Here is a 57,671-nt window from a genome sequence, read left to right on the forward strand (position 1 = left end):
GTCCGCGGCAGCAGGCGGGGCCGTGGACCCGGACGGCGCAGCCGAGGTTGCCGGGGCCGAGGCGGAGGGGGTGGCCGCCCCGCCTGCTGCCGCGGACTCGTCGGCGCCGGGGTTGAGCACCAGCTGCGGGGACACGGGAGAGCCCTTGGCCACGGAGCCGGCCATCACGGCGGCGGCCAGCGGGGACATCAGCACCTTGCCCTGGCCGATCATCGAGGCGGCGTGCTCGGTGCCGGTGGCATCGCCGGGCACTGAGCCCAGGAACGCGCTGGCCCCCAGCGCGGGGGCCTCCACGGCCACACCCAGGGACGTGGCGGCGGCCTCCAGCTGGCCCTGGCTGACGGTGTCGCGGGCGTTGATGAATGCCGTGTTGCAGGAGTGCGCGAACGCGTCCCGCAGCGTCACGGAGCCCAGCGACGAGGCCGGGTAGCCCTCGGCGTTCTTGAAGGTCCGCCCGTCGACGGTCAGGGTGGCGGGGCACTCCACCGTGGAATCCGGGGACATGCCGTTGCGGATCATGGCCAGGGAATCCACGATCTTGAAAATGGACCCGGGAGCGTACTGCCCCAGCAGCGCGGTGTCGTAGCCGTTGCTGCCCGGCCCCGAGGCGGCGGCCAGGACGGCGCCGCTGGACGGGCGGAGCGCCACAATGGCCGACGCCGGGCCCACCTTCGCCAGGACGTCCTCGGCCAGCTGCTGGATCTTCGGGTCCAGGGTGGTCCTGAGCGGCGTGCCCACCTTCATCGTGGCCTCGAACAGGAGCCGGCGGCCGCCGTTGAGCAGGGACTGGCGTTCCTCGGCCGTGAGACCGCCCTTTTCGGCGAAGACCTGGATTCCGTGGCTGCCGCGCAGCTGCGCGTCGTATTGCTGCTGCAGCCCGCCGCTGCCCGTGGTGTCCCCCGCTTGCAGCTCCCCGCCGGATTTCTCGATCTGTTCGGCGTTCGCTTCGGCGGCGGTGCCCAGCAGGGCGCGGGCAAAGGTGCGGGTGGGGGCCAAGGGAAGATAGTCGCGGATCGCGCGGGCGCCGGGAATCTCGCCGATCTGGTTGTCGGAAATGGTCCGGCCGTCCTCACGCAGCGTGATGGCGGTGACAAAGGCCTCGGGGCCTGCGGCCTGGACCTGCTGGACGTAGGCCGCCGGGTCAACGCCCACCAGTTCGGCGAGCTGCGTGGCGGACGCCGCCGGATCGGTCGATGCCAGCAGGGGTTTGTCGATGCCGACGTTCACGACGGACCGGTAGGTCACCAGCGGAACGTCGCCCGCACCCAGGATGTCGGCCCGCGCCGGGGACTGGGATGAGGTGCCGAGCACTTCGCCTTCCGCCAGGTGCGCCAGCAGCCCCGGCGTCCACACGGTCAGCCACTTGTCACCGGACTTCTTCAGCTGGGCGGTCACCATGTACTTCCACTCGCCGGAGCCGATCTTCCAGCTGTAGTTCAACGGGACCGTGGCGGTGTCCTTGTCCAGTTTGAGTTCGCCGCTCTGGACCGCCGGCTTGGCCGGGTCCAGCTCCTTGAAGACCTCGTGGAGCTGCTCGTTGGCCGCGGCGGAGTCCTTGCCTTCAAAGGGCACGGCGCCGACGTCGAGCGCGGCAAGTGCGGACGCCAGCTGTTTCGCCGCGTCCTGCGCACCGGTGCGGCCATCGTCGCAGGACACCAGCGAGGCGCCAAGAATGAGCCCAATCAGGGCAGCTGAAAGTTTTGATGATTTCCCCATTCGCGCCATTATGCCCCCTGCCGCGGACAAAGCGGCTGTCATGAAGGCCCGGAACCGGGAACCGGGTTCAGAAGCGGCGGATGATCCGGCGCTGCGTGGCCACGGAAATGGCGGCGGTGCGGTTGTCCACCCCGAGCTTGCCGTAGATGTGCACCAGGTGCGTTTTGACTGTTGCCTCCGAGATAAACAGCTGCCTGGCGATGGCCCGGTTGCCCAGGCCGGTGGCGACCAGTTCCAGCAGCTGGATCTCGCGGGCGGACAGGGCCGGTTCCGGATTGCGGATCCGGCCCAGCAGGCGGGCGGCCACCTCCGGGGCCAGCGCGGTCTGGCCTGCCGCGGCGGCCACCACCGCCTGCCGGATCTGTTCCGGCGGCGCGTCTTTGAGCATGTAGCCGCTGGCGCCCGCTTCCACCGCGGCGAGAATGTCGGCGTCGGAGTCGTAGGTGGTGAGGATGAGCACCGGCGGGGCAGGCTGCCCGGCGTCGCCCGCCTTGATCCTGCCGGTCGCCGTGACGCCGTCCATGCCCGCGCCCATCTGCAGGTCCATCAGCACGACGTCGGCCGGCTCGCCGAGGGTGTGGAGCCGGGACAGCTCGGCCAGGGCCGCGCCGCCGTCCGCCGCTTCCGCGGCCACGGTGATGCCCTCGAAGTCGCTCAGCATTGCCCGCAGCCCGGCCCGGACCACGGGGTGGTCATCGACCAGAAGCACGCGGATGTCGTTCACGGTTCGTTCCTGTCAGCGGCGTTCCGGGCAGCAGAGTCGGCAACAGGGGAGGTCCCAACGGAGGTGTTGGCAAGCGGCAGCCGGATGGCCACCACCGTTCCCTCGCCGGGGGCCGATTCGATGTCCAGGCTGCCGGCCAGCGCCGCCACGCGTTCCCGGAGCGATTTCAGCCCGTATCCGGAGCCGTCGGGCCGCCCGGCGGGATCGACGGCCGCCGCGGGGTCAAAGCCGGCACCGTCGTCGTAGATGTCCATCGCCACTTCGCTGCCCAGGAAGGACAGGGTCACGACGGCGGTCTCCGCTTTGGCGTGCACCCACACGTTCGCAAGGCTTGCCTGCGCGGCCCGCAGCAGGGTGGTGCGGTACGGGTTGGGCAGCTCCACCGGGGTTCCTTCCAGGTCGAAGCGGCACCGCAGGCGGGTGCCGCGGGCGGCTGCCTCGGTTTCGGTCTTCTCGCAGAGCCGGCGCAGGCTGTTGACCAGGGGGTCCTCCGCTGCTGCCGCCTCGGGGTTCCCGGCGTTTTCCGAAAGGTCCGGCGGCTGGAGGCCGCGGACGAAGTTCCGGGCCTCAGCCAGGTTGGCCGACGCGGTTTCCTGGACGGTGCGGAGACGGTCGCGGGCCGCGTCAGTGTCCCCGCCGTCGAGGGCCTTTTCCGCCGAGCGGCCCATCAGCACGATGCTGGAAAAGCCCTGGGCCAGGGTGTCGTGGATTTCGCGGGCCAGCCGTGCCCGTTCCGCCAGTGTGCCGGCGTCGTGCTGGCTGCGGGCAAGTTCGGCGCGGGTGCGGCGGAGCTCCTCGGCGGCGAGGCGCTGGTTTTCCGCCTCCAGATAGAGCGCCCGGTACGCCAGCCCGGTCACCACGGCAAAGGCCGCCCCGAACATCGGTCCCAGGACCATGGGCAACTGAAGCGCACCCCCTGCGGCCCCGGCGTTATGGAACCACAGCGCCACCACCACCAGCACCGTGCTCAAGGCGATCGCCGGCAAAGCCAGCCTCCGCGGCAGGATGTGCAGCTGCAGGAAGAAGAGCGGGAACGCCAGCCACACGAAGTCGGCGCTGGCCCAGATCAGCAGCAGCCACAGCAGGCAGACAGCCCCCAGCCACAGCCGGGAATAGGGCCGGGGATCGAACTGCGACGGGTCCGTGGAGTGCCGTTTTTCGAGCACGGTGCCCAGGACGTAGACGGTGGCGAGGACCAGCGCCAGGCACGCGGCGATCCAGTCCGTGCCCTCGAGGCCTGCTCCCACCAGCCGCACCACGGCGACCACCAGGAGGACGGCGAACCCGCTGTGCAGGCACACGCGGAGGATGCGCAGGATCACGGCGGCATCAGTGGTGCCGGCCGAAGAGGCCCCTCCCGGTGCTGTGCGAGCCCTTCCGTCCATCCCTTCAGCGTAGTGCCGGACCGGGCGCGATCCACCCGAAATCCCGGCCGCCCGGCCACGATCAACCTTTTGGTTGATGCCCGGGTCAACCGCCCGGACCGGCACAGCCAACCCCGCGGGCGATGTCCGGACAGCAGGGCCGCGGAAAGCTGGTAAACACAGCAACCATCCCCTCGAAAAGGACCCCCATGTACCTCGCTCTCCGCGATCTCCGCTTCGCCAAAGGACGCTTTCTCCTGATGGGCGGAGTCGTCGCGCTCATCACCCTGCTCCTGGTGCTGCTCTCGGGCCTCACCGCGGGCCTGGGAAACCAGTCGACATCGGCCCTCGCCGCCCTGCCGGCGGACCGGATTGTCTTCGGCGCCCCCGCCGGGGAGACCGCCAAGGCGTCCTTCACCGAGTCGGAAGTCAGCCGCGGCCAACTGACGGAGTGGGCCGCACGTGAAGGGGTGGCCCGTGCCGGCCTCCTGGGCATCAGCCAGGGCCGGTTCCAGGCGATGGGCGCCGGCGGAGCCCCGTCCGGAACGGCCAGTGTTGCCGTCTTCGGGAGCGAAGGCGGCGGTGCCGGCATGCTGTCTCCCGTCCCGGTGGCCGAGGGCACGGTGGTGGTCGGAAGCACCCTGGCCCGGGAACTCGACCTGCAGCCCGGCAGCAGCGCCGCCGTGGGCGGCACCGATCTGACCGTGTCCGCCGTCGTTCCGGACCAGTGGTACGCCCACACCGGCGTTGTCTGGACCACCCTCGGCGACTGGCGGAAGCTGGCGCACCTTCCCGGCGGTGACGCCGCAGCGACCGTCATCGCCGTCACCGCCGAGGAGGGGGCCGGGCCCGACGCCGCTGCCGCCGATTCCGCGGCCGGAACCACCAGCACCACCCGGGACGGCTCGTTCCAGGCCCTGGGTTCCTACAAAAGCGAAAACGGTTCCCTCCTCCTGATGCAGGCCTTCCTGTACGGGATCTCCGCCCTGGTGATCGTGGCCTTCCTGACGGTGTGGACCGTGCAGCGCACCCGGGACGTCGCCGTCCTCAGGGCCCTCGGCGGTTCCCCCGCTTACATCCTGAGGGACGCCATGGTCCAGGCCGGCGTTGTGCTCCTCGCGGGCGCTGCGGCCGGCGGCCGGGCCGCCGCGGCCGGAGGCGCCCTGGCCGCCGGGGCCGTCCCGTTCCTGCTGACAGCCCAAACCACCCTGGTGCCCGTGGCCGGCGTGGTTGTCCTGGGCCTTGCCGGGGCGGCGCTGGCCGTCCGGGGCATTGCCAGGGTGGATCCGCTCCTGGCCCTCGGCGGCAACTAGCCCGCTTCCCGACCGAATATTCCTAGAAAGGCACATATCGTGAACACCGCACTGGACCTCGTCAATGTCACGCTCGAATACCCGGACGGCGACAGCACCCTCAAAGCGCTCGACGCCGTCAACCTCAGCATCGGAGCGGGGGAATTCCTGTCCCTCGTCGGCCCCTCCGGATCGGGGAAGTCGTCCCTGCTGGCCGTTGCCGCCACGCTGGTCAGCCCCACGGCGGGCCGCGTGCTGGTCGGAGGGGTGGATGCGGGGGAGCTGTCCGAGGCGGACCGCACCGCCCTGCGCCGGGACAGGATCGGCATCGTGTTCCAGCAGCCCAACCTCCTGCCGTCGCTGACGGCGTTGGAGCAACTGGTGATCGGGGACCACCTGCGCGGCAAACCGGCCGGCCCGGCCGCCCGGCGCGCCGCCGGGCTGCTGGACCTCGTCGGCCTCGCCCCCGCAGCGGGCAAACGGCCCCACCAGCTCTCCGGCGGCCAGCGTCAGCGGGTCAACATTGCCCGGGCCCTGATGGGGGACCCCGCCGTCCTCCTGGTGGACGAGCCCACGGCCGCCCTGGACCAGGAACGGAGCGCGGCCATCGTGGGGCTGTTGCGGCAGGTCACCGACGAGTTCGGGGTGGCGACGGTCATGGTCACCCACGACACGGGGTTTGTGCCGCTGACGGATTCAGTGGCCACCATGCGCGACGGCAGGCTCTCGGCCAGGGAAACCGTCGGGGCCGCGGCGGCCTGAGCCCCGGCGGCTAGCCGTCGATCCCGAGCTCTGGCACGGCCAGGCCGAATATGTCCTTCAAGGCATATTTTGCTGCGTGGAACCCGGGCATCCCGGTCACTCCGGGGCCCGGCGGGGTCGAGGAGGAGCACAGGTATACACCGGGCAGGGGAGTCCGCCAGGGGACCGGACCCGCCACGGGCCGGCGGAGCATCCCGCGCAGGTCCATGAGGCCCGCACTGAAGTCCCCGCCGACGTAGTTCTCGTTGTAGTCCGCCAGGCCGGCGGCGGTGGTCACCTGGTGGCTGACCACCAGGTCGCGGAACCCCGGGGCGAAGCGCTCCAGCTGGGCGATCACCGCCCCGGCCATGTCCACGCTGGAGCCGGACGGCACGTGGCAGTAGGTCCACAGGACGTGCCGGCCCCCGGGGGCGCGGCCCGAGTCGAAGCGGGACGGCTGGGAGACCAGGACGTAGGGGCGTTCCGGATGGCGCCCTGCGGCGACCACGTTTTCCGCCTCGGCCATCTCCGCGCGGGTTCCGCCCACGTGGACCGTGCCGGCGTCGGCCAGCCCGGGCGCCGCCCACGGGACCGGGCCGGAAAGAATGAAGTCGACTTTGCAGGCCGCGTCTCCGAAGCGGAACGCCCCAAGCGCGCTGCGGTACCGGTCGGGGAGCTTTCCCTCCGCCAGGGCCAGCAGTCCGGGCGGGGCCACATCCAGCAGCGTGGCCTTAACCGGGGGCAGCTCGGCCAGGGAGCCGATCCGTGCGCCGGTCTCCACCGCCCCGCCGTGCGCTTCGATGTCCGCCACCATGGCCTCCGCGATCGCCGCGGAGCCGCCCGCCGGGACGGGCCAGCCCACCGTGTGGGCCAGCATTCCCAGCATGAGGCCGGCGCCGGCCGCGGCCGGTGCCGGGAGCCGGGCGACGGCATGCGCGGCGACGCCGGTCAGCAGCGCCGGCGCCAGGTCCTCGCGGAACCGCAGCCCCCACAGCGGCGACCCCTGCTCCAGAACCCGGGCGCCGAACAGGGCGGCCGCCACGGGGTCGCGCGGTATCCGCAGGAGCTGGTTCAGCGTCAGGTCCGCCACGCCGTCCGCGCGCTGGACCAGGGGTGCCATCAGGCGCCCGAACGCGGCTCCGTCGCGCCCCAGCCCGGCAACCGTCCGCTCCAGTGAGTGGTAGGCCAGGGCCGCCCGGCCGCCGTCGAGCGGGGTGCCGTAGGAGACCTCGGGAACCTCCAGCCGGACCCGCCGGGACAGCTCGAACTCCCGGAAGAACGGGGAGGCCAGGGCCATCGGATGCACCGCCGAGCAGATATCGTGCCAGTGCCCGGGCTCCATGAGTTCGGCCGTGCGCAGCCCGCCGCCGGCCGTGGGCGCCGCCTCGTAGACGTGCACCTTCAGTCCGGCCCGGGCGAGGGTTACCGCCGCGGCGAGCCCGTTCGGTCCTGAGCCGACCACTGCGACGTCAGGCATCCGCCGGCACCTTGCGCCAGGGCAGCACGGAGGCCGACGGGCGGAGCAGGTCCACCCGGAACTTATCCGGTGCGCCGTCGAACGGGCCGCCCTGCGGATCGTCCGTGCCGTGCCGGCGCACCACGTCGTCACGGGGCTCCCAGATGTCCCACGCCACCCGCACCATCAGGTAACCGGTGGCCATCATGTGGAACACCACGGCGAGCACGTAGTAGGGCATATCAATATTGTGCTGCGCCACCCCGCCGCTGGTCACCTGCCCGAGGTACATCCAGACCGCCGCCCAGTGCAGCGCCTCGAACGTCTGCCAGACCAGGAAGTCCCGCCACCGCGGCCGGGCCAGTGCCAGCAGCGGGATGAGCCAGATGACGAACTGGGGGGAGTAGACCTTGTTGGTCAGGATGAACGCGGCAACAATCAGGAAGGCGAGCTGCGCCATCCGGGGCCGCCTCGGTGCGGTGAGGGCCAGGACCCCGATCAGCACACAGGCCAGCACAAAGAGGTTCAAGGCCGCGCCGTTGATGAATTCAGGCTGCAACGGCGCCCAGCCCAGCCGGCCGGCCACCAGGTTGTAGGCGAACCAGGGCGAGCTGTAGCCCGCGGGCCGGTCCTGGGTGAACTGGTAGAAGTATTTCCAGCCCTCGGTGTTGGACACGGCCACAGGCAGGTTGACGGCCAGCCACGCTGCGGCGGCGGCACCGGCGGTGACGAGGATGGCCCGGATCTTCCCCGTCCGCAACGCCAGGAGCAGCACTGCACCCAGGATCAGCACGGGGTAGAGCTTGGTTGCGGTGCCCAGGCCGATGAAGATTCCGGCCAGCAGGGGCTTGTTGCGGGAGAAGCAGTACATGCCGACGGCGAGCAGCCCCACGGCCCACATGTCCCAGTTGATGGCTCCGGCGAGGATGATGCCCGGTGCCACCGCCACCATTGCCGCGTCCCACATCCGGCGGCGCGCCATCCGCGCCGTGGCAAGCACGGTGACCACCCAGACCGCGGCGATAAGGGCGGCGTTGAGATCGAAGTAGGCCAGGATACGGGCAGCCGACACGCCCTCCCCGGGAACCAGCAAAGCCGTGACGCCGGCGATCCACCCCATCAGGACGGGATACTCAAAGAACGTTCCCGGCGTGATGAAAGGGAAGGCGCCGTCCCCGAGGCCCCGGTTCTTGAACAGTTCCGGGAAGTCCGAGTAGCAGGTCGCGTAGAACTGGCCCGGCGTTTCCCACCCGTTGACGCGGCAGTAGGACTTGAGGACTATTCCGGTCACGGCGGCCAGGACGGTGAGCAGGATCAGGACACGTTCCACCGTGAAAAACCCGGGGGACACAATGCCGGGGGCTGAACGGCGACCCAAGGGACCGCCCACCAGTTCCGTGAAATTCCTCAGCAGGTGGTCGCTGCGGCTCGGGATGACCAGTCGCACACGACGGCGGTGCTCCGGCGGCTTTGTCTCCTGCATGCCCCTGAGCTTACCGGGGCGGTTGCGCCGCGCCGCGCCGCGCCGGGCGGGAGGCTCAACGGTGGGGGAAATACAGGGTTAAACGGGGGAGCCCACGCGTCGCCGCGTGGGCTCCTTGCGGATCAATTCCAGGGTCAGTCATCCGTTCCTCCTTCTACGGCAGGGCCGTGGCTCAGCGGATGAGTCCCATCTGGTGCATAACGACATAGGCGTCTTCACGCTTCTGGTCCAGGAGTTGTCCGTTGAACAGCGTCGTGTGCCGTGGAGCCGGCTGGAGGGCCAGGCGCAGGAGGAGCTGGAGTCTCTGCTTCATGGTGGTCACCTCCCTTCGGCGGCTGGTGCTGCGTGGGCGGGTGGTGGTGCTGGCGATAGTCACGGTGGACCTTTCGGTGGTGATAATGGAAACGGGGAAAATTGGGCATGCCAATTAAGGCCTCTGTGAATTCAGGAAGAAAAGGCCGCAATTGGGCATAGAAATGCCCGGTACTTAATAAGGGGTTTCGCGGAGGCGCGAATTGGCCTCTGGACGGAATATTCCTGCGAAGGGAGCGCGGCACACCCAACAGGAAGCCTGGTTCCGATCTTTGGGGTGCTGTGCAACCGCGTGGTTCCGCCTGGACGGCCCGCCGCCACGCCACTTCCGGAGAGGAAGGTGCCGGCGAAGCCCTGGCTCCGCGTCCTAATTCAAGGAGTTCGGTTCATCGAACCGGTTCCCACGAACAAGCCTCAAGGAACAAAGCCGCAAACGCAGGGCTCAGGGGGCAGTGAGGCCGAAAAACGGGCGCGGTCCAGCGGCAGAGGCCGGGGCGGCGACAAAGTACATCCATCCGCTAGTCAAAGTAATCATTTTCCCAACCTCCTTTTCTGTTATGCCGTGGCTCCGGCTGACTGGCCGGGCGACGCGCGCCTCGACCCCGGCAAGACGCTCTGGGGTCAGGAATAAAAATACCCTATAAATGCAGCGGTTGACTACTGAATTTATAAACCTTCTTGGAATTGTTTTTGAAGGCCTGGCCTAGAGGCCCCAGCGGACAACTGCCGGGGTCCGCTTGTCCCAGCCAAGGGTGCAGACTTTCGCGGTTCCCAGAATGAAGTGCCGGCCTTCGTGCGGGTCGAGGCCCAGCCACCGTGCGGTGAGGATCCGGGAGAAGTGACCGTGCGCAACCACCAGCACGTTGTCCAGACCGGATTCCAGCACGCGCGCCACAATCTTGTCCGCGCGGGCCGCCACATCATCGAGGGATTCGCCGTTCGGCACGCCGTGGGTCCAGATCAGGTACTCCGGGTTGTCCTTGCGGATGAGGTCCGAGCTGATGCCCTCGTAATCGCCGTAGTCCCACTCGACGGCGAGCGGCTCCAGCTGGGCGTCGGGGAAACCCGCCAGTTCGGCCGTCCGGCGGGCACGCCGCAGCGGGGACGTCAGCACCAGGTCAAAGTCGACGGCGTCGAGCACCTTGCGTGCCTCCACGGACTGCTGTTCACCCTCCACGGTAAGAGGCAGGTCGGTGAGGCCGGTGTACTGGCCGCTCTTGGACCATTCGGTTTCTCCGTGCCGCAGGATCCACAGCTGCGGGCGGGGGCCGTTCGAAGGTGCGGTCACTTAGGGCTCCTCGGTTGAGAGTGCGGCGGCGGACTCGGGCTGCGCCGCCCACCATGCGTGCAGTTTGGCTTCGGCCTCGGCGGGATCCAGCGGTCCGTGCTCCATCCGTTCCTCCAGCAGGAACTTGTACGCACGCCCCACTACGGGCCCGGGTTTGAGTCCCAGGAGTTCCATGATCCGGCCTCCGTCCAGGTCGGGCCGGACGGCGTCGAGGGATTCCTGCTCCCGAAGGGCTGCGATCCGGGCCTCGAGATCATCGTAGGCGAAGGCCAGCCGCTCGGCCTTGCGCTGGTTGCGGGTGGTCACATCCGACCGGGTCAGGCGGTGCAGCCGGTCCAGGAGCGGGCCCGCGTCGGTGACATAGCGCCGCACCGCCGAATCGCTCCAGCCCGCATCGCCGTAGCCGTAGAAGCGCATGTGCAGCTCCACCAGCTTGGCCACGGCCTTGATGGTGTCGTTGTCGAAGCGCAGCGCCTTCATCCGTTTGGTGGTCAGTTTGGCGCCCACCATGTCGTGGTGCCGGAAGCTCACGGCGCCGCCGGGCTCGAAGCGGCGCGTGGCCGGTTTTCCGACGTCGTGCATCAACGCCGCGAACCGCAGCACGAAGTCCGGGCCGGGCACGGCGCCGTCGGCATCCGTTTCGAGGGCGGCAGCCTGCTCCAGGACCTGGAGCGAGTGCTGGTAGACGTCCTTGTGGCGGTGGTGCTCGTCCGATTCGAGCCGCAGCGCGCTGACCTCGGGCAGCACGAAGTCGGCCAGCCCGGTGTCCACCAGCAGGTCCACGCCGGCCCGCGGGTGGGCCGCACAGATGAGCTTGACCAGCTCCTCGCGGACCCGTTCGGCGGAAATCATGGTGATCCGCTCCGCCATCCGGGTCATGGCGGCACGGACGTCCGGGTGCACCGTGATGCCCAGCTGCGCGGCGAACCGCGCGGCCCGCATCATGCGCAGCGGATCGTCGGAAAAGGAGGATTCCGGGGCGCCCGGCGTCGCGAGGACGGACGCGTGCAGGTCACGGACGCCGCCGAACGGATCCACGAGCTCCAGCGAGGGCAGCCGCAGGGCCATCGCGTTGATGGTGAAGTCGCGGCGCAGCAGGTCATCCATCAACGAGCTTCCGAACGCCACCGCGGGTTTGCGGGAGTCGGGATCATACGCCTCGGCGCGGTAGGTGGTGATCTCAATCTGGAACCCGGCCTTCCGCATTCCGATGGTTCCGAAGGCGCGCCCGATCTCCCAGTAGGTGTCGGCCCACTTCTTGATCAGGGCCAGCGTCTGGTCCGGTGTGGCATCCGTGGTGAAGTCGAGGTCGGGGGACACCCTGCCCAGGAAAAGGTCACGCACCGGCCCGCCCACAAGGGAAAGCTGGTGGCCGGCGTCGACAAACCGCTGCCCAAGCTCCAGAACCACCGGGTCCACCTGGAAATCAACAGTGTGCGAGTCAGTCTCGTGATGTGCGTGCGCCATAGTTACTTAAGCTTGTCAGAAATCCCCGCCAGCACCACACCGGATCCCCGTAAGACCGGCGGCGAAGAGCCGGACACAGGGCCGGGGCGGGCGACCCACTTTCCCGGCCGTCCACTTTCCTGCCATGTTTAGGTCATCAAGAGCGGACAAGAGTCGTTAGAGTGGACTTCATGGCCCATCCCGTACCGAGCGCTCCCGGCAGGAGGACAAACGCACCGTTGCCTTCGGCAATCGGTGCCAACGTCGCGCCGGTGCAGCACTCCGGGCAGGCTTCGCTTCCCACGGTGGAGGAAATATCCGCCGGCGGCGTTGTGGTGGACACGTCCGACGCCGAACTCCGGGTCGCGATCATTGCCCGCCTCAACCGCGGCGGACGGCTCGAATGGTGCCTGCCGAAGGGCCATCCGGAAGGCCGGGAGAGCAACGAGGAAGCAGCCGTCCGTGAGATCGCGGAAGAAACCGGCATCGAAGGCAAGATCCTCGCACCGCTGGGAAGCATCGACTACTGGTTCACGGTCAGCGGGCACCGGGTCCACAAAACCGTCCACCACTACCTGCTCCAGGCCACGGGCGGGGAACTGACCATCGAGAATGACCCGGACAAGGAAGCCGTGGACGTCGCCTGGGTGCCCATCCACGAGCTGGCCCGGAAGCTGTCCTTCCCGAACGAGCGCCGCATCGCCGACCTCGCCAAGGAAGTCCTGCCGGAGCACCGCTAGGGCTCCGCGGCCCCGCAATGGCCCCGATAACGCCTTAAGGCGTGCCCGGGTGAGACGATGAAGACGATGTCATCAGCCAAACCCACCCCAGCACACTCCGGCCCCGCCGACTCCGGCGCCGCCAATTCCTCAGCGGTCCAGTCCGGAGAAGTCCGTTCCAGCGCCATCATGGCCGCGGGAACGCTGGTCTCGCGTTTCCTCGGATTCGCCAAGACCTGGATGCTGGCGGCCGCCCTGGGACTGGGCTCCACCGTCAATGACACGTTCATTAACGCGAACAACCTCCCCAACCTGATCTTCCTGCTCGTGGCGGGCGGGGTGTTCAACGCCGTCCTGGTGCCCCAGATCATCAAGGCGAGCAAGGCCCCGGACAAGGGATCGGACTACATCAGCCGGCTGCTGACGCTGGCGGTGCTGGTGCTCCTGGCGCTCACCCTGGCGGTGACGCTGCTGGCGCCGTGGGTCATCGAACTGACCACCCAGGGATATTCGCCGCAGCAGAAGGCCCTGGCGGTGTCCTTCGCGTTCTGGTGCCTGCCCCAGATCTTCTTTTACGGCCTCTACGCGCTGCTGACCCAGGTGCTCAACGCCCACGGCGCCTTTGGGCCCGCAATGTGGGCCCCGATCCTGAACAACATTGTCGCGATCGCCGGACTGGGGATGTTCATCTGGGCTTTCGGCGCGAACGCGGCCAACCCGCACACCCTTGACACGTGGAACTCCACCCAGACGCTCCTGGTGGCCGGATTCTCGACCATCGGTGTGATCTCGCAGACCGCCATCCTGCTGATCCCGGTGTTCCGGCTCCGGCTCGGCCTGCGTCCCCGCTTCGGGTGGCGCGGAGTGGGGCTGGGCCACGCTGCGCGGCTGAGCGTCTGGACCCTGGCGACGGCCGCCGTCGGGCAGCTGGCGTTTCTCTACGTCATGCGTATCGCCACCATCCCGGGTACGGAACGGCTCCGCCTGGAACAGGCCGGCGACCCGGCCGCGGACACGATGCCGGGCAACGCCGTGCTGGAGGTGGCAAGCCAGCTCTACCTGCTGCCACACTCGATCATTGCGCTCTCGCTCGCCACGGTGCTGTTCAACCGGATGACCCGGGCCTCGCAGGACGGGGACGTCGCCGGCCTGCGGAACGCACTCTCGCACGGGCTGCGGACCATGGCCGTGGCAACCGTGTTCGGGGCACTGGCCCTCTTCGCGCTGGCCGGGCCGCTGGGCATGTTCTTCTCCGGCGGGGTGCCCCAGGACGGCGTGATGCTGGCCCAGACCCTGACCATCCTGGCCCTCAGCACGCCCTTCATGAGCGCCAATTTCATGATGTCCCGCGTGTTCTACGCCAACGAGGACGCCCGGACACCGTTCTTCATCCAGCTGGTCCTGGCCCTGGTGAACGTGGTGGCGGCCTTCTCCATCCAGTTCCTGCCGTTCGACCAGATCATCTTCGCCATCGCCATCCTCTACACGGGCGGCAACATCCTGTCGGTGATCGTCAGTGCGGTGTTCCTGCGGCGGCGGCTGGGACACCTGGACGGTCCCCGGATCGCCAACTCCTACATCCGGATGGGCTACGCCGCACTTGGTTCCGCCCTCGCCGGCGCCGGTGCCCTGTGGCTGATGGGCAGCTACAGCCGGGACGGATTCGCCTGGAGCACCCCCATGGCCGCGCTGGTGACGATCATCGTCGTCGGACCCATCATGCTGGCGGCGTACCTGCTCCTGCTGAAGCTGTTCCGGGTGACCGAGCTGAGCGACCTCCTGCAGCCGCTGCTGGGCCGCCTTCGCCGGAAGCCGGCCCCCCAGCCCGCAGCCGGGGAGCCTGCTGAAGGCAGCGCTGCACCCCGGACCAGGCCGGAACGTGCCACGGTCTCAGTGGACACCGGCCTCATTCCGAGGATCTCCGGGGAGTTCGACGCGGCGTCCTTCCGGGCCGGCCCGGACCTGGACGAAGAGGACGAACGGGCCCGGCGCGTAGGGCCCGAGGGCGGCTACCTTCCCGCCGAGGATGTGCCGAGTTCCGCAGAGGGCGGCCTGGGCCGCGGCGACGAACCGCTGCCGGGCCGGCGCACCTACCAGGGCCCCGCCGGGCACAACCCGCACTTCCCGTTCGGCGGCAAGAAGAAAAAATAGTATCCGTCCTGGTAACAGCGCCGTGCTTCCGCGGCCGGGACACTGCATCGGCTAGGATCGAAGACTAACAAGGGGAGTTGCAGACCAGGGGTCCACCGGCTTACCGGAGGACCTGCGGTCACTGACGAAGTGATCAGTTCGGCAGCTCCCGGACAGTCTAGGAGGAGCCCGTGTCCCACCCGATCGATGTCGGATCAGTACTAGGTGGCCGTTACAAGGTCACTGCCACAGTACTGACCTCACATGACCAGGATCTGGTGCTGGACGGTGTTGACCAGGTGCTCAACCGTGCTGTGAGCATCCTTGTGGCCGGCCCGGACAATGCGGACCAGGTGGCACAGAGTGCGCGCGAAGTTGCCACCGGCGAACGCCCGGGCAACGTGCAGATCCTCGACCTCGGGGTCAGCGAAGCCACCACCTACCTCATCACCAACCACACGTCCGCCGCTGATCTGCTGGACCTCGTGGTGTCCTCCAACCCGCCCTACGTTGAGCCGTTCTTCACTGACACCCTGGGCAGTGAAATCTTCGGCCAGCCGCGGTCCCACGAACCCGAAACGTATGACGGCCTCTACGACGAAGACGAGGTCGACGCCGGCTACATCACCTACGGGCAGAACCACCGGACCGCGCCCGCGGCAGGGGCTGCCCCCGCCGCGCCGCCCGTGTCGCCGCCCGTTTCGCAGCCGCTTTCGCAGCCGGTTTCGCCGGCACGCAAGCCGCAGCGTCCGGTCGTGGCCCCCGCCGCGGGCGCAGGTGCTACAGCAGGTGCCGCTGCAGGTGCAGGTGCCGCCGCAGCCCGTGCCAAGGCTCCTGAGGTGAAGTCCACCGAAGAAAAGTCCCCGGAGACCGCACCCCAGGATGCCGCTCCGCACGCAACGGCGCCGCAGCCCGTGCAGGGCGCTGGTGCTCCGGTCTCCAAGCCGGCGGCGCCCGCCGAAAAGCCCAAGGTTTCCCTGTGGTCCGACGACGACTACGGCCGCCCTGCCGAGGACGAGCCGGCGAAGCGCCAGGGCGCAGCACCGGAATACGCGGCCGCAGCAACAGCCGGACGTGCGTCCGCGGACCGCGCGCCCGGTTTCTTCCCCGGGTCGGCGCGGAGCAACAGCACCGCCGCAGACGAGGAGTACTACGGCAAGGACGAGGAACCCCAGCGCGGTCCCCGCTCCATGCGCTGGCTGGTGGGCGGCCTGCTGGCGGCGGTCCTCGTCGTGGGCCTGGTCCTTGCTGTCACCAACCTCGGCAGCCTCTTCAAGTCCACACCGCCGCCCGCCGCTGACGGCGGTGCCAGCACCAGTGCGCCCGGTACGGCATCGGCCGAACCGTCCGCCACGGGCAGCCCTGCGCCGGCTGCCGGGCCGCCCGCCATTGAAGACGTCACACGGCTGGGCGACTTCGATTTCGCCGGAACCTACGACGGCGACCTGGTCAAGACGTTTGACGGCAACGCCGCGAGCTACTGGTCGGACATGGAATTCGCCACGGACAACTGGGGCGGCCTCGCCACGGAGGTCCCGCTGGTGGTCAAGCTGGAGAACCCGGCCAAGGTGTCCTCGGTGACGCTGAGCCAGCTGGGCGCTTCCGGGGGCAACATCAGCATCTTCACCAATAACCGCCCGTCCCTGGACGGCGCCAAGCAGGTGGGCACCAACAGCTTCACTTCCCCGGACCTGACCATGCCGCTGCAGGAACCCACCACGGCGCAGTACGTCATTGTCTCGATCAAGACGCTCCCGAAGCTGGCAGCACCGAAAACCCGCTACGGATTCGGCCTGCGCCTGGCCGAGATCAAGGTCCAGTAGCGGACCCCTCGGCAGGTAACCATCACCGCCCCGGCGCCACCGGGACGGTACCCTGAGTATTGGCGTTCTCCCGTGCGGGCAAGTCCCGCCGGAATATTCAGCGCCAGCAGGTAGTTGTGCCATGTGGCCGGCCACCCAGGCGGGCGCATCGACAAAGGAAGAGGTTCACCGTTCAGTGAGCAACGCAGAAAACACCGCGTCAGACGTACGTGATGTCATCATCGTCGGCTCCGGCCCCGCGGGCTACACGGCTGCTGTTTACACGGCACGGGCCAACCTGAAGCCGCTGCTCCTGGCCGGTTCGGTCACCGCCGGCGGCGAGCTCATGAACACGACCGACGTCGAGAACTACCCGGGATTCCCGGAAGGCATCATGGGTCCGGACCTGATGGAGAACTTCGAAAAGCAGGCTGCCCGCTTCGGCACCGAGATCCAGTTCGAGGATGTCACCGACCTCGACCTCGAGGGTGACATCAAGACCGTGACCATCGGCTCCGGAGAAACCTTCCGCGCCCGGTCCATCATTCTGTCGACCGGCTCGGCCTACCGTGAACTCGGACTGCCCAACGAGAAGCGCCTCTCCGGACACGGAGTGAGCTGGTGTGCAACCTGCGACGGTTTCTTCTTCAAGGACCAGGACATCGCCGTGATCGGCGGCGGGGACTCCGCAATGGAAGAAGCCCTGTTCCTGACCAAGTTCGCGAAGTCCGTTACGGTGGTCCACCGGCGCGACACACTCCGCGCATCCAAGATCATGGCCGACCGTGCCATGGCCCACGAGAAGATCAACTTCATCTGGAACACCGGCGTCGAGGACGTCCTCGGACAGGACAAGGTCACCGGCCTGATGCTGAAGAACCTCGTGGACGGTACCGAGACGGAGCTTGCCGTAACGGGCGTCTTCGTGGCCATCGGCAACGATCCGCGCACGGATCTAGTCAAGGGCAAGCTCGACCTGACCGCCGAGGGCACCATCGCTGTTGAAGGCCGCACCTCGAAGACCAGCCTGCAGGGTGTCTTCGCTGCCGGAGACGTGATCGACCCGACCTACCGGCAGGCCATCACCGCTTCCGGGTCCGGTTGCGTGGCGGCCCTCGACGTTGAGCACTACCTCGCAGACCTCCCGGCCTAGACCGGCGCGCAGCAACCCATCCAAGAGAGAGACAGGGCTATGAGCAACGCAAAAGACGTAACAGACGCTAGCTTCAGCACCGATGTACTGGCTTCGGCCAAGCCGGTCATTGTGGACTTCTGGGCTGAGTGGTGCGGCCCGTGCCGCAAACTCGGACCGATCCTGGACGAGATCTCGGTCGAGTACAGCGAGAAGGTTGAGGTCGTTAAGTTGAACGTCGACGACAACCCCGCGATCGCTGCCCAGTACGGCATCACGTCCATCCCAGCCGTTTACCTGTTCCAGGACGGCGAAGTGAAGGGCACCGTCATCGGAGCCCGTCCCAAGCAGTTCTTCGAAAAGGAATTCGCGGACGTCCTGTCCTAAATTCCCCAGGCGCCGGCACGCTGCTGCCGGCAGGCCCGCAAGGTGGCCCCACGACCGTAACTGGTTGTGGGGCCATCTTTTTGCTGTGCGGGTGGTACATGGTGCTTCATCTCAGGAGTCACGGCCGCCGGGGGAGGGCACTTTCACCGGACCAACACTGGGCCTGCACCCCGCGACCTACTCATGGCTGAGGTATCAACGCAAATAAATAGAATAATGGCCTAGAATCCTCCTCATCGGGCGGAGGGGCGGCGGACATATGCGCGGCGAAATCCTTAAGAGGCTCCACTCGGATTTAGGGAAAGCCAAGCGGCGAATCAGTGAAGTCACGTGTGGCCGCCCCTGAACGTGAGCCGCTGCCACTCGGATTTCCACCCCGTAAGTCCACGGCAAACACAAAATGAGAAAGTTGCCAGTCGCGAAGCCTCACGCGACCGACAGGCATGCCTTTCCGTACACCTTGAGACCGACATCGACACGCGTTTTGTCCGACCTTGCAGGCCGGGCAGCCGCATCCTCTCCCACCAGGCAGGCAGGTATGCCTGCCTCGTTTCACGTGAAACATTGCCACCCCCTGAGGCGGTCCCTCCGGCCACGTAGAAGCACCCAAATATTGAAACTCGAGCGGCCTAGTGGCTTTGGAGCTTTTCAGGCGAAAGTTGAAGAGGAAATGAGGATGTTCGCAAGTTCATTTACGAGTGAGTCGGCATTTCGGTCCAGCTCTATCGTCCCGAACCATTTACCACCGGGAACTAAAACAGCAACGCAGAGCTCGCAAACGCCAGCTTTAGAGAAGGAGGCATCGGGACCGCCCGCACAATCCGTGATTTCTCCCGCCGCTGACGTGGATGCCAAATGTGAACCCAGGTGCAGGACTGGAAGCCGAGGTTCGGCTGAAGACGATGTTTCACGTGAAACGATCCGCACCTGGGCCTCGGCCGTTCAACTGCACGCCGCCTCCAGGGGCGTTCCTCCACCCACGATTGGCGGAATAGCTCTTTCATAAATACATCGCGCGTCGATATTGGATCATCAGCTGCGCAGGGGAGAGCTTGGGGTGCAGGGCGGCAGCTACTGGAGCGCGAAGCAATGTTTCACGTGAAACGGAGCGATCCCAACCGGCGGCCGATGCATAGTCTTCTATCTCTTGGCGATACTCGAGCACCCAAGCGGCGGTGGAACGCTGAGTATGATAACAATAGCTAGCTCTCGCTTAGTGTCACGCGAGTCCAGGTCCCCGCTCTCGCTCTACCAAATCACCTCACGTGGCGATGATCTGTCTGCCAATGACTGCACAAGAGCCTTCCATTGCGCGCTCCCTGCTGGTAACGGGGGTCCGAGGTGGAACAACAGGGGCTGCCCCAACAGCTCCGGAGGCCCCACGCACGCGCCCTTCGGGACGGTGGCACACCCTTCCGATGTGCATAACAAAGCGCGCAGTAAGACTGTGCTCCTAACCACCGGTACTAATCCCACCAGAAGTATTCGCAGTCCGATCATGTTTCACGTGAAACGCGGTCAGCAGTCGGATGGCTGCCAAAGCCAGGAGGTCAGGCCGGGAATCAGATCGGATCGCGCTCGACGACCCCCACCAGCCGTGTAGCAGCCTAATGACCACAGGCTGCGTGGCCGCGCGTAGAAGGCGCGGGACACCGGGAGATAGGCATCTGCTGCCTCTTGGTCCGTGTAGGGAGCAAGAATCTCAGACAAGGTCGGATGTCGGCTGGCCCGCAGTACACGGCCCACACCCACACCCACATACTCTGCCACCTCGCCAACGCCAGGAAGACACCCGTTGGCGCGTCTACATGCTGCCCTTCCGGCACCCAGTGGCGTCGGAGGGCAGCGCGCCACCACGAGTCACACCTGCTCGAGCCCGCCCTGAATGTCGGTCACCGCTCACGAGGGGAAATCAAGCTGACTCCATCTCGCAACGGGAGACCTCGACATCAACGGGAAGAGGCATCCACGGCAATATCCGACAACGGACTACCTAGAACGGTCGTGGGCCTGGACCGGCCGAGCGGGACGGAGCCAATCTTTACGGAAAGGCCAATGCTCTGGGACAACTGGCAGAGAAGTGCCTGCGGTACATCTGCCCTTGTCAGGCCGCCCTTGGGTCATCACATCGCTTATCTATACAACGAACCCGGAAGCGCTACGCACTCCGCCCGGCCCTGGCGCCACCCCTAGACCTCATTGCTCTCCTCTGCTGGTTCTGGCCAGGAATGAATCGTTCCGCGTACCGGAGGCCGGCCGCGGGGGATGGGCTTGCCCAGCCATAGGCAGTCGGTAAGGGTTCTGGAAGCGAAGGCCAGGTGCCCCGACGACGATCCAGCATTCCCGTTTCTGCCGCTTCGCCGTCCTGCAAAGCCGAGCAAGTCTGGAGGAACACCGCACTCCCTGTGAGGCGAAACCCACCTCATCCACAGTCTTCTCCACAGTAGTTATTCACATAGTTATCCACAGGCGCTGAGACGATTCTCACAGCCCACACGAACCTCATATATTGCATCCACGCTTTTCTCGATAAGTGACTCTCCACGACAATCACCGAAAGTCACTCCCGCAAGGCGCAACGTCCGGTCATCCGGCCCCAGCGTCGCCATGCGCCCTTCGGTCACAACATCCTTCAATTAGGCGGAAAATTAACCAGCTCTATGCGATTTATCGGTCGCTTCCACCTGTGAACTGCTTCACCCAGAGCAGCATCGATCTCGTTTCACGTGAAACATCTCAGCGCTGTACGGGTCGGTGCAAGATCGGCGCCGAAGCGCCCGACTCGGAGAACACTTGCAGGCGGAGGATGGAGACAAGGCCTCAGAACTAATCCACAAAGTTATCCACAGCAATATCCACCGTCTTGTCCACCACCCGACACAGACTCCTTAGGCCTGGATTGCTGTCACATCTGGTCCTCGGAAACGTCCCCGATGACAAACCTGCATCGGCATCCGAAACGGAAGGTCTCGCTGGTCAGCAACTGCAGCAGTCGGTTGGGTGGTTACTGGAATCTCTAAAGACAGTCCCGGGCGGGCAGCCAAGAAGCAACAAGCCTGCGGGTGGCCGCAATGCGATCATCCGTTGGGGAGCACGACCCGAGGCTCCACACTGAGGATTCAAGTGACTCCGATGGGGCGGTCGGATACAAACGGTTCGGTCTATCCCGCAGCAGCTCGTCACGGTTCCTTTCATGCGAGTCTGATCCCTGCATCCCTCACTAGGAGGAGGGATTTCTGGGCTCACCATGACGGGTACTCGTCCCGTACCGGCGGACCAGAAGCCTCCGGTAGATCCCCACCCTGAGGTGCTGCCACTATGTCACACACCAGCCGGCCCGCGGCTTTCCCGTCCTGGGGCCCGCTCTCTGACTGCTCTACCGTCGTACGGGTGATAACAGTGTGCACGTGGAGCCGACTAGGGAACCGAGCCGTGGGGCGACAGCTGAGGACAGGGAGCATGGCCGCCGCCAGAGGAACGGGAAGTAGTGCCCTGTGGAAGTCTCTGGGAGCGCCATGGGCCAGGTATGCGGGATCGCATCCACGGAGCCAGGGCTGATATCCGGCAGCATGCAGGAGAATCGGCGTTCCAGGAGAGTGGTCTGCGTGAAGCCACGCTCCCGCCAGGGATCGTCCTAGATTCCCTCGTAATCCTTCCAAGTGCCCTGACCTGATCGTCCTGCGCTAGACCGCCGCAGCCGGCGTTGGTCGACGTCGATGCGAACGTGAGGCCCCGGCCACCAGGATAACCCCATGCACTTCTGAGGCGCTCCTAGGGGAGCCTCAGGCGCACCTGGGGCAGGCGGACGAATCTGGTATGTCGTAGCCAGCTCCATGGCACGCCAGAATCCAGCGGGTTTCCCGACACACCGCAATCTGCCTTTTGAAGTGGGGGAGCCCGCGAGCCCTGAGGCCACCAAGAAGGCAATCCTGGGGCTGTAGGCCCCCTACCGGAGCGTCACGCGTCGGTCTGTGGCGCAGGTAGGACCTTAAGCCTCTAGCGACCCGAGAGGGGCTTGTAGGGCCGCTGAGGGTTTCTGTTCCGTGGCCCGGACAGCCCGCGGCGATACGTTCCTGTCCTGATCGCCGCGCACAAGCACCCCTCTGCTCGGAGGATTCAGTCATCGTTTCACGTGAAACCGCCGCCCGCAGGGGAGCGGGACTAGCGCGGCACTAGCCGGTGAGAATGCCTGCAGACTCTAGATGACGCGACAGTCCGGTACCGCAACGAAATACGCCTGGAGGTCTGTACCCACGAAACCGCGGCAGCCTGTAGACGACGTTTCACGTGAAACACGACTACCCGCCGCGCTGCATCTCGTCCAATACCGGCGAAAGATGGTGAATCGGCAACTCGTGGCGGCATTCCTGCTACGTAACTATGCCCGATTTATCGCTTCAGCCAGCCGGGGGCGGCGGCAAAATCGATTCTACGAGGGTACATCTCCGGAGACACTCAGCTTTCCCACGCCGGCTCCGGGCCTGATGGCATGCGGTACGGCATGCAAAGAACGGGCGGGCAGTGGACAGGGGACAGCTGAGACGCAAAGCCCCTGAATTCACGCTCCCAGCGGCGGTGCTCGCCGCGCACTGACGGGCCGGAGCCCACTCTACGAATGATGCAGTTCTGGACGCAACAGGAACACCTTGCCTGGGCTGCTTCACGGAACTTAGGCAACAGCGGAGAGAGGACCCGCCGCGCGGAGCACCTGATGCAAATCTTCTGAAGAGCCGGGAACCGCACCACAAGAAGGACGTCGCGCCAACAAAGAAGGGACCCGTTTCACGTGAAACGGATCCCTTCAGGGTCTCAAATGCGAGGCTAGCTCTGCGATCCCGGCGTGAGAACGTCCATGATCCGGTTGAGGTCCTCTACGCTGGCAAATTCAATGCTGACGCGGCCCTTGCGGGCACCCAGGGAGATCTTGACGTTGGTATCCAGGCGATCGGAAAGGGATGACGCCAGGTAATCCAGGCGCTCGTGCCGTGCTCCGGGACGCGGAATGTTGTTCTTCGGGGTCGAAGCAGGATTCTGGTAGAGGGTCACTGCCTCTTCGGTTGCACGGACGGACATCCCCTCGGCAACGATCTTCTGAGCCAGGCGTTCCATTGCGGCTGCGTCCGGCAGAGCCAACAGGGCGCGAGCGTGCCCGGCGGAGATGACGTTGGCGGCCACACGGCGCTGTACCAGCGGCGGGAGCTTCAGCAGCCGCAGCGTGTTGGAGACCTGCGGCCGTGAGCGGCCGATGCGGTCTGCCAGTTGTTCGTGCGTGGTCCCGAAGTCTTCCAGCAGCTGCTGGTACGCGGCTGCCTCCTCGAGGGGATTCAGCTGGCTGCGGTGCAGATTCTCCAGCAGGGCGTCCCGGAGGAGGTCGTCATCGGTCGTGTCCCGGACGATGGCCGGGATGGTTTCGAGGCCAGCGGCCTGTACTGCCCGCCACCGGCGCTCACCCATGACCAGTTCGTACGGTTCTCCGCCTTCTTCGGTTGAAGTACGGACAACAATTGGCTGGAGGACCCCGATTTCGCGAACGGAATGCACAAGCTCTGCCATGTCGTCCTCATCGAAGACAGAGCGCGGCTGTTTGCGGTTGGGGTGGATGTCCGTGACCGGAATTTCGGCAAAACGGACACCCGGCACCTCAACGAGCTCCGGCCCCTGGTCCTCAGTGACGGGCTCGGCAGCAGGAGTCGCCGGAACGGTCGCGGACGGTGAGTCGTCCTCTGCAGCCTTTCCGGCATCGGACTGCTCAGCCGCTTTGGACGTCGCTGCTTTGGACGTCGCTGCTTTCGGGGTCGCAGCCTTGACGGCAGGCGCTTTGCGAGCCGGCGCTTTCTTCGCGGTGGCCGGACTCTTCGGTTCAGCGGTGTCGGCCGCCTTCGCGGGAGCGGGCGACGGGGAGTCAGCCTGCACTTCTGCAGTCACGTCCTCCTCGGGCGCCACCACATCTTCGTCGGCTGCCGGGACCGCGGCAAGCGGCGTCCTCTTCCGGGCTTCAGGGAAAAACAGATCCACGGGGCGGGACGGCGCTGAACCGCTTCCGGATGCCGCAGCGGAACTTGGAATGAGTGCTCCAAGTCCACGGCCAAGGCCGCGTCGCTTATCGCTCATGGATAAATCCCTCCATTGGAAGAGCCGGGCGTCACCGGGCTCTAGTTAGTGCAATTCTCGAGAAGATTCTAACGTTCCGCGATTTCGGCTGCGGCTTCCAGGTAGGACAGTGCCCCGCTGGATGAGGGATCGTACGTCATGACAGTCTGCTGGTAGCTGGGGGCCTCGGAAATACGCACCGACCGGGGCACGACGGCGCCCAATACCTGTTCGGGGAAATGCTCGCGTACTTCGGCGGCCACCTGGGCGGCAAGATTCGTGCGGCCATCGTACATGGTCAAAAGAATGGTCGAGACTACCAGCTCAGCATTCAGGTGCTTCTGGATCATCTCGATGTTTTTGAGCAGCTGGCTCAGGCCCTCCAGCGCGTAGTACTCGCACTGGATGGGGATAAGGACCTCGCTGGCAGCACAGAACGCGTTGACCGTGAGGAGGCCCAGGCTGGGCGGGCAGTCGATGAAGATGTAGTCCAGGCGCTCTTCACCGTTCTTGGCGCGCTCCTTGGCATACACATCAATGGCACGGCGCAGACGCTGTTCGCGGGCCACCAGGCTGACGAGCTCAATTTCGGCGCCGGCGAGGTGGATGGTGGCCGGGGCGCAGATGAGCTTGGCAATGTCGGGGCACGGGGCCACCACGTCCTGCAACGGAACGTCTTTGATAAGCACGTCGTAAATGCTGTCAACGTCAGCGTGGTGTTCAATACCGAGGGCTGTCGAGGCGTTGCCCTGCGGATCAATATCGATCACCAGTACATTCAGGCCGGCAGCAGCCAGGGCGGCAGCGATGTTGACCGTAGTGGTGGTCTTGCCCACCCCGCCCTTCTGGTTGGACACGGTGAAGATGCGCGTCTTCTCCGGTTTGGGGAGTTCGCGGCCCAGCAGCCGCTCACGCCGCTTGTTTTCATGGGCGAGCTCGCGGGCGATGGGGCTGGAGTCATCAATGGAGTCCAGCACGTTCCGGCCGGCGGCCGCGGTTTCACGTGAAACACCGGCCATTCCGGTGACTTTTGCAACTGAAGCCGTGTGATTTACGGAATGATCCCGAGCGATTGCGGGCGCAACGAAAGCCCGCGCCGACCCCAAAGACACAAACGGGGGTATCCGTTGCGTGGAGGCTTCGCTACTGGTCACTGTGACACACTCACTCTCGTTCGGCTCTAGCTGCCGGTTACTAGCCTAACCTCTTACCCTGCGACTCCGCGGGCACCGGGCTGGTGCTAGGAAATCTTTTGAGGCCTATTCACAACGATTCGGACAACCGTGGTGGGTTCCTCGAGGAGGTCCTCGCCCACAACAACGACGGACGTCTCGGTGCCGCCCAGTTTGCGGATTACCTTCGCTGCCTTCTCGATTTCCTCACCGGCACTGCGGCCCTTGATCGCGACGACCTCACCCTTGCCCGCCAGAAGCGGAATGGTCAGTCCGGCGAGGTTGGAGAGTGCCGAAACGGCGCGGGCCGTCACGACGTCGGCGTTGACCATCCCCACGGCGAGTTCCGCACGGGTCCGCATGATGGTCACGTTGTCGAGTCCGAGGTCGTCCACGACTTCCTGGAGCCAGATCACCCGGCGCTCCAGCGGTTCGATGAGGGTCAATTCCAGATCGGGGCGGGCAATCGCCAGGCAGAGCCCCGGCAGGCCGGCGCCGCTTCCGACGTCGGCCACATGGCTTCCCTGGGCAATCTGGTTCTCGATCACGGCGCAGTTCAGGACGTGCCGGCTCCAGAGCCGCGGGATTTCCCGGGGGCCGATGAGTCCCCGTTCCGTTCCCGACGTCGCCAGGTGCTCCACATAACGCTTTGCCAGGTCCAGGCGGTCGCCAAAGATTTTCTGGGCTGCCGTCAGCTCGGCAGCGGTAATCTCAACCATCAAACTAGTCCGAGGCTTCAGTCTGCGGAGACGACGATGTGGCGGTCGGCGCCTTCGCCTTCGGACTCGCTGACGAGGCCCAGATCGGCGACGGCGTCGTGCACAATTTTGCGCTCGTAGGCGCTCATCGGCGCCAGGGCCACGGTGTCACCGGATTCCTTGACGGACGCGACGGCGTCTTCCGCAATCTTCTGCAGCTCGCCCGCCCGTTCTGAGCGGTAGCCGTTGATGTCCAGCACCAGGCGGGAGCGGTTCTCGGTCGCAGACAGCACCGCGAGGCGGGTCAGCTCCTGCAGCGCTTCAAGGACCTCTCCGTCCTCGCCTACCAGGCTCTCCAAGCCGGCCGATTCTTCTTCAGCGACGATCGAGATGTAGGTGCGCCCGTTGCGGACTTCAATGTCGATGTCGCCGTCGATGTCGGCGATGTCGAGCAGTTCCTCGAGGTAGTCGGCGGCGACGTCACCCTCTTCTTCCAGGCGGCTGGCTGAAGTGCCCTTGCCTTCCGAAACCTCGGCGCCCTCTTCAGGAGCCGATCCGGCGTCCTTGACCGCACTCAGGGCCGCGTCCTGGCTCCTGTTCTCGTCCCCGACGGTTTCAGTGGAAATAGCGTTTTCGGTGCTCTCGGCGGACATTACTTCCTCTTCCTGTTCTTACGTTGTGGCTGGACGCGCTGGCTCTTGGCCACGAGGGCGGCAGCGGCAGCAGCTTCGGCGGCCTCGGCTTCGGCCTTCTTGGCACCCGTCAGGGGCAGGGCCGGCAGGCCCTTCGCAGCACGGCGCTCGGCCAGGGCCTTGGCGGCGGGAGATCCCGGCGTCGGCATCCGGCGGATAACGAAGAACTGCTGGGCCATGGTCCAGAGGTTGGTGGTGGTCCAGTAGATCAGGACGCCGATGGGGAAGTTGATGCCGCCCACGCCGAAGACGATCGGCAGGATATAGAGCATCATTTTCTGCTGGCGCATGAACGGGCTGGCCATGGCCTCTTCGGACATGTTCTTGGCCATGATCTGCTTCTGCGTAATGAACTGTGAGGCCGTCATGGCCAGGATCATCACTATGGAAAGGATCCACACGGCCACCACGTTGCCGCCCGGGGGCGTGCCGTGCAGCAGGGTCGCGGAGAGCGGGGCGCCGAAGATGCTCGACTCGTCGAACTGCACCACCTGCTCATGGCTCATGGCACCAATGCCCTTGCCGGCGTCGGCCGCCGACGTAATGCCGGACAGCACGGTGAAGAGCGCGAAGAAGAACGGCATCTGGATCAGCATGGGGAGGCAGGCTGAGAACGGGTTGGTGCCGTGCTTCTTGTACATGGCCATCTGTTCCTGCGCCATGGCCTGGCGGGACAGCTGGTCGGTCTTGCCCTTGTACTTGTCCTGCAGCTTCTTCAGATCCGGCTGCAGCAGCTGCATGCCCCGCTGGGCCTTGATCTGCTTGACGAACACGGGAATCAGGGCGGCACGGATCACCAGCACCAGCCCGATGATGGACAGGGTCCACGTCCAGCCGGACGCCTCGGGCATGCCGATGGCACTCAGGCCATCGTGGAAGACCACCATAATGGCGGACACAAGCCACTTGAACGGAAACATGATTGTTTCAAAGAAGTCCATACGATATCCCTATTCGTCAGGCCGCAGAGCGGCCTTCTCCATCAGTCTGAGCAGCCAGGTACTTGTCCGGATTGTTCAGCACAACAATTGTGGGGGTGCGGTCAGCGGGCCATTCGCATTTGCCGGCGGGGACGTGGTCCACACCGCCGGCGTTCCAAGGATGGCAGCGCAAAAGCCGCCGGGCCGCGAGCCAGCTTCCTTTGACGGCTCCGTGCACCGTCACCGCCTCCAGCGCATAGGCCGAGCAGCTGGGAAAGAAGCGGCATACCTGGCCGTACAGCGGTGAGACCACCTTGCGGTACGCCAGGAGCAACAGGATGAGGATATTGCGGGGAAGGTTCCAGACCGCCCGGCCCAGCCATCCTGCTGCGGATTTTACGTGAGGGACGACGGCGGCAGTTGAGTTACGCACGCGGGGTCCCTTCCTGTGTTGTCTCGGTGGAAACTGGCGAAGCGGCCTTGGGAGGACGGCTGCCCAGCCGTTTCACAGTGCTTTCCAACGCGGCATCGTAATCCGAACGCAGCTGCTCCCAGCTGGCCCCGGCCGCGGCGGGCAGGGCCCGGACCACGATTGCGAACCCGTTGGCATGCGTCTGCAAAGACAAAGCGCCGACTTCTCTCAGTCTCCTCTTAACGAGGTTCCTGACAACAGCGTTCCCGACACTCTTGGAAACGATGAATCCGATCCGGCTTGGTTCGTCGGCAGCAAGAGCTGCCGTATATAACACTACGTTCCGGCGTCCATTGCGGACACCGGAACGTACGGTTGTGGAAAAATCGGTTGATGTCCTCAGACGGTTTCGGGTGGCCAGCACCTTTACACTCGCACAGGGATGGGGACCGACGAGTCAGTTATTTAAGCCGACAGCTCGGTGCGGCCCTTGCCACGACGTGCTGCCAGGATGGCACGGCCGGCACGGGTACGCATACGAAGGCGGAAGCCGTGCTTCTTGGCTCGACGGCGGTTATTCGGCTGAAAAGTCCGCTTGCTCACGTTAGTTACTCCAGTGGGATCAAAGGTGCGCCCACCCGATCAAGGGGAAGAACTGGTCGACGCTAAGTTTTTGTATGTGCCGCTTCGCCCTGACCCGCACGACGCGGGGCGTCGAAAAGATTCAAATAAGGCGAAAAGCGTACACATGGGACTTCACAACGTTAGGGCTTGCCGCCCTCCCGAGTCAAACCGGCGGCCCCCTCGGCGGCTATCCCCAGCTGTGGCTAACCCTGGCCGCAACCTGTGGATGAAGTGCGTCACGCACCCCGGAAACGAACTACAACGGTGTGATTATCCACAGGACAGATCCCAGCTATCTTCTGGCGTTTTCATCACCTAGAGTGTCTCAGTAGCCGATTATCCACGGGATGTGCATAACCCTGTGGATTAAGCCGGGCCAACTCGCTGGTTCAGGACTTGTGGCTGCACGCAATGCAGGCAAGCAAGTTTGAGGAACTGATTGATGACAGTAGACGAAGCCAACCAAGCCAACACTGTCGGAAGTTCCTGGCGGCGGGTAGTGAGCCTGCTTGAGAACGACCACCGGGTCTCACCCCGGCAGCGCGGCTTCGTCATCCTCGCCCAGGCCCAGGGCCTCATCGGTTCGACCCTCCTGGTGGCAGTTCCGAACGAACTCACCCGCGAAGTGCTGCAGACGCAGGTCAAGGAAGCCCTCGACGACGCACTCCGGAGCGTGTTCTCCGACGAAATCCGCTGCGCGATCGACGTGGACACCGATCTGGTGCCGCTCCACACAGAGCCGGAACCCGCCGTCGAGCTGTCCCTTGTGGCCGATCCGTCCGTGGAACTGAAGCCGCAGCCGATGCTGCCCAGCACATCCCACGAATTTGGCCGCCTCAATCCGAAGTACGTTTTCGACACCTTCGTGATCGGTTCCTCCAACCGCTTCGCCCATGCCGCAGCTGTGGCTGTAGCGGAAGCGCCCGCCAAGGCCTACAACCCTCTGTTCATCTACGGCGATTCCGGGCTGGGCAAGACCCACCTGCTCCACGCGATTGGCCACTACGCCCGCAGGCTCTACAGCGGCATCCGGGTCCGCTACGTGAATTCCGAGGAGTTCACCAACGACTTCATCAACTCCATCCGGGACGATGAGGGCACCAGCTTCAAAACGACGTACCGCAACGTGGACGTGCTCCTGATCGATGACATCCAGTTCCTGGCCGGCAAAGACCGGACGCTGGAGGAGTTCTTCCACACCTTCAACGCCCTGCACAACAACAACAAGCAGGTGGTCATCACCTCCGACCAGCCGCCGAAGCTGCTGGCCGGCTTCGAGGACCGCATGAAGTCCCGCTTCGAGTGGGGCCTGCTGACCGACATCCAGCCGCCGGAACTCGAGACCCGAATCGCGATCCTCCGCAAAAAGGCCCTCAGCGAGGGGCTCTCCGCCCCGGACGATGCCTTGGAGTACATCGCTTCGAAGATCTCCAGCAACATCCGAGAGCTTGAGGGCGCACTGATCCGCGTCACCGCCTTCGCCAGCCTCAACCGCCAGCCGGTGGACGTTGCCCTCGCCGAGATGGTGCTCAAGGACCTCATCACCGACGACGGCGCCCAGGAGATCACCTCGGCACAGATCCTGACCCAGACGGCCGACTACTTCAAGCTCAGCATGGAAGAGCTTTGCAGCAAGTCTCGGACCCGCACCCTGGTGACCGCCCGCCAGATCGCCATGTACCTGTGCCGCGAACTCACGGACATGTCCCTTCCCAAGATCGGGCAGGAGCTCGGCGGCCGCGACCACACCACGGTGATCCACGCTGACCGCAAGATCCGTGAACTCATGGCGGAGCGCCGGGTCATCTACAACCAGGTGACCGAGCTGACCAACCGGATCAAGCAGCAGCAGCGCAATGCCTGAGGCGATTCCCGCCTGAGCGGCCGCGCACTCTTACCTTATTAACAGGCGCCTGTGGACAAGCCTGTGGATAGTTAAGGGGACAACCGCGGTTAATGGGCTTAAAACCCTTAAGGCGTCTGTGGATCAGCTAAACGGCCGAAAATCTTATCCCCATCCACAGCCTGTTTAAAACCTGCTCCGCCCACAGCCCATGAACAGGGCTTAACCGCGGAATCGCACCGCGAAACAGGGTTATCCACAGTATCCACAGCAGTTATTAACACTACTAATCCCTTGAAAATGAAATCCCTCAAATAACAACTTCCTGCTGGACCCCCGCCCTGCCCTGGACCGTCCCGGCCCCCGGCCGGAAACGGATACCAGGCCGGGCATCCCGAACCACACGGATGTAACCCGGGGATGGGAGAATCACACTTCTTGCGGCTAAGCTGTCTGCAGTGTGTCCGTCCTGGACATCTTTTGTAATTCCCTGCCGGGCCGGTGGCCCGGCTACGAGCGATGACAGCAGCAATGAAAGGCGGCACCCTTCCGTGAAGTTCAGAGTCGAACGGGACGTCTTGGCAGAAGCCGTCACCTGGACCGCGCGCTCGTTGTCTCCGCGGCCCCCGGTGCCAGTGCTGTCCGGCCTGCTGCTCAAGGCTGAATCCGGAACCGTGAGCCTCTCGAGCTTTGACTACGAGACCTCCGCACGGCTTGAAATCCCCGCCGACATCAGCACCGAAGGAACCATCCTGGTGTCCGGGCGCCTGCTGGCCGACATCTGCCGCAGCCTGCCGTCCGCCCCTGTCGACATCGAGACCGACGGCAACAAGGTCACGCTGTCCTGCCGCAGGAGCAGCTTCCACCTGGCCACCATGCCGGAAGCGGAATACCCGCCGCTTCCCGCCTTGCCGGCCATCAGCGGCACCGTCCCGGGAGATTCCTTTGCCCAGGCTGTTTCCCAGGTGATCATCGCCGCCAGCAAAGACGACACGCTGCCGATCCTCACCGGCGTCCGCATGGAGATCGAGGACGACCTCATCACCCTGCTGGCCACCGACCGCTACCGCCTCGCAATGCGTGAGGTCCCGTGGAAGCCTGTCACCCCCGGCATCTCCACCAGCGCGCTCGTCAAAGCCAGAACCCTCAACGAAGTGGCCAAGACCTTGGGCGGCAGCGGCGACATCAACCTTGCCCTTGCCGACGACGACAGCCGGCTCATCGGTTTCGAGAGCGGCGGCCGCACCACCACGTCCCTCCTGGTGGACGGCGACTACCCCAAGATCCGCTCCCTGTTCCCGGAATCCACCCCGATCCACGCAACCGTGCAGACTTCCGAGCTCGTGGAAGCCGTGCGGCGCGTCTCCCTGGTGGCTGAACGCAACACCCCGGTCCGCCTCGCCTTCACCGAGGGCCAGCTGCACCTCGACGCCGGCACCGGCGAAGATGCCCAGGCCTCGGAAGAACTCGAGGCCCAGCTCACGGGCGAAGACATCACTGTGGCATTCAACCCGCACTATCTGATCGAGGGCCTCAGCGTCATCGAGACCAAGTTCGTGCGGTTCTCCTTCACCAGCGCGCCCAAACCGGCCATGATCACGGCCCAGAAAGACGCGGACGGGGAAGACCAGGCTGACTACCGCTACCTGGTCATGCCGGTCCGGCTGCCCAACTAGTCCCACCGCCACCCTCGCCTCGCAAGTCCCCATCGGCTCCCAGCCTTCGCAAGCTCAGGCAGGGACCCTCGCCGATGGGGCCCCACGGCCAGGGAACCCTGGCGGCGTGGGCCCACGCCGTTGGCCACCACCCGAAACACCCCAGCGCAGAAAAGAGATCATCTCAGTGCACATCGGACTGATCGGCCTTGGAAAAATGGGTTTCAACATGCGCGAACGGATGCGCAAGGGTGGAATCGAAGTCACCGGCTACGACCGCAACCCGGACGTCACCGACGTCGCGAGCGTGGACGAACTCATTGCCGCCGTCCCGGCGCCGCGGCTGATCTGGGTGATGGTCCCCTCCGGCGAGATCACCGACGCCGTCATCACCGAGCTCAGCACCAAGCTCGACGCCGGCGACCTGGTAATTGACGGCGGCAACTCCCGTTTCACGGAGGACCAGAAGCACGGTGCCGCACTGGCTGAAAAGGACATCCGCTTCGCCGATTGCGGTGTTTCCGGCGGGGTCTGGGGCCTGCAGAACGGTTATGGCCTGATGGCCGGCGGCGACGCCGCCGATATCGAACGCGCCATGCCCGTCTTCGATGCGCTCCGTCCCGAGGGCGACCGTGCTGACAGCTTCGTCCACGTCGGCGGGGTCGGCGCAGGCCACTACGCCAAGATGGTCCACAACGGCATCGAATACGGTCTGATGCAGGCGTACGCCGAAGGCTACGAACTCCTGGCCGCCAAGGACATCGTCACCGATCTTCCCGGCACCTTCCGCGCCTGGCAGAAGGGAACCGTGGTCCGGTCCTGGCTCCTGGACCTTATGGTCAAGGCGCTGGACGAGGACCCGGGCCTGGAATCGATCGACGACTACGTCGAGGACTCCGGCGAAGGCCGGTGGACCGTTGAAGAGGCCATCGCCAACGCTGTGCCCGCTCCGGCCATCACGGCGGCACTTTTTGCCCGCTTCTCCTCCCGCGAGGATAATTCCCCGGCGATGAGGATGGTTTCCGCGCTGCGCCACCAGTTCGGCGGGCATGCGACCCGGCCCGCAAAATAGTCCTGCCCTGAGATCCTGAACCCGGCGTGTACCTAGAACAACTTTCGCTCACAGATTTCCGCAGTTATGCCCAGGTGGATCTGACTTTCGAGCCCGGCGTCACCGTGCTGGTCGGTTCCAACGGCATCGGCAAGACCAACCTGATGGAAGCCATCGGCTACCTGGCCTCCCTGAGCTCCCACCGGGTCAGCTCCGATGCCCCGCTGCTGCGCTTCGGCAGCGAACGCGCCCTGATCCGCGCGAAACTGGTCCGCGGCGAGCAGTCCACGGTGCTGGAACTCGAGATCAACAGCTCGCGCGCCAACCGCGCCCGGATCAACCGCAGCAATCCGGTCCGCGCCCGGGACATTCTTGGCATCTGCCAGACAGTCCTGTTTGCTCCGGAGGACCTGGCCCTCGTCAAGGGCGATCCGTCCAGCCGCCGCCGGTTCCTCGACGAGCTCCTGGTCAGCCTTATTCCGCGGCATGCGGCCACCCGCAGCGACTATGACAGGGTGCTGAAGCAGCGCAATGCGCTGTTGAAATCTGCCCGGGCCGGCAAATTCACCAGCGGCCACGAGGCCACCCTGGACGTTTGGGACCAGCACATGGCGCGGGCGGGCGCCCAGCTGCTGCATGCGCGGCTGGAACTGGTGGAGCGGCTGCGTCCGCACCTCAACAATGCCTATGCCCAGCTCACCGACGGGTCCAAGGAAGCGGGCGCCATCTACCGCTCCACGCTGCAGGGTGCGCTGGAGGACGACGGCGCCGCACCGGCTGGACCAGGTTCCGGCGACGGGCCGGCGGAGGACCTGCGCCAGCTCTCCGTGGACGAACTTACGGAGCGCTATGTCCAGGCTTTCGCGGCATCACGGCGCAAGGAACTGGAACGTGGAATCTCCCTTGTCGGCCCGCACCGTGACGAGCTGGAACTTATCCTCGGTTCGGCGCCCGCAAAGGGTTACGCCTCCCATGGCGAAACCTGGTCCATGTGCTTGTCCCTGCGCCTTGCCTCGTACTACGTGATGCTTGATGACGCACGGACCGGCGGCTCTGCGCCCATCCTGATCCTGGACGACGTTTTTGCCGAGCTCGACGTCCAGCGGCGGCGTAAACTGGCGGCAATAGTATCCGGCGCCGAGCAAGTGCTCGTGACTGCCGCCGTCGAGGATGACATCCCGGCGGAACTGGCCGGGCGGCGGGTGAAAGTTATCCCCGGAGGGATCGGCGAGGAATCGATGAGCGGGAAGGTCGATGAATAAGGACACCGACGGCGGCCTGCAGCCGGGCCGCGACCCTGATGACATCGATGCTGCCCAGTCGGCGCTGAACAGAATGCGTGAGGCGGCCGCATCGCGCGGCGAAATCCGGCGCAAAGCCCCGCCGCGTCCCGGCTCCACGCCGCAGAAGGCCGGTCGGAGCGCCGGCAGCACCCGCGGCTTCGGACAGTTTCACGGCACCGGCCGGGATCCCATGGGGCTCGGAAAAGTGGTGGGCCGGCTCGTCGCCGAACGCGGCTGGACTTCCCCTGTGGCAGTGGGCTCGGTCATGGCGGAGTGGCCGGCGCTCGTGGGTCCGGAGATTTCCGCCCACTGCACCCCGGAGAGTTTCACCGACACCACCCTGCATGTCCGCTGCGATTCCACCGCCTGGGCCACCCAGCTCCGCCTGCTCAGCATCAGCCTGCTGGAGAAGTTCCGCACCGAACTCGGCGACGGCGTCGTGACCAAAATCCAGGTCCTCGGGCCCGCAGCGCCAAGCTGGCGCAAGGGCGGCCGGACCGTCAACGGCCGCGGCCCGCGGGACACCTACGGGTAACCCCGTCCGGGTCTGCCTGCCTGAAGCCCGCGGAGCATCCGGGCGGTGCGCACAGGTCCCGGCACGCCGGTATGAAGCACTTCTTGCAAAAGTATTGAAAAATCCGCAAACGGCGTGTAGGACGCTCAGACGCCCCGGAGCTGTATAGGAACCCCAGTCCTGCACCCCTAGAGCCTTGCAGGTGGAAGCCGTGGCCTCCCAGCGGCACTTTCCTCTCCGTTTGGGCCTCTGGAATGCGGGATTCGCCCCCATAGCACGGTAGAATCGTGGTAGATAACTGGGCGCCGGTGAAACGTTGACTGAGTCCGTTTCCGACGCTATTCCACGCGTGCGTAAACGGATCCTCACTCCAGCAAGAAACCGGCGCTGCCAGTGACGTGCCCGTTGGCAGTAGCTGTTTCCTCCGGGAAGGGGCACGGCCGGCCTTCAACGAAAAAGAGGAGTCGAAAGCGCCTGTGGCTAACGACAATGCAGAGATCCCGGCAGTGGAAAATGCCGCGAAAGCGGCAGAAACAGCGGTAGGAGAGGGAACGGCGGGCACCCCGCCGGAGGCCGACACCCGCCACGGCTACGGCGCCAGCGACATCACGGTGCTCGAAGGCCTGGAAGCTGTCCGGAAACGTCCCGGCATGTACATCGGTTCCACTGGTCCGCGTGGGTTGCACCACCTGGTTTACGAAGTGGTGGACAACTCCGTCGATGAGGCCCTGGCCGGCTACTGCACGCACATCGAGATCGTGCTGCAGGCCGACGGCGGAGTGAAAGTGGTGGACAACGGCCGCGGCATTCCGGTCGACATGCACCCCACGGAGCACAAACCCACCGTGGAAGTTGTCATGACCATCCTCCACGCCGGCGGCAAGTTCGGCGGCGGCGGCTACGCCGTGTCCGGCGGACTGCACGGCGTGGGCATCTCCGTGGTCAACGCGCTCTCCAGCCGGGTCGACACCGAGGTCCGCCGGCAGGGCCACGTCTGGCGGATGTCCTTCGCCGACGGCGGCAAGCCGCAGGGCAGCCTGGTCAAGGGTGAGGAGACCCCCGAGACGGGCACCACCCAGACCTTCTACCCCGATCCCGCCATCTTCGAAACCACGGATTTCGACTTCGAAACCCTCCGCGCCCGCTTCCAGCAGATGGCCTTCCTGAACAAGGGCCTGCGCATCACGCTCACCGATGAACGGCAGGCAGCAGAGGAACCGTCCGAGGACGGGGACCTCGACCTCGACGCCGTCGCGACCGAAGGCGAAGTCCCCGCCGAGTTCCACACCGTGGTGTACCAGTACGACAACGGACTGCTGGACTACGTGAAGCACCTGAACTCCGGCAAGAAGGTGGATGTGGTCCACGAGGACGTCATCGCCTTCGAAACCGAGGACACGGACCGGCACATCGCGCTGGAAATGGCGATGCAGTGGACCAACGCGTACTCCGAGAGCGTCCACACGTACGCCAACACCATCAACACCCATGAGGGCGGCACCCACGAAGAGGGTTTCCGCGCCGCGATGACCTCGCTCATCAACCGCTACGCGCGGGAGAAGAGCATCATCAAGGAAAAGGACGACAACCTCACCGGCGACGACATCCGTGAAGGCCTGACCGCCGTCATTTCGGTCAAGCTGTCCGAACCTCAGTTCGAGGGCCAGACCAAGACCAAGCTCGGCAACTCCGAGGTCAAGGGTTTTGTCCAGCGCGTGGTGACGGACGGGCTGGGCGACTGGCTGGAACGGAACCCCGGGCCCGCCCGTGACGTGATCCGGAAGGCCATCTCCGCGGCCCAGGCCCGCATGGCCGCCCGCAAGGCCCGTGACAACGCACGCCGCAAGAGCCCCCTGGAATCCTTCGGCATGCCGGGCAAGCTGTCCGACTGCTCCTCCAAGGACCCGCAGAAGTGCGAGGTCTACCTCGTGGAGGGCGACTCCGCCGGCGGTTCCGCCAAGCGCGGACGCAACCCCGAGACCCAGGCAATCCTGCCGCTGCGCGGCAAGATCCTGAACGTCGAGCGTGCCCGGCTCGACAAGGCCCTGGGCAACGCCGAGGTCCAGTCCATGATCACCGCGTTCGGCACGGGCATCGGCGAGGACTTCGACCTTGCCAAGCTCCGGTACCACAAGATCGTCCTCATGGCCGATGCCGACGTCGACGGCCAGCACATCACGACGCTGCTGATGACGCTGCTCTTCCGCTACATGCGCCCGCTGATTGAGAACGGCTACGTCTATCTGGCCCAGCCGCCGCTGTACCGGATCAAGTGGTCGAACGCTCCGCACGACTACGTCTACAGCGACCGCGAACGGGACGCGAAGCTGCTCTCCGGCCAGGCCGCGGGCCGTCGTATACCGAAGGACAACGGCATCCAGCGCTACAAGGGCCTCGGCGAGATGGACTACACGGAACTCTGGGACACCACCATGGACCCGGACCACCGCACCCTCCTGCAGGTCACCATGGACGACGCCCTGGCGGCCGACCAGACCTTCTCGGTCCTGATGGGCGAAGACGTCGAATCCCGCCGAAACTTCATTCAGCAGAACGCCAAGGACGTTCGGTTCCTCGATATTTAGCGGTTGTAGAAACCCTGAGTATTCCCGGACTGATATATACCTGAAACGGAAAATATAGACGATGAGTGACGAAACACCCGAAGTTCCGGCCGGACCGGCCGATGGCGAGACCGTAGTCGAGGGCACCGTCCTCGACACCGACGTGCTGATTGACCGGGTTGAACAGGTCGACCTGCAGACGGAAATGCAGCGCTCCTACCTCGACTATGCGATGGCCGTGATCGTCGGGCGCGCGCTGCCGGATGTCCGTGACGGCCTCAAGCCCGTCCACCGCCGCGTGCTGTACGCCATGTTCGACGGCGGCTACCGCCCCGACCGCTCGTTCAACAAGTGCGCGCGCGTGGTCGGCGAGGTCATGGGCCAGTACCACCCGCATGGCGACACCGCGATCTACGACGCCCTGGTCCGCCTGATCCAGGACTGGACCATGCGCTACCCGCTGGCACTGGGCCAGGGCAACTTCGGCTCACCCGGCAACGACGGCGCAGCCGCCCCGCGTTACACCGAAACCAAGATGGCCCCGCTGGCCATGGAAATGGTCCGGGACATCGACGAGGAAACCGTCGATTTCCAGGACAACTACGACGGCAAGAACCAGGAACCCACCATCCTGCCGGCGCGTTTCCCGAACCTGCTGGTCAATGGCTCCTCCGGCATCGCCGTCGGCATGGCCACCAACATCCCGCCGCACAACCTCCGCGAGGTTGCCGACGGCGTGCAGTGGTACCTGGCCAATCCGACCGCCAGCCGCGAAGAGCTGCTCGAGGAACTGATCCAGCGCATCAAGGGACCGGACTTCCCGACCGGCGCTACGATCCTGGGCCACAAGGGCATCGAGGACGCCTACCGCACCGGCCGCGGCTCCATCACGATGCGCGCCGTCGTGAACGTCGAGGAACTCCAGGGCCGGACCTGCCTGGTGGTCACCGAACTGCCCTACCAGGCCAACCCGGACAACCTGGCGATCAAGATCGCCGAACTGGTCAAGGACGGCAAGATCTCCGGCATCGCCGACCTCCGGGACGAGACCTCGGGCCGCACCGGCCAGCGCCTGGTGATCGTGCTCAAGCGCGACGCCGTCGCCAAGGTGGTGCTGAACAACCTCTACAAGCACACCCAACTGCAGGACAACTTCGCCGCGAACATGCTGGCCATCGTCGACGGCGTGCCCCGCACGCTCAGCCTCGACGCCTTCATCCGTCACTGGGTCACCCACCAGATGGATGTCATCGCCCGGCGTACCCGGTACCGCCTGCGCAAGGCCGAGGAGGAAGCCCACATCCTGCGCGCCCTCCTCAAGGCACTGGACGCGCTCGATGAGGTCATCGCCCTGATCCGCGCCTCCAGCACCACTGAGGCTGCGCGCGACGGACTGATGCAGCTCCTGGACATCGACGAACTCCAGGCCCGCGCCATCCTCGACATGCAGCTGCGCCGGCTCGCCGCCCTGGAACGCCAGAAGATCCAGGACCGCCACGCCGAACTCGAGGCCCTGATCGCCGAATACAACGCGATCCTCGCCTCCGAGGAGCGCCAGCGCGAGATCATCAGCACCGAGCTGGCCGAAATTGTGGCCAAGCACGGCGACGACCGCAAGACCAAGATCCTGATGGGCTACGACGGCGACATGTCGATCGAGGACCTCATTCCCGAAGAGGAAATGGTCGTCACCATCACCCGGGGCGGCTACGTCAAGCGCACCCGCAGCGACAACTACCGCTCCCAGCAGCGCGGCGGCAAGGGCATCAAGGGAGCCCAGCTGCGCGGCGACGACGTCGTCGAGCACTTCTTCGTCACCACCACCCACCACTGGCTGCTGTTCTTCACCAACCTTGGCCGGGTGTACCGCGCCAAGGCGTACGAGCTGGTCGAAGCGGCCCGCGACGCCAAGGGACAGCACGTGGCGAACCTCCTGGCTTTCCAGCCGGACGAGCACATCGCCCAGGTTCTGGACCTGCGGGATTACCAGCAGTCGCCGTACCTGGTGCTGGCCACCAAACGCGGCCTGGTCAAGAAGACCCGCCTGGAGGACTACGACACCAACCGCTCCGCGGGCGTCATCGCGATCAACCTGCGCGACGGCGACGAACTGGTCTCGGCCCAGCTGGTCTCCGAAACGGATGACCTCATGCTGGTCTCCCGCATGGGCCAGTCCATCCGGTTCACGGCCACCGATGAGGCCCTGCGACCCATGGGCAGGGCCACCTCCGGCGTCACGGGCATGAAGTTCCGTGAAGACGACGAACTGCTGGCCGCCGACGTCGTCACTGACGGGTCCTTCGTCTTTATCGTCACCGAGGGCGGCTACGCCAAGCGCACCGCCGTCGAGGAATACCGGCTTCAGGGCCGCGGCGGGCTCGGCATCAAGGTCGGCAAGTACCAGGAAGAGCGCGGACACCTGGTGGGTGCGCTGATCGTCCAGGAAGAAGATGAAGTCCTGGTGGTCATGGAGGGCGGCAAGGTGGTCCGGTCCTCCGTGGCAGGCGTCCCGGCCAAGGGCCGCGACACCATGGGCGTTATCTTCGCCAAGCCGGACAAGAATGACCGCATCATCGCCGTCGCACGCAACAGCGAACGCGGCCTCGAAACCGAGGACGGCGCCGACGCCGACGGTGCGGACGAAAATGCGGCCGAGGCCGGCGAAAGCCAGTCATCGGCGGCGGATGACGTAACGTTGGCTGAAGATACCGGATCCCGCGAGGGGTCCGCAGCGGAAGAATCAGCACCGGCCCCGGAATCAGATGAGTCATCAGGCGATGCCGAGCTGGACGAAGACAACACCGGAGGTAACGAGTGAGTAATTCCGACTCATATCCCAAGCCGAACAGCGGCGTTCCCGGCGGAGTGCGGCAGCCCGCCTCCGCCCCGCGGGTCAGCGCCCCGTCCCGGCCCGAGCAGCGGCCGGCAGCGGCCGGCGTCGCCGGTGCACCGGTGCAGCGTCCCCCGCAGGGCTCCGGGACGCCGGGACAGCGTCCCGCGCAGGGTCCCGCCGTGCCGGGCCAGCGTCCGGGACAGGCACGCCCGGGGCAGGGCACCAACGGCCTGATCAAGCCCGCGCCCAAGGCCAAGGTCCGCCGCGCCCGCCTGCTGGTCAGCAAGGTGGACCCGTGGTCCGTCCTCAAGATGGCCTTCCTGCTGTCCGTGGCCCTAGGCATCGTGACCGTCGTGGCCGCCATTGTGCTGTGGACGGTCCTGGACCTGACCGGCATCTTCGACCAGGTGGATGGACTGCTGGGGACTCTCGCAGGGTCCGAGGGCGGCGGCTTCGAACTGAAGAAGGTGGCCTCGCTGGGACAGGTGGCCTCATTTGCCACCATCATCGCGGTCATCAACGTGGTCCTGTTGACAGCCCTCTCGATGCTTTCGGCGGTGCTGTACAACATCTCGGCCACCCTTGTGGGCGGCATCGGCGTCACCCTCACGGACGACTAGATCCCATAGTTTTCCCGGAATTTTCCCGGGGAAATGCCTCGATTTGAGATCGGGCCGGGATGTGCTGTAAAGTCATGTCTCGGCCCGATGAGGCATCGGGGCGTATAGCTCAGGCGGTTAGAGCGCTTCGCTGATAACGAAGAGGTCCCAGGTTCAAGTCCTGGTACGCCCACGGAATCTGTACAGATTCAAGTGGAGGTCCGGTTGATATTTGTTTATCACCGAACCGGAACGGGGTGCATGTGAAGAAGTTGCTGGTTGTTGCAGCTACGATCGCAGGCGTCCTGCTCTACAAGAAAGTGCAGGAATCCGAAGCCCGGAAAACTGTCTGGAGCGAATCAACCGATACGGTTGACTAGCCCGGATTCCCCGGCCCGGGAGCTGGAAATCAGCTCGCCGAACTAGGGTATGATTGACGGGTTGCTTCTTATGGGGGCATGGCGCAATTGGTAGCGCACCTGCTTTGCAAGCAGGGGGTTCGGGGTTCGAGTCCCCGTGCCTCCACCATAGGAAAGGCCCCGGACCGCAGAAATGCGGTCCGGGGCCTTTTGCATTCCCGGCGTGGACTGCCGGGCAGCGGCTGCTCATTCTTTGGGCTTGGCGTAGTCGTCCATTCCCTGCCAGTCGATGAAGACGTAGGGCTCGTCACCGACAACCCAGGCATCATGCCCCGGAGGGATGACGCCGTAGTCGCCGGGGCCGTACTCTGTCTCCTCGCCGTCGTCCATTACGACCTTAAGGCGTCCCGAAATCGTGTAGCCCTTGTGCGCCACCATGCAGCTGTCCGTCTGGGCAATCGGCTTGACGTGCTGCGACCATTTCCAGCCCGGCAGGAACGTCGCGCGGGCCACGGCGCCGCCATCGAGATTGACGAGCTCTACCTGGCCCATTCCGTCCTTCACGGGGCGGGTTTCCTCGGGATGGTCCAGGCTCTTGCGGATGGTTGAACCCATGTTGGTCTCCTTGAATAGGTGATGGTGAGACCGGATTTAAGACTGGCACCGCCCTATTTCGCCGTCAAGAACCCGCATGCCCGTGGAGGGCCCCACCGCCCCGCTACTGTTGGACCGTGAACTTCTTCCTCGCCGCGATCGGGGTCCTTGGCGTGGCCTCCTCCGGGCCGCTTATCGCCGCCACCTTGGGGGCAACATCGGTCAGCGCCCTGGCCATCGCTTTCTGGCGCAACGCGATCGGATCGGTGGTGATGGCCGGACCGGTACTCGTCCGGGACCCCCGCCAGTTCGGCCGGGTCACCGGTAGCGAATTCCGCTGGTCGCTCGCAGCGGCCGTGGCCCTGGCGTTGCACTTTGCCTGCTTCATTACCTCGCTGCAGTTGACCTCCGTTGCCGCGGCAACCGCGCTGGTCTGCCTGCAGTCCGGCTGGATTGCCGTCTTCCAGCTCTTCCGGGGAGTGAAGCACCGCTGGCCGGTGCTGGTCGGGCTGGGGATCTCCTTTGGCGGCGTCATCGCGATCACCGGCTTCGACATGGGGACTTCCTCGGAGGCACTGCTGGGCGACCTGCTGGCGCTGGCGGGCGGCGCGCTGGCGGGCATCTACACCCTGGCCGGAGGCAAGGCGCGCCAGACCATGGGCACGGGCGTGTACACCACCCTCTGCTACGGGATGTGTGCTGCCGTTGTCGCGGTGCTGGCGCTCTTTGCCCGGCAGCCACTTGCGGGCTTTGAAGCGGCCGGCTGGCTGGGCATCCTGGCCATCACGGTGTGCGCCCAGCTGATCGGGCACACCGCCTTCAACCACCTGCTCGCCACCATGAGCCCGCTGCTGGTCTCGATGATCATCCTGCTGGAGATTCCGGGCGCCGCACTGCTGGCCGCCGCGTTCCTCTCCGAAACGCTTCCGGCCGGTACCTACGCCGGACTGGCGATGATCCTGGTGGGGCTCGCCGTCGTGGTTGTGGGGCAGCGGGGCTCCCGCCAGGTGCGCCGCGGCGCGGCCCCGCTGGCGGAGCTGGGAGCGGACTGACTCGGGGGCTACTGGCCGCCGCGGCGGGCAGGCTGGGCGGTATTCACCGTGTGGATGGCGCGCAGCAGCTTGGCCGGGAAGTACACCGAGAAGAAGACCACCATGGGGGCCTTGAGTGCCATCTTCTTGACGTTGTGCGCCTTGTAGGTGCGGTCAAAGCGCGTCACGTAGTACCGGTAGTCGCGGGGCGAGTCTTCCAGCCGGCGCGCGGACATCCCCGAGACCATCTGCGGCCAGTACTGGATCCGGAGGTCATGGTCGGCCAGGTGGAGGGACAGATCGATGTCCTCATGCATCTCGTCCTTTTCATCCCGGCACGCCTCGCCCCGGATGACCTCCCAGGCGGACCGGCGGAGCGCCATGTTGGACCCGAAAAGGAAATGGTACTGGTGCTTGGCGAGCCTGAGCATCAGCTGACGCATTTTGTCATCGGCCTTCAGGCCAAAGCGCCGCATGGGCATGTCGTAGTAGACCACCGGGCCGGTCGCGGCGTGCACGGACTTGTCCCGGAAGGCTTTCTGCACCTGCTCCACCCAGTCCGGCTCCAGCACGGAGTCGGCGTCGATCCGCCCGAGGATGTCTCCGGTGGCGTGGTCGAGGCCGAAGTTGCGGGTAGGGATCAGTCCCTGGTCCTTGTCCTGGCTAAGCAGGATGATGGGGCTCTCGACGTATTCCAGCTGCATCTGCCGGACGATCTCGGCGGTGCGGTCGGTCGACATGTTGTCGACGACGATGATCTCGTGGGCCGGGACGGACTGGTACACGGCGGCGATGAGGCACTGCCGGATGACACTTTCCTCGTTGTACGCAGGGATGACAATGGACACCGCCGGCGTCTGCACGGCATCGTGTGAGGCGTCCTCTGAGGATTTTTCGGGTGACATCCCCACAAATTTAGCATCACCGCGAATTTCCCTGCCCGGTGCCGGGCAGGGCCACGGCTACGAACTGGTAACCATCTGAGCCCAAAAAAGGGAGGGATCCCGCCAGTGGCGGAATCCCTCCCTCAACGGCCGCCGAAGGCAGCCGGGCGCACTAGGCGCCGGTGTTCTTGTCCGAACCGTTGTTCAGGCTCGCAGCAATGTTCTTGACTGCCGTCTTCGCATCGGTGGCAACCTTCGCGGAGGCGTCAGTGATGTCCTCAGCGGCGTCCTTGGCTGCGTGCTTGGCGGCATCGGCGGCGTCGTCGGTGGACTTGGCAGCGTCCGCCGAGGCATCCGCGACGGCGTCCGCAGCTGCAACCGTGGCTGCGCCGGCCTGGCCGGCTGCATCCTGGGCAGCTTCCTTGACGTCCTTGACCGTGGTGGCCGGGGCTGGGGCCGGCGTTACCGGGGCCGGGGTCTTCCAGGGGTCCTCGACCGGCTTGGACGCCTTCCATGCGGCGGCAGCGGCGGCCGCAGCCGCAGCGATGATGCCGAAGATCAGCCAGCCGCGGTGCTTGGATTTCTGCGGCTTTGCTGCCTCGATGTTGACAGCCTTGCCGGCCTTCTTGGCAGCGACCTTGACGTGGCCGCCTGCGGTCTTGGCCTGCTCCTGGACGGCGTGGATGATTCCCGCCTCGCTGAGCTTCTGGGCAACCGCGTCAACGTGCGCCGGGGCGGCGTCAAGCGTGCGGTGCACGGCGTCGGATGCGTGGCCGATCTGGTCGGAAAGCCTCGGCAGGTACTCGACCACAACCCGGTCGCGGGCGTTGGCGATCACCGGAGTGGCCTTGTCCACAGCCTCGTGAAGGCGAGGGGTGGCGCCTTCGACGGCGTCACTGATCTTCGGTGCGAGCTGGGCCAGGCCGTCCTGGAGGCGCGGCGTCACCGTTGCAACACCGCCGGCAAGGTTGTGCGCTGCCGACTTGAGACCCTCCTGGATCTTGGGAGAAGCGGTGTCCAGACCCTGCTGCAGACGCGGAACGGCCCAGCTGACTGCTGCTTCCACCCGCGGGGCTGCCCAGTCCTTGGCGGTTTCTACCCCGGTGCTGACTGACTGCTCCAGCTCACGGGCAATACGATCCGTTTTCTTCACAACTACCTCCCGATTAATGTGACGGTTCTGCTGTTAGCCTACGTGGCCCGGACCTCACCGGCTATTCTTCGGCCCGATTTTGGGCGGATTTCACCCAGCGCGGAACTGGCGGACCGGCCCTTGGTCCAAATGCCGGTCATGGAAGAATAGGGGTTATGACTGCCATCGCAACCGCAAAAGCAACCATCCACACGAGCATGGGCGACATCGTCGTCAACCTCTTCGGCAACCACGCCCCCAAGACGGTCGACAACTTCGTCGGACTGGCCACGGGCGAGAAGGCCTGGACCCACCCGGAGACCGGTGAGGACAAGACCGGGACGCCGCTCTACAACGGCACCATCTTCCACCGAATCATCAAGGACTTCATGATCCAGGCCGGCGATCCGCTGGGCCGCGGCGTCGGCGGACCGGGCTACAAGTTCGATGACGAGATCCACCCGGAACTGACGTTCAACGAGCCCTACAAGCTGGCCATGGCGAACGCCGGCATCCAGATGGGCCGCGGCACCAACGGTTCGCAGTTCTTCATCACCACCATCCCCACCGGCTGGCTGCAGGGCAAGCACAGCATCTTTGGCGAAGTGGCCGACGAGGACTCCAAGAAGGTTGTCGACTCCATCGAGGGTGTCCGTACCGGCATGGGTGACCGCCCGGTCGAGGACGTCACCATCAACAGCATTGATGTCGAAAAGCTCTAAAGCCAGCGCATGAGCTACGGAATTCCGGCGGCAGAGCCGTCCGCGCAGGTCCCGGTGTGCCCCCGGCACCCGGACCGCCCCGCCTATGTGCGCTGCCAGCGGTGCGGGCGCCCTGCGTGCCCCGACTGCCAGCGGGCGGCCGCCGTCGGATTCCAGTGCGTTGACTGTGTCAACGAAACAAAACGTTCGACGCCGGACGTCAAGACCGTCTACGGCGGCGCCGTGACCACCGGCAGGCCCGTGGTCACGCTTTCCCTCATTGCCCTGTGTGGCGTGCTGTACGTGCTGCAGTGGATCGTCCCCAACGACGCGATCTACCGGAACCTGGCGTTCGCCACGGTCTACGCCAGCCCGGAATACGGGGTCTTCGAACCTTGGCGGATGCTGACCTCCGCTTTCCTTCATTCCCAGGGCTTTATCCTCCACATCGCGCTCAACATGTACATGCTGTGGGTGTTCGGACAGGCACTCGAGCCGCTCCTGGGAAGGATCCGCTTCCTCGCGGTGTACCTGCTCTCTGCCCTCGGCGGCTCCGTCGGGTACCTCCTGCTGACTCCCGGCTACGTCCCCGGCCAGCCCCTCAGTGCAGTGGTGGGCGCCTCGGGCGCCATATTCGGTCTCTTCGGCGCCATGCTGGTGGTCCAGCGCCGCCGCGGCGGCGACACGAGGCAGCTCTGGGTGCTGATCCTTATCAACGGCGCCATCGGCTTCGTGGTCCCCTCGATCGCCTGGCAGGCCCACCTTGGCGGAGCGGTCACTGGTGCCCTCTGCGCCGCCGTGCTGGCGTACACGCCCCGCGGCCCGCGGCAGGGCCTGCTGCAGGCCGGCGGCCTCCTGCTGGTCCTGGTCCTGCTGATTGCCGTCTCGGCCGTCCGGGTAGCCAGCTAACCGCGCCTGCCTCGCATTCACCGCCGCCCGCCGACCCGGGCCGCCAGACCCGCCTGCCGCGCATTCCCCGGCCGCCCGCCGACCCGGGCCGCCAGACTCGCCCCCGCGCATTCCCCGGCCGCCCGCTGCCGGTGACGACGCTCCAGCCCAGTTACCTCGGGCCTGACCGGGCCGCGGTGTGCAGGAACCCCCTGTTTCCGGGGCGGAGCCGGCGTCGAGGGCGGAGTAACTGGGCAGGAACGTCGCGCCTCCGCACTTCCCGGCACCCCCGAGATCCGTCCGACGGGCCTAGAGATCCCAGAACCACCTCACTGGCGAGCGTTTCCCACAGAGCCCTCACGTTATCCACAGCCACGCGCTGCCCCACACCCACGTGAGCTTTGCAGTGCGGGGTGGATTGCACGTCACCCCGCCAGGTTCGGCGGGCCACTCACTCTCGCGAACACTCAACTTGTCCACAGGGGTTATCCACACTGTTGGTAACTTACAAGGCTGTAGTTCAAAGCCCGGAGCCGGATCTGAGGGCCACAACGGGCGATTTTCTCCCCGCTGGCTTCATAATGTCCACATCTGTGGATAACTTCTGTGGGAACTCCTGTGGTTAAGTGGACAACCCGGCGGCATAGCGCGGAAATGCCCCTCCCGAGGCCCCAAGAACCGGAACTCCAGCCCCGTGGTACACCTCCTGACGGTCCGCAAGGCCGGATTACATCAGATTTCAACAGCGTTATTCACAGTGTTAATAACGCTGCCCCAAGGGCGAATCGGGGCGAAGTTCGCGCCAGGCGGCGCGAGGACGACTCGAACCGGGGCCGCAACTGAAACTTATCCCCACCTGTGGATAAGTTGTGGGTACTGAAGTGTTATTAAGTGGATAACCGGCCCCTGCAGCGGTCGGGGGCAGGAAGATCCTCAAATGCGGGGGAACCCGGACTCAGGATCATTGCCGCCGCCCGGATGGGAACCAAGGTTCCGGCTTATCCACAGCCAATCCACACTGTTAATAACTCACTTGCTTGTACTTCCGGTGAGTTCCCCGGACAGATCCCGGATCTGAGGGCCACAGTGCACGGATGGCGGCGCGGATTTGGCTGGAACCGCGGCCAAGTTATCAACATTGTGGATAACTTAACGGAACTTGTGCACAGCGGTTCCGTCAGCGGGGCCAGATGCCCGAGGATCCGCGGCGGTGGCTGTCGAGCAGGTGGGTGTCGATCATGCCGATAGCTTCCATCAGCGCAGACATCGTGGTGGGACCCACGAACGCGAAGCCGCGCTTCCGCAGGGCCTTGGACAGCGCGACCGATTCTGCCGACGTGGTGGGGATATCCTCATGGCGCGCCGGTTCCGGAGTGGCATCAGGCTGGAAGCCCCAGACAAAGTCGACCAGGCCGCCGTCGTCGCGCAACGCGATGGTGGCCTGTGCGTTGGTGATGGCAGCCCGGATCTTGAGCCGGTTACGGACGATTCCGGCGTCTAGGAGGAGACGCTCCACATCCGCCTCCGTAAAGGCAGCCACCGTATCGGGGTGAAAATCGTGGAACGCGGCCCTGAACGCCGGGCGCTTCCTGAGAATAGTGGCCCAGGAGAGCCCGGCCTGGAAGGCCTCAAGGCTGATCCGCTCGTAGAGTCCCTGTTCGTCGCGGACCGGCAGTCCCCACTCGGTGTCGTAGTACTCGCGGAGCATCGGATCGACGGACGCCCACGGGGGCCGGGCCAGTCCGTCGTCGCCGATCACTGTGCCGGTTACTGCCGGGGTCATGGCTGTTCCTTCGCTAGGCGCGTCCGTTGTCCCAGCATTATCGGTCCCCCGGCCGCCATCACGCCAACGCAGGAAAGACCGGCACACAGGGTGTACCGGTCTTTCTGTCGTGAGGGAGGCGTCAGGAGCGCCAGCGGGTGGTCATGAGGAACCCGATGATGGCAATCCCAAAGCCGGCGATGATGTTCGCGGACCCCCAGGCGGCCACCGGGTAGGCGCCTTCGCTGATGTAGAACGTGATGATCCACAGGAGCCCGATGATCATCAGCCCGAACATCACCGGCTTGAACCAGACCGGATTGGGCTTGTAGGCCTGCGCGGCCGAGGTCTGCGGCGTCTCGTGGTTCGTCTTTTTACGTCGCTTTGACTCGGGCACGGGTCCTCCTAGGCGGCGGGAACAGGAGCGCGACCCCGGCTTGATATCCTGCAAGGAGGAATACACCGGGCGGTCAGCACGCTCTTGGTCTTGTTTAAGTTCATATTCGGAGCCAATTCTAGCTGTAGTTCAGGCCACAGTGGTTTTGGCTGCCCGCGTGCTGATATGGATGGTTCAGTCCCTTTTCCGCGGCGGGACAACTGGCCCCGTTCACTGATTCAACGATTGGTTCAGCAAGGCACCCATGAGTACAACCAAGATCCTAGTCGTCGACAACTACGACAGTTTTGTCTACACCCTGGTGGGCTACCTTCAGGAGCTCGGTGCCGAGACGACTGTGGTCCGCAACGACGACGTCACCCTGGCCGAAGCGATCGAGCTGGCGGAGGCGCGCGACGGTGTCCTCATCTCCCCGGGCCCCGGCAATCCCGCCGGCGCAGGAGTCTGCATCGAGCTGATCAAATGGTGCGGCAGCCACAACAAGCCCATGCTGGGAGTCTGCCTCGGGCACCAGGCCCTGGCTGAAGCCTACGGGGGCACCGTGACTCACGCCCCGGAACTGATGCATGGCAAGACATCCCTTGTGGAGCACCACGGCACCAGTGTCTTTGCCGGTCTGCCTTCTCCCTTCACGGCCACCCGCTACCACTCCCTCGCCGCCGTCCGGGCGAGCATCCCCGAGGTCCTCGAGATCACTGCAGAAACTGCGACCGGGGTGGTTATGGGCCTCCAGCACCGCACCGCGCCACTGTGCGGTGTGCAGTTCCACCCGGAGTCCGTGCTCACCGAAGGCGGGTACCAGATGCTGGGCAACTGGCTCGAGTCCCTGGGCATGGCCGGAGCCGCCCAGCGGGCGGCGGCACTGAGCCCGCTCATCCAGCACTAGCGGACCGCCCTGCAGGGGCGGATCAGTCCTTGCTGCCCTTGGTGGATGTGGGGGTCGGAGTGGGCGTGGGGCTCGGCGACGGCGGCGGTGGCGGGGCTTTGGCTACGGTGACGGTGACCGTCTTGCCCTGTTCCACGAGGGATTCCGCCGCGTCCGCCTGACCGGTGACCTTCCCCGGTTCCACCTGCGAGTTTTCGACTTCCGTGGCGTTGATGCCGAGGCCAAGGGCCTTCAGTGCTGCTTCAGCCTCTGCGAGGGGAAGGCCGACAAGTTGCGGCACCGCCACCTTGCCCGTGGACACGATGATTTCCACCGTGCTGCCCGCCGCGACGTTCTGCCCCGGCGCCGGGTTGGTGGTGATCACAATCCCGGCCGGAACCGTGGCGCTGTTGGCCATGGTGGTCCCCGGCGCCCCGACGAGGCCCTTCTGGCGCAGCACGTCCCGGGCCGCCGCCTCCGTCCGCCCGGGCAGGTCCGCCGGGATGGTGATGACGCTGGGTCCTTCGGAAATATTCAGGGTGATGTCCGAGTCCGGGTCCAGTGAGCTTCCCGTGGCCGGCACAGTGCCGATCGCGATGCCCTTGGCAATGGTCTCGTGCTGCATCCTGCTGAGCTGCGGCTTGAGCCCGGCGTTGTACAGCTTCTGGAGTGCCTCGGTTTCGGTCAACGACGTCACCGAGGGGACCAGGATCTTCGCCACCGGAGGCGGCGGCTGGTTCATCATGTTGTAGAGCCACAGACCGCCTCCCGCCAGCACCAGCAATGTGAGCATCACGAGCGTGGCGATCCACGTGCGGCGGCGGGACTTCTGGCGCGGAGTGTGTTCGCGTTCGGGGGGCAGGACCAGCGGCAGGCTGCCGGTGTCGGCCTCGTCGTAGGCCCTCTGCGCCATCGCGGCGTCGTCGTCCGCCGTCTCGAGCGGGCGGAGCCTGCCGGTAGGAGCATCGTCAAGGAACTTCGCACCCGTCATGGAGAATGCCGCGGTGGGAATGCCGTCCGACGCCGGAACAGTGTTTTGGGGGTCCGTCGCCGCCTCGCTGGCAGCCGGCGGGGTGACCCCAACGCCGCTTCGCGCGGCACGGAGGGCGCGGCGGAAGGCTGCCGCGTCCTGGAAGCGGTCCGCACGGTTCTTCTGCAGCGCCTTCATCAGCACGCTGTCGAGCGCCTCGGAAACGTCCGGATTCAGGCTGCTGGCCAGTTCAGGAATTTCGCGCACATGCTGGTATGCGACGGACACCGGGCTGTCGCCGATGAACGGCGGCCGGCCCGCCAGCATCTCGTACAGCAGGCAGCCGGCGGAATAGAGGTCGCTGCGGGCGTCCACCGTTTCGCCGCGGGCCTGCTCCGGGGACAGGTACTGCGCCGTCCCCACCACGGCCTGGGTTTGGGTCATGGTCGCTGCCGAATCGGCCATGGCGCGGGCAATGCCGAAGTCCATGACCTTGACGCTGTTGGCATCGGGGCAGAACATCACGTTGGCCGGTTTGATGTCGCGGTGGACGATCCCGGCCTTGTGGCTGTAGTCCAGTGCGGCGAGGACGCCCAGCGTGAAGTCGATGGCCTGGTCGATGGTGACCTCTTTGGCCCGGATCAGGTCACGGATGGTTTTGCCGGAGACGAACTCCATCACGATGTACGGAACCCGGACGGTGTCCTCGTGGTCGCCGGGGACGGCGTGGTCACCGGTGTCGTAGATGGCAACGATCGAGGGGTGGTTCAGGGCGGCGACAGCCTGGGCCTCGCGTTTGAACCTGGCCTGGAACTGGGGGTCCCTGGCCAGGTCCGGGCGCAGCAGTTTGATGGCCACGGTGCGTCCCAGGCGGGTGTCGATGCCCCGGAAGACGTCGGCCATGCCGCCGCGGCCGATCAGCTCACCCAGCTCATAACGCCCGCTGAGGATGCGCTGCGTGTTCACTGGGCCGCTATCCTCCCGGTGTGATGGAGTGCGGGGTGGATTGGACATGGCTTACGTTCCCGTGGGACTCGGGGTGGAAGTTGCGGCCGGGGCCTTCGCCAGGTGGTAGGTCACAACCGAACCGGCCGGAACCTTGCTGCCGGAGGCGGGCTCTGAGCTCACGAAGGTGCCGGTTTTTTCGTCCTTGCTGGTGGGGCTGACGTCGGCACCCTTCGCCCAGCGCAGGCCGGCATTCTGGATGGCCTGCTGGACCGCGGCCTCGCTCGCCCCGGACTGGAGCGACGGGACCGTGACGGACTCGGGGCCCTTCGAGTAGCTCACCGTGATGGTGGTACCCGGCTGGACCCGCCCGGACGGATTGATGTCGACGACGGTTCCGGGGGCGGAATCGTCGAAGACCTCGTTACCGTCAACAGTCAGCCCCAGTGCGCCCAGTTCGCTGCGGACCTCGTTGTACTGCCGGCCCAGGTAGCTTTCCGGAATCAGGTTGATCGCGGCAGGCGTGGACTGCGTGGGCGTCGCGGAGCTGCTGGTGGGGCTGGGACTCGACGACGTGGGCGACGCACTGGTGGTGGTCGGTGAGGCGCTGGTGGTGGTGGCGGCGGCGCTGCTGCTCGCCGGCGTCTCAGGGAACAGGATTCCCGCCTGGGTCAGCATGACGCCCACCAACGAGAACAGCACCAGCAGAATCAGGGCAATGAGCGGCCAGGTCCACGGGCTGCGGCCGCGGCGCTTCGGCTCCTCGACCGGCTCGTCGTAGTCGTCATCTTCATCCTCTTGGACCCAGTTGCGTTCCGCGGCGAGGGCATCGGCGCGCGAGAGCGTGTTCCGGGCACCGTACGCACTGGCGGCGGCTGCGCCGGCAGCGACACCTGCCGCGGCCCCCGCGCCGGCAGCGCCCACCACAGGCAGTGCCGAGGTGGCCGACGTCGTCCGGTCTGCAGTGCCGATGACGCCCGTTGCCGCCGTCGGAAGGTCCACCGGCGCCGTGATGGGGCCGGTTGCCGCCTCGAAGAGGAGCATGCCCGGAACGGCGGCGTGCGCCTTGGCGATATCGCCGTTCCGGATGGCTTCGGCGGCTTCGGAGAGCTTGAGCGCGTCCGCCGGGCGGTTCTTGGGATCCTTGGCAAGCATGGACATCAGCAGGGCACGGACCGGCTTGGGCAAGGTTTCCGGCAGCGGCGGCGGGGCGTCGTTGACCTGGGCCAGCGCGATCGCGATCTGCGATTCGCCGGAGAACGGGCGGTGGCCGGTGAGGCATTCGTAGCCGATCACGCCGAGGGCGTAGATGTCTGATGCGCCGGTGGCGACCTGGCCCGTGGCCTGCTCCGGGGCCAGGTACTGGGCGGTGCCCATCACCTGCCCGGTCTGGGTCAGCGGAACCTGGTCCGCCAGCCGGGCGATGCCGAAGTCGGTGACCTTGACGCGGCCGTCCGGGGTGATCAGCAGGTTCCCCGGCTTGATGTCGCGGTGCACCAGGCCCTGGGCGTGCGCCACGGAGAGCGCCCGCGCCGTCTGGGCGATCATGGACAGGGTGCGGTCCGGCGAGAGCACCTGCTCGTGCTCGATGATGCTGCTCAGCGGCTGGCCCGGCACCAGCTCCATGACAAGGTAGGCGGAGCCTTCCTCCTCGCCGTAGTCGAAGACGTTGGCAATGCCCACGTGGTTCAGGAGCGCGGTGTGGCGTGCCTCGGCGCGGAACCGCTGGAGGAAGCCAGGATCGCCTGTGTACTCCTCCTTGAGCACCTTAATGGCGACGATGCGGCCAAGGATCAGGTCTTTGGCTTTCCAGACTTCTCCCATGCCGCCGATTGCAATCCGCGTGGTCAGCTGGAACCTGCCGCCGAGGGTGATTCCTGATGAAGGCCTCACTTTTTCAACACCGCCTCAAAAATCTTCTTCGCGTTCGGACTGGTTAGCTTTGCGCCGGTGGTGATGTCTACGCCTTCCATGACGATAGTGACAGCCACCTGCGGGTCATTCGCCGGGGCGAACCCGGTAAACCATGAGTTGTTCAGGCCGTTGCCGAGCTCGGCGGTGCCGGTCTTTCCCGCCACCCGGACACCGGGGACGGCCGCCCCGCGGCCGATGCCCTCGCTGACGACGCTGACCATCCATTCGTTGATCTGCCGGGCGATGTCCGGCGTGGTGGAGGTCCGCAGGGGCTGGGGCTTCGGTTCGCTGATGGGACGGAGGTCCGGGGACCGCACGGCCTTGATCAGGTTGGGCTGCATCTGCACCCCGCCGTTGGCGATGGCGGCCGTCATCTGGTTGATCTGCAGCGGCGTCGCACGGACATCGCGCTGGCCGATCGACGACTGGGCCAGGCTGGCGTCATCCAGTTTCTCGGTGTCCTCGCCCGGGAAGAAGCTCGGGGCAGAGTCCAGCTTCAGCTGGTCGCCGAACTCCTGCCCGAAGCCGAACTTCTCCGCCTCATCCGCGATGGCCTGCTGCCCCAGGTCCAGGGCGATGCTGGCAAAGGGGGTGTTGCAGGACTGCTGCAGGGCGAAGGCAAACGTGGCAGTGTCCCGGGTGTAGCAGTTGCCGCCGGCGTAGTTGGGAAGTGTGTACTGGATGCCGGGGAAGGACATCTCTGCCGGGTTGGGCAGGAGACTGTCCTTGTTGTACTTCCCCGATTTCAGCGCCGCGGACGTATCGATGAGCTTGAACACCGACCCCGGGGCCAGCAGCTCCCCGGTGGGTCCGCTGACGTTCTGGTTCAGGTTGATCCCCGGGATCTTGTTCAGTTCCGCGAAGTTGGCGGCTTCCGCCACCGGGTCCTGGGTGGCGATGAGGTTGGGGTCGTAGGACGGCTTGGACACCATGGCGATGATCGCCCCGGTCTTCGGGTTGGTGACCACGATGGACCCGCGCTGGCCGTCCGGGATGAGGTCGTACGCGAGCTTCTGGATCTCGGGGTCCAGGGTGAGTTCCACGGAGGCGCCCTTGGGCTGGTTGCCGAGGAAGAGCTGTCCCACACGGTCCAGGAACTGCTGGTCCGAGCTGCCTGCGAGTTCCTTGTTCATGGTGCTCTCCAGCCCCGTGACGCCGAAGCTGCGGGAGAAGTAGCCGGTGATTCCGGCGTACGGTTCCGGCTGGGTGTAGGTGCGCTGGAACATGCAGCTTTCGGAGGCAGGCACGGACTCCGCCACAGGGGCGCCGCCGACGATGATGGCGCCGCGGTCGTTGCAGTAGTTCTGCAGGAGGGTGCGCTTGTTCCAGGCGTTGGCCTCGAGGTCGTCCGCGCCGATCACCTGGACGTAGCTGAGCGCGCCGAAGATCAGCACGAACATGGCGATGGAGGCGATCCACGCGTTGCGGATGGCTTGGTTCACAGCTTCACCGCCTCGGTGGGAGCGTCCGGACTGTTCCGTCCGGTGCCGGGAACGGCGGCCGGCTTCGAGGGCATGGCAGGCGTGGCTTTCTGTGCGTCGGGTTCTTCACCGGGAGCCAGCGGGGTGGTGTCCACCGGGCCGCGCGCCGAGTGCGAGATCATCAGCAGCAGCCCCACAATGATCCAGTTGGCCAGCAGCGAGGAGCCGCCCGCGGCCAGGAACGGCGTGGTGAGGCCGGTGAGGGGGATAAGCCGGGTGACGCCGCCGATCACGACGAAGCACTGCAGCGCTATGGCGAAGGAAAGGCCCGTGGCCAGCAGCTTCCCGAACGCGTCGCGGGTGCCGAGCGCCGCGCGGAAACCGCGGGTGAACAGCAGCAGGTACATCAGGACGATCGCGAAGAGGCCGATCAGGCCAAGTTCCTCGCCGAAGGACGCGATGATCATGTCGCTGTTGGCAAAGGGAACCAGGTTGGGGCGCCCCTGGCCGAGTCCGGTGCCGACGAGTCCGCCGTTGGCCATGCCGAACAGGCCCTCGACGATCTGCAGGCTGCCGCCGAACTCGCGGCCGTAAACCTCGTCGGTGAACGCGTTGATCCAGCCGTCAATCCGCAGGGCGACGTGGGAGAACACCCGGGAGGCGACGAACCCGCCGGCCGCAATGAGCCCGACGCCGATGATAACCCAGCTGATGCGGCTGGTGGCCACGTAGATCATGACCAGGAACAGGCCGAAGAACAGGATCGAGGAGCCCAGGTCGCGCTGGAAGATCAGAACGCCGATGCTGACGAGCCACGCGGCGATCATGGGTCCCATGTCCTTGAACCGGGGGAACTGGATGGGACCGACCTTCCTGCCGGCGAGCAGGATGAGGTCCCGGTTGGAGGAAAGATACCCGGCGAAGAATATGGCGAGCGTGATCTTGGCGATTTCACCGGGCTGGAAGGTCATGGACCCGAACCTGATCCAGACGCGGGCGCCGAGGATCTCACCGGCCGAGATGCCGGGAACCAAGGGCAGGATCAGCAGGCCGGCGCTGACGGCGAGGGAGATATACGTGAAACGTCGCAGGATCCGGTGGTCCTTGAGGAACCAGATGACAGCGATTGAAACCGCCATCGCCACCAGCGTCCAGCGCAGCTGGTTGTTGCCGGTGTCTTCCCCGACCCGGTCCAGCCGGTGGATCATGGCGAGCCCGAGGCCGTTGAGGGCCACCACCAGGGGAAGTATTACCGGATCGGCATATTTAGCCCGGAAGCGCAGCACCAAGTGGAATGCCAGGGCGGCGACGGCCAGCAGGCTGGACTGGAACCAGAAGTCGGTGTCGAACGCCTTCTGCTGGTCTACGCCAACCAAGGCGTTCGCGCCGATGCCGACCGCGAGGGCCAGTACCAGCAGGACCAGTTCAACGTTCCGCCGCGGCCTGGGCGTGGGATCAATGGGTGTCACTGGCCCACCTCACAAATCGGGGCCGTGGGGGACGGCGTGGCGGTGCCTGCGGCCCCGGGACTTGCCGTGGCATCAGGGCTCGCGGTGGCCTCCGGTGCCGCGGGTGCCGCCGGAGCGGAAGCATCGGGAGTCGGCGTCGGGGACGCCGACGGGGTGATGCACTCGTCCGCGGGGGCGGTGGTGCCGGTGCGTTCGAGGTTCTTGACGATCCGCTGGGCGTCGTAAAGGTCCCGTGCCGGGACTGTCTGGCGGACGCGCTGCTGGGAGAACTCGGGCAGGTCCGACATCCGGATCTCAGTCTCCGCTTCGAGGGTGGAAAGCTGGAGGGGCCCCAGGCGCTGGGAAACACCGTTGAAAATTGCCACGTGCTGGTTGTGCTCCCCGATGTAGTAGCGCGTCTGGGTCCAGGCGTAGCCGAGCCACAGGCCGACGGTGAGAAGTGCCACGATGGCTGCGGCAATGGAGACCGTCACCCAGCGGCGCGGCCGGCCCGCCGGCTTGTAGTCCTCGGCCTCTTCGCGGGCCTGTTCCGACTTGTGGGTCAGGACGGTGGCCGCCCGGCGGGCCATGGTGCGTCCCGCGATGGTGGGGATGGACCCGGTTTCGGCGGCAGTGGCGGCAGCGCCGACCAGTTCGTGGGGGCGTCCGGCGAGTTCCTCGCGGAGCACTTCGGCGGAAAGGTGCTCACCGAGGTGCGGATCCGTGGAGGTGCCGGGTTCGCCGGTCCCGGACGCGTCGCCGTCGGGTTTGTCAGCCGCTGCTTCGGCGGGCTTTTCCCCAAGCCCTTCCGCCTTGGCCGTGCCGAACGTGCTTCCGGTCCGCCGCGATTCGCTCTCCGACAGGGTTGCGGTGACCGTGGAGGCCGGTGTGGGCGGGACAATCTCGACGGCGGCAGTGCGGACATCGTCCGTGGTCTGTTCGGCGATCTCGAGCATCACGATGGTGACATTGTCGGGGGCGCCGGCCTCGAGGGTGAGGTCCACCAGGAGTTCCACGCACTCGCGCAGGTCCTTTGTTTCCCGGACCGTGCGCTCCACCACGTGGCCGGCTACGTAGTTCAGGCCGTCGGAGCACAGCAGCCACCGCTCGCCGGGTTCCACGTCCAGGGTCTGGAGGTCCAGTTCAGGGCTGGCGTCGACGTCGCCGAGGACACGCATCAGGACATTCTTGTGCGGATGGGTCTCCGCTTCTTCCGGACGGAGCCGGCCTTCGTCGATGAGGCGCTGGACGAACGTGTGATCGACGCTGACCTGCTCGAATTCACCGTTCCGCAGGCGGTACGCGCGCGAATCGCCAATGTGGGCGAAGTGCAGTTTCCCCTCCGCAAGGAGGAGGGCCGTCACCGTGGTGCCCATGCCCGCCAGCTTGGGGTTCATGTGCACCAGCTCGGAGAGCAG

General features: G+C 65.6%; 46 protein-coding genes and 2 tRNA genes (1 of these 48 running past the window's edge). 22 read left to right on the forward strand and 26 right to left on the reverse strand.

Going from position 1 to position 57,671, the window contains the following annotated elements:
- The 3 genes from AR539_RS02095 to AR539_RS02105 all read right to left on the reverse strand — a co-directional run.
- A partial coding sequence (locus AR539_RS02095; RefSeq protein ID WP_082699160.1) for a penicillin-binding transpeptidase domain-containing protein occupies positions 1–1,716 on the reverse strand: 1,716 nt, incomplete at its 3' end.
- Positions 1,717–1,783: 67 nt separating this feature from the next.
- Positions 1,784–2,440: a response regulator transcription factor gene (locus tag AR539_RS02100; protein WP_066432128.1), complete on the reverse strand. Its 657-nt coding sequence runs from the start codon at positions 2,438–2,440 to the stop codon at positions 1,784–1,786.
- Positions 2,437–3,825, reverse strand: coding sequence for a sensor histidine kinase (locus tag AR539_RS02105; RefSeq protein ID WP_066432129.1), 1,389 nt, complete (start codon positions 3,823–3,825; stop codon positions 2,437–2,439). The genes AR539_RS02100 and AR539_RS02105 overlap by 4 nt, the downstream gene beginning before the upstream one ends.
- 188 nt (positions 3,826–4,013) lie before the next feature.
- Between AR539_RS02105 and AR539_RS02110 the strand changes: the two genes are divergently transcribed.
- Together AR539_RS02110 and AR539_RS02115 are read left to right on the forward strand one after the other, a co-directional pair.
- The gene (locus AR539_RS02110) at positions 4,014–5,117 is read left to right on the forward strand and encodes an ABC transporter permease (protein WP_066432131.1); all 1,104 of its coding nucleotides are present in this window, start codon (positions 4,014–4,016) and stop codon (positions 5,115–5,117) included.
- A gap of 39 nt (positions 5,118–5,156) precedes the next feature.
- Entirely contained in the window at positions 5,157–5,858 is a 702-nt protein-coding gene (locus AR539_RS02115) for an ABC transporter ATP-binding protein (protein ID WP_066432133.1), read from the forward strand.
- 10 nt (positions 5,859–5,868) lie between these two features.
- On the opposite strand, the gene AR539_RS02120 is transcribed toward AR539_RS02115, so the two are convergent.
- The 5 genes from AR539_RS02120 to AR539_RS02135 form a co-directional block, all read right to left on the reverse strand.
- Positions 5,869–7,314, reverse strand: coding sequence for a phytoene desaturase family protein (locus AR539_RS02120; protein WP_066432136.1), 1,446 nt, complete (start codon positions 7,312–7,314; stop codon positions 5,869–5,871).
- Positions 7,307–8,776 (reverse strand): glycosyltransferase family 87 protein, encoded by a 1,470-nt coding sequence (locus AR539_RS02125; RefSeq protein WP_066432137.1) that lies wholly within the window; start codon positions 8,774–8,776, stop codon positions 7,307–7,309. The genes AR539_RS02120 and AR539_RS02125 overlap by 8 nt, the downstream gene beginning before the upstream one ends.
- A 172-nt stretch (positions 8,777–8,948) precedes the next feature.
- Entirely contained in the window at positions 8,949–9,089 is a 141-nt protein-coding gene (locus tag AR539_RS19465; protein ID WP_197410534.1) for a hypothetical protein, read from the reverse strand.
- Positions 9,090–9,791: 702 nt separating this feature from the next.
- A complete protein-coding gene (locus AR539_RS02130; RefSeq protein ID WP_066432139.1) occupies positions 9,792–10,376 on the reverse strand; it encodes a histidine phosphatase family protein in 585 nt (194 codons plus the stop codon).
- Positions 10,377–11,843, reverse strand: a complete 1,467-nt coding sequence (locus AR539_RS02135) for a CCA tRNA nucleotidyltransferase (RefSeq protein WP_066432140.1) — start codon at positions 11,841–11,843, stop codon at positions 10,377–10,379.
- A 170-nt stretch (positions 11,844–12,013) separates the two neighbouring features.
- On the opposite strand from AR539_RS02135, the gene AR539_RS02140 reads away from it, so the two are divergent.
- From AR539_RS02140 to trxA, 5 genes are all read left to right on the forward strand, one after another.
- The gene (locus AR539_RS02140) at positions 12,014–12,562 is read left to right on the forward strand and encodes an NUDIX hydrolase (protein WP_442854388.1); all 549 of its coding nucleotides are present in this window, start codon (positions 12,014–12,016) and stop codon (positions 12,560–12,562) included.
- 66 nt (positions 12,563–12,628) lie between these two features.
- The gene (gene murJ, locus AR539_RS02145) at positions 12,629–14,692 is read left to right on the forward strand and encodes a murein biosynthesis integral membrane protein MurJ (protein WP_442854389.1); all 2,064 of its coding nucleotides are present in this window, start codon (positions 12,629–12,631) and stop codon (positions 14,690–14,692) included.
- Between the two features lie 170 nt (positions 14,693–14,862).
- A complete protein-coding gene (locus AR539_RS02150; protein ID WP_066432143.1) occupies positions 14,863–16,494 on the forward strand; it encodes an ABC transporter substrate-binding protein in 1,632 nt (543 codons plus the stop codon).
- 175 nt (positions 16,495–16,669) lie between these two features.
- Positions 16,670–17,626 carry a thioredoxin-disulfide reductase gene (gene trxB, locus AR539_RS02155; protein ID WP_066432145.1) on the forward strand — a complete coding sequence of 319 codons (957 nt, stop codon included), beginning with the start codon at positions 16,670–16,672 and terminating at the stop codon, positions 17,624–17,626.
- 39 nt (positions 17,627–17,665) lie between these two features.
- Entirely contained in the window at positions 17,666–17,992 is a 327-nt protein-coding gene (gene trxA / locus AR539_RS02160; protein ID WP_066432146.1) for a thioredoxin, read from the forward strand.
- Between the two features lie 4,821 nt (positions 17,993–22,813).
- On the opposite strand, the gene AR539_RS02165 is transcribed toward trxA, so the two are convergent.
- The 8 genes from AR539_RS02165 to rpmH all read right to left on the reverse strand — a co-directional run bounded on the left by AR539_RS02165 (position 22,814) and on the right by rpmH (position 28,579).
- On the reverse strand, positions 22,814–24,103 hold the full coding sequence (locus tag AR539_RS02165; protein WP_066432151.1) for a ParB/RepB/Spo0J family partition protein: 1,290 nt from the start codon (positions 24,101–24,103) through the stop codon (positions 22,814–22,816).
- A gap of 68 nt (positions 24,104–24,171) precedes the next feature.
- On the reverse strand, positions 24,172–25,236 hold the full coding sequence (locus tag AR539_RS02170; protein ID WP_269433666.1) for a ParA family protein: 1,065 nt from the start codon (positions 25,234–25,236) through the stop codon (positions 24,172–24,174).
- A gap of 86 nt (positions 25,237–25,322) precedes the next feature.
- On the reverse strand, positions 25,323–25,973 hold the full coding sequence (rsmG, locus tag AR539_RS02175) for a 16S rRNA (guanine(527)-N(7))-methyltransferase RsmG (RefSeq protein WP_066432153.1): 651 nt from the start codon (positions 25,971–25,973) through the stop codon (positions 25,323–25,325).
- A gap of 17 nt (positions 25,974–25,990) precedes the next feature.
- On the reverse strand, positions 25,991–26,605 hold the full coding sequence (locus AR539_RS02180) for a Jag family protein (protein ID WP_066432155.1): 615 nt from the start codon (positions 26,603–26,605) through the stop codon (positions 25,991–25,993).
- Positions 26,605–27,585 (reverse strand): membrane protein insertase YidC, encoded by a 981-nt coding sequence (gene yidC / locus AR539_RS02185; RefSeq protein WP_066432157.1) that lies wholly within the window; start codon positions 27,583–27,585, stop codon positions 26,605–26,607. Before yidC ends, AR539_RS02180 begins: the two co-directional genes overlap by 1 nt.
- A gap of 16 nt (positions 27,586–27,601) precedes the next feature.
- On the reverse strand, positions 27,602–27,997 hold the full coding sequence (gene yidD / locus AR539_RS02190; RefSeq protein ID WP_066432158.1) for a membrane protein insertion efficiency factor YidD: 396 nt from the start codon (positions 27,995–27,997) through the stop codon (positions 27,602–27,604).
- Entirely contained in the window at positions 27,990–28,400 is a 411-nt protein-coding gene (rnpA, locus tag AR539_RS02195; protein WP_066432159.1) for a ribonuclease P protein component, read from the reverse strand. Before rnpA ends, yidD begins: the two co-directional genes overlap by 8 nt.
- A gap of 41 nt (positions 28,401–28,441) precedes the next feature.
- The gene (rpmH, locus tag AR539_RS18885; protein WP_003800212.1) at positions 28,442–28,579 is read right to left on the reverse strand and encodes a 50S ribosomal protein L34; all 138 of its coding nucleotides are present in this window, start codon (positions 28,577–28,579) and stop codon (positions 28,442–28,444) included.
- Positions 28,580–29,042: 463 nt separating this feature from the next.
- Here rpmH and dnaA point away from each other — a divergent pair, with 463 nt between their 5' ends.
- The 11 genes from dnaA to AR539_RS02245 all read left to right on the forward strand — a co-directional run bounded on the left by dnaA (position 29,043) and on the right by AR539_RS02245 (position 41,470).
- Positions 29,043–30,464: a chromosomal replication initiator protein DnaA gene (gene dnaA, locus AR539_RS02200; RefSeq protein ID WP_066432160.1), complete on the forward strand. Its 1,422-nt coding sequence runs from the start codon at positions 29,043–29,045 to the stop codon at positions 30,462–30,464.
- Between the two features lie 530 nt (positions 30,465–30,994).
- A complete protein-coding gene (gene dnaN, locus AR539_RS02205; protein WP_066432162.1) occupies positions 30,995–32,119 on the forward strand; it encodes a DNA polymerase III subunit beta in 1,125 nt (374 codons plus the stop codon).
- A 166-nt stretch (positions 32,120–32,285) separates the two neighbouring features.
- Positions 32,286–33,170, forward strand: a complete 885-nt coding sequence (gene gnd, locus AR539_RS02210) for a phosphogluconate dehydrogenase (NAD(+)-dependent, decarboxylating) (RefSeq protein ID WP_066432164.1) — start codon at positions 32,286–32,288, stop codon at positions 33,168–33,170.
- Between the two features lie 26 nt (positions 33,171–33,196).
- Positions 33,197–34,411 carry a DNA replication/repair protein RecF gene (gene recF / locus AR539_RS02215; protein WP_066432166.1) on the forward strand — a complete coding sequence of 405 codons (1,215 nt, stop codon included), beginning with the start codon at positions 33,197–33,199 and terminating at the stop codon, positions 34,409–34,411.
- Positions 34,404–34,967 carry a DUF721 domain-containing protein gene (locus AR539_RS02220; RefSeq protein ID WP_066432167.1) on the forward strand — a complete coding sequence of 188 codons (564 nt, stop codon included), beginning with the start codon at positions 34,404–34,406 and terminating at the stop codon, positions 34,965–34,967. Before recF ends, AR539_RS02220 begins: the two co-directional genes overlap by 8 nt.
- 455 nt (positions 34,968–35,422) lie before the next feature.
- Positions 35,423–37,531 (forward strand): DNA topoisomerase (ATP-hydrolyzing) subunit B, encoded by a 2,109-nt coding sequence (gene gyrB / locus AR539_RS02225; protein ID WP_066432169.1) that lies wholly within the window; start codon positions 35,423–35,425, stop codon positions 37,529–37,531.
- Between the two features lie 61 nt (positions 37,532–37,592).
- Complete coding sequence (gene gyrA / locus AR539_RS02230; protein WP_066432172.1) at positions 37,593–40,328, forward strand: DNA gyrase subunit A; 2,736 nt, start codon at positions 37,593–37,595, stop codon at positions 40,326–40,328.
- Positions 40,325–40,963, forward strand: a complete 639-nt coding sequence (locus AR539_RS02235; protein WP_066432173.1) for a DUF3566 domain-containing protein — start codon at positions 40,325–40,327, stop codon at positions 40,961–40,963. The genes gyrA and AR539_RS02235 overlap by 4 nt, the downstream gene beginning before the upstream one ends.
- A 98-nt stretch (positions 40,964–41,061) precedes the next feature.
- Positions 41,062–41,135: transfer RNA gene (locus AR539_RS02240), tRNA-Ile, on the forward strand.
- A 70-nt stretch (positions 41,136–41,205) separates the two neighbouring features.
- On the forward strand, positions 41,206–41,322 hold the full coding sequence (locus tag AR539_RS19610; RefSeq protein ID WP_224048067.1) for a DLW-39 family protein: 117 nt from the start codon (positions 41,206–41,208) through the stop codon (positions 41,320–41,322).
- Positions 41,323–41,394: 72 nt separating this feature from the next.
- Positions 41,395–41,470, forward strand: a tRNA-Ala gene (locus tag AR539_RS02245).
- A 77-nt stretch (positions 41,471–41,547) separates the two neighbouring features.
- Here the strand turns inward: AR539_RS02245 and AR539_RS02250 are convergent.
- Complete coding sequence (locus AR539_RS02250) at positions 41,548–41,916, reverse strand: cupin domain-containing protein (RefSeq protein ID WP_066432175.1); 369 nt, start codon at positions 41,914–41,916, stop codon at positions 41,548–41,550.
- Between the two features lie 116 nt (positions 41,917–42,032).
- On the opposite strand from AR539_RS02250, the gene AR539_RS02255 reads away from it, so the two are divergent.
- Positions 42,033–42,947 carry a DMT family transporter gene (locus AR539_RS02255; RefSeq protein WP_066432180.1) on the forward strand — a complete coding sequence of 305 codons (915 nt, stop codon included), beginning with the start codon at positions 42,033–42,035 and terminating at the stop codon, positions 42,945–42,947.
- 8 nt (positions 42,948–42,955) lie between these two features.
- Here AR539_RS02255 and AR539_RS02260 read toward each other — a convergent pair whose 3' ends face one another.
- Positions 42,956–43,831 carry a glycosyltransferase gene (locus tag AR539_RS02260; protein WP_066432181.1) on the reverse strand — a complete coding sequence of 292 codons (876 nt, stop codon included), beginning with the start codon at positions 43,829–43,831 and terminating at the stop codon, positions 42,956–42,958.
- Between the two features lie 151 nt (positions 43,832–43,982).
- Positions 43,983–44,963, reverse strand: a complete 981-nt coding sequence (locus tag AR539_RS02265) for a hypothetical protein (RefSeq protein ID WP_066432182.1) — start codon at positions 44,961–44,963, stop codon at positions 43,983–43,985.
- A gap of 155 nt (positions 44,964–45,118) precedes the next feature.
- On the opposite strand from AR539_RS02265, the gene AR539_RS02270 reads away from it, so the two are divergent.
- Together AR539_RS02270 and AR539_RS02275 are read left to right on the forward strand one after the other, a co-directional pair.
- Positions 45,119–45,664 (forward strand): peptidylprolyl isomerase, encoded by a 546-nt coding sequence (locus AR539_RS02270; protein WP_066432183.1) that lies wholly within the window; start codon positions 45,119–45,121, stop codon positions 45,662–45,664.
- 9 nt (positions 45,665–45,673) lie between these two features.
- A complete protein-coding gene (locus AR539_RS02275) occupies positions 45,674–46,552 on the forward strand; it encodes a rhomboid family intramembrane serine protease (RefSeq protein WP_066432185.1) in 879 nt (292 codons plus the stop codon).
- 1,156 nt (positions 46,553–47,708) lie between these two features.
- Here the strand turns inward: AR539_RS02275 and AR539_RS02280 are convergent.
- Positions 47,709–48,314 carry a DNA-3-methyladenine glycosylase I gene (locus tag AR539_RS02280; RefSeq protein ID WP_066432187.1) on the reverse strand — a complete coding sequence of 202 codons (606 nt, stop codon included), beginning with the start codon at positions 48,312–48,314 and terminating at the stop codon, positions 47,709–47,711.
- A gap of 121 nt (positions 48,315–48,435) precedes the next feature.
- Positions 48,436–48,690: a cell division protein CrgA gene (locus AR539_RS02285; RefSeq protein ID WP_066432189.1), complete on the reverse strand. Its 255-nt coding sequence runs from the start codon at positions 48,688–48,690 to the stop codon at positions 48,436–48,438.
- A gap of 244 nt (positions 48,691–48,934) precedes the next feature.
- On the opposite strand from AR539_RS02285, the gene AR539_RS02290 reads away from it, so the two are divergent.
- The gene (locus AR539_RS02290) at positions 48,935–49,576 is read left to right on the forward strand and encodes an aminodeoxychorismate/anthranilate synthase component II (protein ID WP_066432191.1); all 642 of its coding nucleotides are present in this window, start codon (positions 48,935–48,937) and stop codon (positions 49,574–49,576) included.
- A 22-nt stretch (positions 49,577–49,598) separates the two neighbouring features.
- Here AR539_RS02290 and pknB read toward each other — a convergent pair whose 3' ends face one another.
- The 5 genes in view from pknB to AR539_RS02315 are tightly spaced (at most 3 nt apart) and all read right to left on the reverse strand, a layout consistent with a single transcriptional unit that may run on beyond the window.
- Entirely contained in the window at positions 49,599–51,539 is a 1,941-nt protein-coding gene (pknB, locus tag AR539_RS02295; protein WP_066432195.1) for a Stk1 family PASTA domain-containing Ser/Thr kinase, read from the reverse strand.
- Positions 51,540–51,542: 3 nt separating this feature from the next.
- Positions 51,543–53,363, reverse strand: coding sequence for a protein kinase domain-containing protein (locus tag AR539_RS02300; protein WP_066432197.1), 1,821 nt, complete (start codon positions 53,361–53,363; stop codon positions 51,543–51,545).
- Positions 53,360–54,826 carry a peptidoglycan D,D-transpeptidase FtsI family protein gene (locus AR539_RS02305; RefSeq protein ID WP_066432200.1) on the reverse strand — a complete coding sequence of 489 codons (1,467 nt, stop codon included), beginning with the start codon at positions 54,824–54,826 and terminating at the stop codon, positions 53,360–53,362. Before AR539_RS02305 ends, AR539_RS02300 begins: the two co-directional genes overlap by 4 nt.
- Complete coding sequence (locus AR539_RS02310; RefSeq protein WP_066432202.1) at positions 54,823–56,274, reverse strand: FtsW/RodA/SpoVE family cell cycle protein; 1,452 nt, start codon at positions 56,272–56,274, stop codon at positions 54,823–54,825. The genes AR539_RS02305 and AR539_RS02310 overlap by 4 nt, the downstream gene beginning before the upstream one ends.
- Positions 56,271–57,671, reverse strand: the 3' portion of a protein-coding gene (locus tag AR539_RS02315; RefSeq protein ID WP_442854390.1) for a PP2C family protein-serine/threonine phosphatase. 294 nt of this gene lie beyond the right edge of the window; only the last 1,401 of its 1,695 coding nucleotides appear in the window; its start codon lies off the right edge, out of view — the gene reads right to left on this strand; it ends in the stop codon at positions 56,271–56,273. Before AR539_RS02315 ends, AR539_RS02310 begins: the two co-directional genes overlap by 4 nt.

The sequence above is a fragment of the Arthrobacter sp. EPSL27 genome, from assembly GCF_001512305.1.
Lineage (GTDB): Bacteria > Actinomycetota > Actinomycetes > Actinomycetales > Micrococcaceae > Arthrobacter.

Bases quoted from the DNA above. Each gene is read 5' to 3' on its own strand.
- AR539_RS02165 (WP_066432151.1), bottom strand. From the start codon at position 24,103: ATGAGCGATAAGCGACGCGGCCTTGGCCGTGGACTTGGAGCACTCATT.
- AR539_RS02110 (WP_066432131.1), top strand. From the start codon at position 4,014: ATGTACCTCGCTCTCCGCGATCTCCGCTTCGCCAAAGGACGCTTTCTC.
- pknB (WP_066432195.1), bottom strand. From the start codon at position 51,539: ATGTCCAATCCACCCCGCACTCCATCACACCGGGAGGATAGCGGCCCA.
- AR539_RS02220 (WP_066432167.1), top strand. From the start codon at position 34,404: ATGAATAAGGACACCGACGGCGGCCTGCAGCCGGGCCGCGACCCTGAT.
- AR539_RS19465 (WP_197410534.1), bottom strand. From the start codon at position 9,089: ATGAAGCAGAGACTCCAGCTCCTCCTGCGCCTGGCCCTCCAGCCGGCT.
- AR539_RS02120 (WP_066432136.1), bottom strand. From the start codon at position 7,314: ATGCCTGACGTCGCAGTGGTCGGCTCAGGACCGAACGGGCTCGCCGCG.
- gyrA (WP_066432172.1), top strand. From the start codon at position 37,593: ATGAGTGACGAAACACCCGAAGTTCCGGCCGGACCGGCCGATGGCGAG.
- AR539_RS02275 (WP_066432185.1), top strand. From the start codon at position 45,674: ATGAGCTACGGAATTCCGGCGGCAGAGCCGTCCGCGCAGGTCCCGGTG.
- dnaA (WP_066432160.1), top strand. From the start codon at position 29,043: ATGACAGTAGACGAAGCCAACCAAGCCAACACTGTCGGAAGTTCCTGG.
- AR539_RS02280 (WP_066432187.1), bottom strand. From the start codon at position 48,314: ATGACCCCGGCAGTAACCGGCACAGTGATCGGCGACGACGGACTGGCC.
- rsmG (WP_066432153.1), bottom strand. From the start codon at position 25,973: ATGGTTGAGATTACCGCTGCCGAGCTGACGGCAGCCCAGAAAATCTTT.
- AR539_RS02125 (WP_066432137.1), bottom strand. From the start codon at position 8,776: ATGCAGGAGACAAAGCCGCCGGAGCACCGCCGTCGTGTGCGACTGGTC.
- AR539_RS02250 (WP_066432175.1), bottom strand. From the start codon at position 41,916: ATGGGTTCAACCATCCGCAAGAGCCTGGACCATCCCGAGGAAACCCGC.
- AR539_RS02135 (WP_066432140.1), bottom strand. From the start codon at position 11,843: ATGGCGCACGCACATCACGAGACTGACTCGCACACTGTTGATTTCCAG.
- AR539_RS02105 (WP_066432129.1), bottom strand. From the start codon at position 3,825: ATGGACGGAAGGGCTCGCACAGCACCGGGAGGGGCCTCTTCGGCCGGC.
- AR539_RS02270 (WP_066432183.1), top strand. From the start codon at position 45,119: ATGACTGCCATCGCAACCGCAAAAGCAACCATCCACACGAGCATGGGC.
- AR539_RS02140 (WP_442854388.1), top strand. From the start codon at position 12,014: ATGGCCCATCCCGTACCGAGCGCTCCCGGCAGGAGGACAAACGCACCG.
- AR539_RS02260 (WP_066432181.1), bottom strand. From the start codon at position 43,831: ATGTCACCCGAAAAATCCTCAGAGGACGCCTCACACGATGCCGTGCAG.
- murJ (WP_442854389.1), top strand. From the start codon at position 12,629: ATGTCATCAGCCAAACCCACCCCAGCACACTCCGGCCCCGCCGACTCC.
- AR539_RS02290 (WP_066432191.1), top strand. From the start codon at position 48,935: ATGAGTACAACCAAGATCCTAGTCGTCGACAACTACGACAGTTTTGTC.
- AR539_RS02180 (WP_066432155.1), bottom strand. From the start codon at position 26,605: ATGTCCGCCGAGAGCACCGAAAACGCTATTTCCACTGAAACCGTCGGG.
- trxA (WP_066432146.1), top strand. From the start codon at position 17,666: ATGAGCAACGCAAAAGACGTAACAGACGCTAGCTTCAGCACCGATGTA.
- yidC (WP_066432157.1), bottom strand. From the start codon at position 27,585: ATGGACTTCTTTGAAACAATCATGTTTCCGTTCAAGTGGCTTGTGTCC.